General features: G+C 71.9%; 50 protein-coding genes and 1 pseudogene (1 of these 51 only partly in view). 16 read left to right on the top strand and 35 right to left on the bottom strand.

The genetic code is table 11. The features are described from left to right. Positions 1-37: 37 nt before the first annotated feature. Positions 38-427: an MmcQ/YjbR family DNA-binding protein gene (locus tag OUQ99_RS17920; protein WP_267944912.1), complete on the top strand. Its 390-nt coding sequence runs from the start codon at positions 38-40 to the stop codon at positions 425-427. A 69-nt stretch (positions 428-496) separates the two neighbouring features. On the opposite strand, the gene OUQ99_RS17915 is transcribed toward OUQ99_RS17920, so the two are convergent. Further along, entirely contained in the window at positions 497-1105 is a 609-nt protein-coding gene (locus OUQ99_RS17915) for a TetR/AcrR family transcriptional regulator (RefSeq protein ID WP_267944911.1), read from the bottom strand. Between the two features lie 94 nt (positions 1106-1199). Here OUQ99_RS17915 and OUQ99_RS17910 point away from each other — a divergent pair, with 94 nt between their 5' ends. Beyond that, on the top strand, positions 1200-2243 hold the full coding sequence (locus OUQ99_RS17910; RefSeq protein WP_267944910.1) for an NAD(P)-dependent alcohol dehydrogenase: 1044 nt from the start codon (positions 1200-1202) through the stop codon (positions 2241-2243). Between the two features lie 345 nt (positions 2244-2588). Here OUQ99_RS17910 and OUQ99_RS17900 read toward each other — a convergent pair whose 3' ends face one another. From OUQ99_RS17900 to OUQ99_RS17875, 6 genes are all read right to left on the bottom strand, one after another. Then, positions 2589-3794 carry a WD40 repeat domain-containing serine/threonine protein kinase gene (locus OUQ99_RS17900; RefSeq protein WP_267944909.1) on the bottom strand — a complete coding sequence of 402 codons (1206 nt, stop codon included), beginning with the start codon at positions 3792-3794 and terminating at the stop codon, positions 2589-2591. 54 nt (positions 3795-3848) lie between these two features. Continuing rightward, on the bottom strand, positions 3849-4214 hold the full coding sequence (locus OUQ99_RS17895) for a CU044_2847 family protein (protein ID WP_267944908.1): 366 nt from the start codon (positions 4212-4214) through the stop codon (positions 3849-3851). Positions 4215-4263: 49 nt separating this feature from the next. Next, the gene (locus tag OUQ99_RS17890; protein ID WP_267944907.1) at positions 4264-4767 is read right to left on the bottom strand and encodes a hypothetical protein; all 504 of its coding nucleotides are present in this window, start codon (positions 4765-4767) and stop codon (positions 4264-4266) included. A gap of 55 nt (positions 4768-4822) precedes the next feature. Beyond that, on the bottom strand, positions 4823-5752 hold the full coding sequence (locus OUQ99_RS17885; protein ID WP_267944906.1) for a S1 family peptidase: 930 nt from the start codon (positions 5750-5752) through the stop codon (positions 4823-4825). Positions 5753-6361: 609 nt separating this feature from the next. Further along, the gene (locus tag OUQ99_RS17880) at positions 6362-7273 is read right to left on the bottom strand and encodes a MerR family transcriptional regulator (protein WP_267944905.1); all 912 of its coding nucleotides are present in this window, start codon (positions 7271-7273) and stop codon (positions 6362-6364) included. Between the two features lie 101 nt (positions 7274-7374). Continuing rightward, positions 7375-7815 (bottom strand): RidA family protein, encoded by a 441-nt coding sequence (locus OUQ99_RS17875; RefSeq protein ID WP_267944904.1) that lies wholly within the window; start codon positions 7813-7815, stop codon positions 7375-7377. A gap of 143 nt (positions 7816-7958) precedes the next feature. Between OUQ99_RS17875 and OUQ99_RS17870 the strand changes: the two genes are divergently transcribed. The 3 genes from OUQ99_RS17870 (at position 7959) to OUQ99_RS17860 (ending at position 12478) form a co-directional block, all read left to right on the top strand. Further along, positions 7959-8555, top strand: coding sequence for a TetR/AcrR family transcriptional regulator (locus OUQ99_RS17870; protein ID WP_267944903.1), 597 nt, complete (start codon positions 7959-7961; stop codon positions 8553-8555). Between the two features lie 690 nt (positions 8556-9245). Next, a complete protein-coding gene (locus tag OUQ99_RS17865) occupies positions 9246-9956 on the top strand; it encodes an ABC transporter ATP-binding protein (protein WP_267950415.1) in 711 nt (236 codons plus the stop codon). Next, entirely contained in the window at positions 9953-12478 is a 2526-nt protein-coding gene (locus OUQ99_RS17860) for an ABC transporter permease (protein WP_267944902.1), read from the top strand. The genes OUQ99_RS17865 and OUQ99_RS17860 overlap by 4 nt, the downstream gene beginning before the upstream one ends. Positions 12479-12682: 204 nt before the next feature. Here OUQ99_RS17860 and OUQ99_RS17855 read toward each other — a convergent pair whose 3' ends face one another. Next, on the bottom strand, positions 12683-13375 hold the full coding sequence (locus OUQ99_RS17855; RefSeq protein ID WP_267944901.1) for a TetR/AcrR family transcriptional regulator: 693 nt from the start codon (positions 13373-13375) through the stop codon (positions 12683-12685). An 81-nt stretch (positions 13376-13456) separates the two neighbouring features. On the opposite strand from OUQ99_RS17855, the gene OUQ99_RS17850 reads away from it, so the two are divergent. After that, on the top strand, positions 13457-14377 hold the full coding sequence (locus tag OUQ99_RS17850) for an alpha/beta fold hydrolase (RefSeq protein WP_267944900.1): 921 nt from the start codon (positions 13457-13459) through the stop codon (positions 14375-14377). A 153-nt stretch (positions 14378-14530) separates the two neighbouring features. On the opposite strand, the gene OUQ99_RS17845 is transcribed toward OUQ99_RS17850, so the two are convergent. Continuing rightward, positions 14531-15106: a snapalysin family zinc-dependent metalloprotease gene (locus tag OUQ99_RS17845; RefSeq protein ID WP_267944899.1), complete on the bottom strand. Its 576-nt coding sequence runs from the start codon at positions 15104-15106 to the stop codon at positions 14531-14533. A 424-nt stretch (positions 15107-15530) separates the two neighbouring features. On the opposite strand from OUQ99_RS17845, the gene OUQ99_RS17840 reads away from it, so the two are divergent. The 4 genes from OUQ99_RS17840 to OUQ99_RS17825 are packed head-to-tail and all read left to right on the top strand — an operon-like array spanning position 15531 to position 19280. Beyond that, positions 15531-16562 carry an ABC transporter substrate-binding protein gene (locus tag OUQ99_RS17840; protein ID WP_267944898.1) on the top strand — a complete coding sequence of 344 codons (1032 nt, stop codon included), beginning with the start codon at positions 15531-15533 and terminating at the stop codon, positions 16560-16562. Further along, positions 16562-17353, top strand: coding sequence for a class I SAM-dependent methyltransferase (locus OUQ99_RS17835; protein WP_267944897.1), 792 nt, complete (start codon positions 16562-16564; stop codon positions 17351-17353). Before OUQ99_RS17840 ends, OUQ99_RS17835 begins: the two co-directional genes overlap by 1 nt. Beyond that, entirely contained in the window at positions 17350-18498 is a 1149-nt protein-coding gene (locus OUQ99_RS17830) for a FecCD family ABC transporter permease (RefSeq protein WP_267944896.1), read from the top strand. Before OUQ99_RS17835 ends, OUQ99_RS17830 begins: the two co-directional genes overlap by 4 nt. Beyond that, positions 18495-19280, top strand: a complete 786-nt coding sequence (locus OUQ99_RS17825; RefSeq protein ID WP_267944895.1) for an ABC transporter ATP-binding protein — start codon at positions 18495-18497, stop codon at positions 19278-19280. Before OUQ99_RS17830 ends, OUQ99_RS17825 begins: the two co-directional genes overlap by 4 nt. Positions 19281-19619: 339 nt before the next feature. On the opposite strand, the gene OUQ99_RS17820 is transcribed toward OUQ99_RS17825, so the two are convergent. Both OUQ99_RS17820 and OUQ99_RS17815 read right to left on the bottom strand, forming a co-directional pair. Then, the gene (locus OUQ99_RS17820) at positions 19620-21164 is read right to left on the bottom strand and encodes a trypsin-like serine protease (RefSeq protein ID WP_267944894.1); all 1545 of its coding nucleotides are present in this window, start codon (positions 21162-21164) and stop codon (positions 19620-19622) included. 115 nt (positions 21165-21279) lie between these two features. Then, a complete protein-coding gene (locus tag OUQ99_RS17815; protein ID WP_267944893.1) occupies positions 21280-21885 on the bottom strand; it encodes a TetR/AcrR family transcriptional regulator in 606 nt (201 codons plus the stop codon). Between the two features lie 203 nt (positions 21886-22088). Here OUQ99_RS17815 and OUQ99_RS17810 point away from each other — a divergent pair, with 203 nt between their 5' ends. Continuing rightward, entirely contained in the window at positions 22089-23204 is a 1116-nt protein-coding gene (locus OUQ99_RS17810) for an FAD-dependent monooxygenase (RefSeq protein ID WP_267944892.1), read from the top strand. Between the two features lie 112 nt (positions 23205-23316). After that, complete coding sequence (locus OUQ99_RS17805) at positions 23317-24801, top strand: MFS transporter (protein WP_267944891.1); 1485 nt, start codon at positions 23317-23319, stop codon at positions 24799-24801. A 518-nt stretch (positions 24802-25319) separates the two neighbouring features. Here OUQ99_RS17805 and OUQ99_RS17800 read toward each other — a convergent pair. Then, the gene (locus OUQ99_RS17800) at positions 25320-25922 is read right to left on the bottom strand and encodes a TetR/AcrR family transcriptional regulator (protein ID WP_267944890.1); all 603 of its coding nucleotides are present in this window, start codon (positions 25920-25922) and stop codon (positions 25320-25322) included. Positions 25923-25994: 72 nt separating this feature from the next. Here OUQ99_RS17800 and OUQ99_RS17795 point away from each other — a divergent pair, with 72 nt between their 5' ends. Next, positions 25995-26771, top strand: a complete 777-nt coding sequence (locus tag OUQ99_RS17795; RefSeq protein WP_267944889.1) for an SDR family NAD(P)-dependent oxidoreductase — start codon at positions 25995-25997, stop codon at positions 26769-26771. Between the two features lie 178 nt (positions 26772-26949). Next, entirely contained in the window at positions 26950-27492 is a 543-nt protein-coding gene (locus tag OUQ99_RS17790) for a hypothetical protein (RefSeq protein WP_267944888.1), read from the top strand. Between the two features lie 264 nt (positions 27493-27756). Here OUQ99_RS17790 and OUQ99_RS17785 read toward each other — a convergent pair whose 3' ends face one another. From OUQ99_RS17785 to OUQ99_RS17715, 15 genes and pseudogenes are all read right to left on the bottom strand, one after another. Then, positions 27757-29988 carry a xanthine dehydrogenase family protein molybdopterin-binding subunit gene (locus tag OUQ99_RS17785; RefSeq protein WP_267944887.1) on the bottom strand — a complete coding sequence of 744 codons (2232 nt, stop codon included), beginning with the start codon at positions 29986-29988 and terminating at the stop codon, positions 27757-27759. After that, entirely contained in the window at positions 29985-30968 is a 984-nt protein-coding gene (locus OUQ99_RS17780; protein WP_267944886.1) for an FAD binding domain-containing protein, read from the bottom strand. The genes OUQ99_RS17785 and OUQ99_RS17780 overlap by 4 nt, the downstream gene beginning before the upstream one ends. Next, positions 30968-31390: a (2Fe-2S)-binding protein gene (locus OUQ99_RS17775; protein WP_378554867.1), complete on the bottom strand. Its 423-nt coding sequence runs from the start codon at positions 31388-31390 to the stop codon at positions 30968-30970. Before OUQ99_RS17775 ends, OUQ99_RS17780 begins: the two co-directional genes overlap by 1 nt. A 1006-nt stretch (positions 31391-32396) precedes the next feature. Beyond that, the gene (locus OUQ99_RS17770) at positions 32397-32906 is read right to left on the bottom strand and encodes a GNAT family N-acetyltransferase (RefSeq protein WP_267950414.1); all 510 of its coding nucleotides are present in this window, start codon (positions 32904-32906) and stop codon (positions 32397-32399) included. A gap of 222 nt (positions 32907-33128) precedes the next feature. After that, positions 33129-33653 (bottom strand): annotated as a pseudogene (locus OUQ99_RS17765) (SAM-dependent methyltransferase); the annotation flags it as partial. A gap of 41 nt (positions 33654-33694) precedes the next feature. After that, complete coding sequence (rsgA, locus tag OUQ99_RS17760; protein ID WP_267944884.1) at positions 33695-34789, bottom strand: ribosome small subunit-dependent GTPase A; 1095 nt, start codon at positions 34787-34789, stop codon at positions 33695-33697. Positions 34790-35716: 927 nt separating this feature from the next. Continuing rightward, positions 35717-36058, bottom strand: coding sequence for a hypothetical protein (locus OUQ99_RS17755; RefSeq protein ID WP_267944883.1), 342 nt, complete (start codon positions 36056-36058; stop codon positions 35717-35719). Between the two features lie 293 nt (positions 36059-36351). Continuing rightward, on the bottom strand, positions 36352-37146 hold the full coding sequence (locus OUQ99_RS17750; protein WP_267944882.1) for a nucleotidyltransferase domain-containing protein: 795 nt from the start codon (positions 37144-37146) through the stop codon (positions 36352-36354). Between the two features lie 131 nt (positions 37147-37277). After that, a complete protein-coding gene (locus OUQ99_RS17745) occupies positions 37278-37931 on the bottom strand; it encodes a hypothetical protein (protein ID WP_267944881.1) in 654 nt (217 codons plus the stop codon). 150 nt (positions 37932-38081) lie between these two features. Further along, complete coding sequence (locus tag OUQ99_RS17740) at positions 38082-39128, bottom strand: hypothetical protein (protein ID WP_267944880.1); 1047 nt, start codon at positions 39126-39128, stop codon at positions 38082-38084. A gap of 364 nt (positions 39129-39492) precedes the next feature. Next, positions 39493-40047, bottom strand: coding sequence for a hypothetical protein (locus OUQ99_RS17735; RefSeq protein ID WP_267944879.1), 555 nt, complete (start codon positions 40045-40047; stop codon positions 39493-39495). Between the two features lie 107 nt (positions 40048-40154). Further along, the gene (locus OUQ99_RS17730) at positions 40155-40850 is read right to left on the bottom strand and encodes an alpha/beta hydrolase (RefSeq protein WP_267944878.1); all 696 of its coding nucleotides are present in this window, start codon (positions 40848-40850) and stop codon (positions 40155-40157) included. 301 nt (positions 40851-41151) lie between these two features. Further along, on the bottom strand, positions 41152-41835 hold the full coding sequence (locus tag OUQ99_RS17725; RefSeq protein ID WP_267944877.1) for an NAD(P)H-binding protein: 684 nt from the start codon (positions 41833-41835) through the stop codon (positions 41152-41154). 360 nt (positions 41836-42195) lie between these two features. Beyond that, positions 42196-43281 (bottom strand): SDR family oxidoreductase, encoded by a 1086-nt coding sequence (locus tag OUQ99_RS17720; protein ID WP_267944876.1) that lies wholly within the window; start codon positions 43279-43281, stop codon positions 42196-42198. A 169-nt stretch (positions 43282-43450) separates the two neighbouring features. Then, on the bottom strand, positions 43451-44683 hold the full coding sequence (locus OUQ99_RS17715; protein ID WP_267944875.1) for an alkene reductase: 1233 nt from the start codon (positions 44681-44683) through the stop codon (positions 43451-43453). A gap of 217 nt (positions 44684-44900) precedes the next feature. On the opposite strand from OUQ99_RS17715, the gene OUQ99_RS17710 reads away from it, so the two are divergent. Continuing rightward, positions 44901-45287 carry a MerR family transcriptional regulator gene (locus OUQ99_RS17710; RefSeq protein ID WP_267944874.1) on the top strand — a complete coding sequence of 129 codons (387 nt, stop codon included), beginning with the start codon at positions 44901-44903 and terminating at the stop codon, positions 45285-45287. A gap of 271 nt (positions 45288-45558) precedes the next feature. Here OUQ99_RS17710 and OUQ99_RS17705 read toward each other — a convergent pair whose 3' ends face one another. The 6 genes from OUQ99_RS17705 to OUQ99_RS17680 form a co-directional block, all read right to left on the bottom strand. Beyond that, positions 45559-46305 (bottom strand): sulfite exporter TauE/SafE family protein, encoded by a 747-nt coding sequence (locus OUQ99_RS17705; RefSeq protein WP_267944873.1) that lies wholly within the window; start codon positions 46303-46305, stop codon positions 45559-45561. Next, a complete protein-coding gene (locus OUQ99_RS17700; RefSeq protein ID WP_267944872.1) occupies positions 46289-47203 on the bottom strand; it encodes a sulfotransferase family protein in 915 nt (304 codons plus the stop codon). Before OUQ99_RS17700 ends, OUQ99_RS17705 begins: the two co-directional genes overlap by 17 nt. Beyond that, positions 47200-48507, bottom strand: coding sequence for an aminotransferase class III-fold pyridoxal phosphate-dependent enzyme (locus OUQ99_RS17695; RefSeq protein WP_267944871.1), 1308 nt, complete (start codon positions 48505-48507; stop codon positions 47200-47202). The genes OUQ99_RS17700 and OUQ99_RS17695 overlap by 4 nt, the downstream gene beginning before the upstream one ends. Before the next feature lie 9 nt (positions 48508-48516). Continuing rightward, positions 48517-50013: a GMC oxidoreductase gene (locus tag OUQ99_RS17690; protein WP_267944870.1), complete on the bottom strand. Its 1497-nt coding sequence runs from the start codon at positions 50011-50013 to the stop codon at positions 48517-48519. Positions 50014-50925: 912 nt separating this feature from the next. Continuing rightward, positions 50926-52206 (bottom strand): S-methyl-5-thioribose kinase, encoded by a 1281-nt coding sequence (mtnK, locus tag OUQ99_RS17685; protein ID WP_267944869.1) that lies wholly within the window; start codon positions 52204-52206, stop codon positions 50926-50928. A gap of 39 nt (positions 52207-52245) precedes the next feature. Continuing rightward, a complete protein-coding gene (locus OUQ99_RS17680) occupies positions 52246-53853 on the bottom strand; it encodes a flavin monoamine oxidase family protein (protein WP_267944868.1) in 1608 nt (535 codons plus the stop codon). A gap of 137 nt (positions 53854-53990) precedes the next feature. Between OUQ99_RS17680 and OUQ99_RS17675 the strand changes: the two genes are divergently transcribed. Beyond that, positions 53991-54749: a hypothetical protein gene (locus OUQ99_RS17675; RefSeq protein ID WP_267944867.1), complete on the top strand. Its 759-nt coding sequence runs from the start codon at positions 53991-53993 to the stop codon at positions 54747-54749. Between the two features lie 164 nt (positions 54750-54913). On the opposite strand, the gene OUQ99_RS17670 is transcribed toward OUQ99_RS17675, so the two are convergent. Then, entirely contained in the window at positions 54914-55723 is an 810-nt protein-coding gene (locus OUQ99_RS17670; protein ID WP_267944866.1) for a hypothetical protein, read from the bottom strand. A gap of 237 nt (positions 55724-55960) precedes the next feature. Beyond that, on the bottom strand, positions 55961-56342 hold the 3' portion of the coding sequence (locus OUQ99_RS17665) for a DUF5956 family protein (protein WP_267944865.1). Its footprint extends 131 nt past the window's final position; only the last 382 of its 513 coding nucleotides appear in the window; its start codon lies off the right edge, out of view; the stop codon is at positions 55961-55963.

Below are 56342 nucleotides of genomic sequence, written 5' to 3'. Positions count from 1 at the left end.
CAGGGGCGCACTTTCGCCACAGACCTGAGGAGTGGCCATGTCCATCACCGGAGAGCAGCTCCAACAGACCGCGCGCAGCGCGGCCCGGGACCTGCCCGGGACCGACCAAGGGCGGCCCTTCGTCGACAAGCTGGACGTGTACAAGGTGGCGGGCAAGGTCTTCCTGATCGTCACCGACGACCCAGACGAGCGCATCGTCACCGTCAAGGTCGAGCCCGACCACGGCCGCTCCCTGCGGCGCCGGTACCCCTCGATCACCCCGGGCCGTTACCTCGACAAGAAGCATTGGCCCTCCGTGGGCGCCGGCGAAGAGATCACCGAGCACATGATCCGGGACCTCGTGGACCACTCCTACGAGCTCGTCCTGGACTCCGTGCCCCGGGCCCGCCGCCCCCGAGCGGGCGGGGAGGGCCGCAGGAAGGGGTGAGGCGACCGCGTAGGCGCACCGCGCCGACCCTGCGGGGGTACGGGGCCGCCGCACGGGCGCACCCGCGGCTCAGGGCGCGGCGGAGGCTGCCGGTTCCGGGGCGACGGCGCGGCGGACGCAGTCCCGCAACAGGTCGCGCCGCTGTGCGTGCACCCCCTGGGGCTCCGTCGCGGTGGCGGCGTAGACGTTGCTCACCGGCGACCAGGCCATGGACATGGCGATGACCAGGGCCATCACGTCGAAGGGGTCGCCCTGCCTGATGCGCCCGGCGGCCTGGGCCTCGGCGATGGCGCCGAGCTTGTGGTCGTCGTAGCGCTCGTGCTCCGCGACGAGGTGCCCGGTCGGGCGCCGTTCCAGCCGGGCCCAGGTGGCGAGGCGGATGAGGTCGGGACGGGCCAGGTACTCGTCGTAGAGGCGCACGGCCCAGTCGGCCAGGTCCCCGGCGTCGATGGGGGCGACATCGATGATGCGCTCCAGCGAGGCGAAGAAGATCGCGTCGAAGAGCTGTTCCTTGTTGCCGAAGTAGCCGTAGAGCTGGGCCTTGTTGGTCCGTGCGGCGGTGATGATCCGCTCGATGCGGGCTCCGGCGATGCCGTACCGGGCGAATTCCTGTGTGGCGGCGTCGACGATCCGCCGGTGCGTGGCGGCCCCGCGCGCGCTCGATGGCTGTTCGGGCATGGCCGCCACGTTAGCAGACAGACCAGTCTGTTTGCTTATCCGGCTCCGACGGCCTAGGTTCCAAATAGACCGAACAGTCTGTCTTTGGAGAGATATGCGCACCACCATCGGATGGCAGGCGGACCCCGCGACCCGCGCCCTGCGCCGCACCCACCTCCGGCGCCGGGACCTGCGTCCGGACGACGTCGCGGTGCGCGTGGACTACTGCGGCGTCTGTTTCAGCGACCTGCACGCCCTACGCGCCCACAAGAGCGACACGGACGGGGCCCTGGTGCCGGGGCACGAGTTCACGGGCACGGTGAGCGAGGTCGGCGGCGCGGTCACCGGCTTCGCCCCGGGCGACCCCGTGGCCGTCGGCAACATCGTCGACTCGTGCGGCACGTGCCCCATGTGCCAGGCCGGCCAGGAGAACTTCTGCCGCGGCTTCCCGACCCTGACCTACGGCGGAATCGACCGCCGTGACGGGGCGACCACCCTGGGCGGCTACTCCCGCGAATACGTGGTCCGCGACACGTTCGTCCACCACCTGCCCGCCGGCCTGGACGCGGCCGGAGCAGCCCCCCTGCTCTGCGCCGGCGTCACCGTCTGGGAACCCCTGCGGGCCCTCGGCGTGGGCCCCGGCAGCACGGTCGCCGTGGCCGGGCTGGGCGGTCTGGGACACCTCGCCGTCAAGCTGGCTGCCGCACTCGGCGCCACGACCACCGTCATCAGCCGCACACCGGGCAAGGCCGAGGAGGCGTACGGACTCGGCGCGGACGGATTCGTCGTCTCCACCGACGCCGCGCAGATGGAAGCCGTCCGGGACCGGTTCGACGTGGTCATCGACACCGTCTCCGCCCCCCACGACCTGACCCCCTACCTGCGCACCGTCGCCATGGACGGCACCCTCAGCCACCTCGGGCACCTCGGCCCGGTCACCGTGGAGACCACCGACCTGCTCATCGGCCGCAAGAGGCTCAGCTCCGCCGGCAGCGGCGGCCGACCCTCCACCGCCGACCTGCTGCGCTTCTGCGCAGAGCACGGCATCACCGCCGACATCGAACTGCTGCCGTCGTCGCAGGTGAACACGGCCTTGGAACGCCTGGAACGCAACGACGTCCGCTACCGCTTCGTGCTCGACATGTCCGACCTGGACTGAGCGGCGGCGCCGGCCACGTTGCACGGGGCTGCCTTGCGGGCGCTCGCGGCCGGCACCGATGTCGAGGAGATCTCGGTCGGGCTGGGGCACGCGACCATGCACTTCACCCAGGACACTTGCCAGAGCCTGTTTGCCGGACGTGGCCGAGGCCGCCGCACTGCTGAGCGGAACGCCAGTTCAGAGCGGTGGGCTGGTTCCGGTGCGGTGGCCGGTACCGGGGAGCACACCAGGAGCCGCCCTGCACCGACGACCTCAGGTCAGCGAAAGGGCTCGCACTTGCTGGTCTGAGGTTCCCTCATCCCCGAGGCTGCTCCACCATCGGATCAACGGCCCCCAGGTAAGGGATCAATCGAGCTCCCACAGCCGTACGGTGCCGTCGTAGCTGTTGCCTGTGGCGAGGGTGGTGCCGTCGTGGTTGAACGCCACCGAGGACACGCCGCCACCGTGTCCGGTGAGAGTGGCTTCGGGGTGCGAGCCCAAGCCCCGCCACAGCAGGACGGAAACGATCGCGAGAACACTCACCGCGCTGATGTAGTACGGCCACCTCCTTCGTCGCGGCGCCCGCCCGCCGGAGTCTGTCGTCGCAGGGGGGAAGGGCAGGGGAACCGCGGAACCCTCTGCGGCAGGGGTCGGTGCCTGGAACCTGGTGGGGTTCGGGTTGCCGGACACGGTCGTTTCGGCGAGGGGGTCTGTCTGGGGCGGAAGGGTCGCGTTCTCGGTTCTCTCACCGGGGTCCCGGGCCGGTGGGGACGGAGGAGGGCTGTCGGCCGGTGCGGTGCGGGCGGCGGGGGGCGGCCAGGAGCCGTGGAGGTCGCGGGTCTCGAAGCGGGCGAGGATCTGGTCGGGGACTGGACGTTGGACCGGATCGTGGTTCCAGCACTCGAGGACCAGCGCCCGCAGTTCCGGGTCGAACGTCCCCGGGTCGGGGGGAGGACTGATGACGCGGCGCAGGGTCTCGGCCATGGTGGCCCCGGCGAAGGGGTTGGTACCGGTGGCGGCGTAGACCAGCACGGTGCCCAGGGAGAAGATGTCGGATGAGGGACCCACGCGTGAGCCGTCGGTCTGCTCCGGTGACATGTAGGGAAGGGTGCCGAAGACCGCGCCCCGCGTGGTCATGCTGTCGGCGTCCAAGGGGCGGGCGATGCCGAAGTCGATGATGCGGGGGCCGTCCTCGGCCAGGATGATGTTGCCGGGTTTGAGGTCGCGGTGCACCAGGTCGCACCCGTGGATGGCCTTCAGTCCTTCGGCGAGGCCGGTGGCCAGCACCTGCAGCGCGGGCGTGGTGAGGGGGCCGTGGCCGCGGACGGCCTGCTGCAGGGTGGGGCCGGGGATGTGGGCGGTGGCGATCCAGGGCGCGTCGGCGTGAGGGTCGGCGTCCACGACCTGAGCGGTGTGGAATCCGCCGACCTTGCGCGCGGTCTCGGCCTCGCGGGCGAAGCGGGCGCGGAAGCCGGCCTCGGAGGCGAGTTCGGGGCGGATGACCTTGACGACCAGGCGGCGTCCGGAGGTGGTGCGGGCGCCGGGACCCCGCCGGTATCCGGCAAGGGGCACAGGACGGCCGGGCGTGCGGCGGACCTCCCGCACGCCCGGCCTGGTCCGAGCCCGTCAGGGGCCCGGGGCGCCGCCGTCGGAGGGGCCGGGGACGGGGTAGGTCAGGGTGACGGTCACCGAGGCCTCTGCCGAGCCGCTGAAAACGACCAGCGACCCCTCGGCGGCGATCGTCACTCCGAACTCCACCGACACCGACTCCGGGCGGGTGGCCTGCTGCGCGAGCTCCCACACCGTGCCGCTGAACTTGGCGGCTATGCCCCGCACCACGTCCTGGACGTGGTCGACGGCCTCCGCAGCCTTGTTCGCGACGGCCTCGGTGACGCCGGAGGTCATCGGCTCGGCCCCTGGCAGCTGCTGGACGGCGACGTACACGTCCACGCCGTCGATCGTGATCGGCACCAACTTCTTGGGAAGGGACACGCTCGCACCTTTCGGGGGCCGTAGGGCGCCGGTCCGCGCCCCGGGAACTTCAGAGGTGGTAGGCGCCCCGGATCATGTACGCGCCGTCCGACTGGCGGTAGTAGCCGGGGTCGGGAGGGGAACCGACCCAGTCCGGCAGGAGGCCGACCACGGCCCCCCGGACCGCCTTGCCGGCCTCGGTGTGCCGCAGCACGTAGCCGGCCCCGGAGGCGGCGAGCCCGCCGGGGGACCGGGCGAGGATCATCCTGCCGACGCTGACCGCGTCCCAGACGAAGTGGGCCGCCTCCTTCACGGCGGCGCGCTTCTCGTGCCAGTCCGGCGGGCCGGAGTGGTCGAGGGCGAAGAAGGCGCTGGACCCGCCCGTGTACCTGACGTGGAAGCCGAGGATCAGCCCGTTGTCGGGGAGGACGTAGGCGTCTCCGCGCGCGATGTAGAGCGTTCCCCGGCTGCCGTCCGGGTTCGTGTGCGCGAGTTCGAGGGCGGGGGTGTCGATGGAGGAGGCGAGGTGGAGCCAGGTCCGGTACCCGGAGGCCCGGGGACTCATGAGGATCAACGTCGTGCACCCTTCGTGCGACCGTGGAGACCGTGGACGAGCGACTGCCGGCGGTTCACGGGAACCAGTCGAGAAACGTGCTGACGGCCCTCTTCAGCACGCTTTCCGTCGCCCGGGAGGCCGCCTCGTCCGTGACGACGTCGGAGAGGACGGAAGTACCCGGCTCCTGGTCGGCGGCGGGGAGGTCCACGGCGGTGGAGGCGGTCGACTCGGGGGCGGCCTCGGAAGCCGTGGAACCGGAGGGGGCCGTCGCGTCTGTGCCGCCGCGCCGGTGGACGTACTCGGCCACCGTGTAGCCCGCTGCGGCGCCACCGGCCGCGGCTGTGGCGACCCCGAGCCATCGGCCCTTCCGCACGGGCACGTGCCCCTTGCACAGTTCGAGCAGGTCCTCGGTGCGGGACACCCACACGGTGTGCGTCATCCACGCGTCACCGGCATTGTGGCGGGACGAGACCACTCCGAGCACGCTGTCGTCGCCGCGGCGGAGGACGGGCGCCCCGCTCATGCCCGGCATGACGTCGGCGGACTGGATCCGGCCCAGGCGCAGGCCGTCGGTGCGGGCGACCTCTCCCTGCCACCGCCCCAGGGCCTGGACCGATCGCGGCTGGGGCGCCTGGGTCATGTCCTCGATCACGGCGTGGCCGACCAGGGTCACCTCCTCGCCCTGCTCCGCCGAGTCCGAGGCGCGCAGGAGGCGGGCGCTGTCGGGCAGGGCCGTGTCCGTCTTGAGCAGGGCCAGGTCGGCTCTGCGGTTCCTGGCCACCACCCACGCCCGGGTGGGTTTGAGGTCCGGGTCTCCGAGGCTGTCCACCGTGACCTCGGCGATCTCCGCAGACGTGTCCTCCAGGCCGAGCGCGGTCCGGACGACGTGCCAGGCGGTCACGAGGTAGCCGTCGGGGTCGATCTGGAAACAGGTTCCCTGGGGAGCGCCGTCGGAGGTGAGGATTCTTCCCATGTACCGCGGAACGTACGGGGATTCGACCACCCCGGTGTTCCTTTCACTCGAAACACAATTCTGGGAGGGCGGCGGGGAACGCGGGCGGGGCAGGGTGCCGGTTTCGCGTCGCGGGGGTGCGGGTCGGGCCGGGCCCGGCGGGAAAAACTGGTACACCGCCCATACCCTGGAGTTCTTGCACCCAAACGGGGGTGCGGGTGCAGGGATAAACGTGGAAATGCCTCCACGGATCGCCGAATTCGGTGGCGCGAGTGCGGTGGCGAACGCGGCCTTGAAGGGGTTTGCAGGATTTTCATGATTTCGCCGTGGGTGTCGGTAATTCATATCGTCGGATGATCTGTTGTCCACGCCCGGTCGGCGGGTGCGGGCCCGTGCGGGCACCCGTCGGGGGAGAGCCGTCGGACAGGGACCGGACGCACCCGTCCGACGACCGGTCGCCGCGGTGGCGCGCGGCGACCGGGCCGTCGCCCCGGCTTCCCTTCCACAGGAGGTCGACGCGGGCCCGGACCGCTTCGGCGGTCCGGCGCCCTGTGAGCCCTTCGACGAACTGCGAGACCGGTATCAGCGCCGATCGGACCGGAGGCCGGGTCGGCTCGCCCCCGGGTGCGCGGCCGCGCGCCGGGCGGCTCAGACCGTGTTCTAGGTGGCGGGCGAGTCTTGGACGGACAGTTCCAGGGCCAGTTCCATACAGCGCCATCGGGCCGGGGAGACGTCGTAGGGCATCTTGCCGACGGCTTCGACCGCGCTCATGGAGCCGGCCTCCCGCCTGCCGGAGCCGAGGCCGGCCCCGTCCTCGCCGCCATCGGCGGGAACGGGGTGCAACGTGTCCCAGGCGTCGAAGAGGGCATCGTCCTCTTTCTCCAGGCCGGTCTCCTCGATGACGGTATGCAGGGCGCTTTCGAAGGCGTGCCGTTCGGCGGCCACGTGAGCCACCCGCGGATCGTCCACGGCGACACTGTCGTCGAGTGCCTCCTCAACCTCATCGATGCGGTCGGACTCCTCCCGCAGAGCGGGATGCGTGGCCAGGGCGATGAAGCGGGTGGCCTGGACGGCCGCGCCGAGCGGGCCGAAGATCCGCTCGGTGACCAGCAGAGTGTCCAGGTCCGCCTGGCGCAGGGAGCCCTCGGGCAGGTTCTTGAGACGGTCGGTGACGAAGTCGGAGAGCAGGCCCATCCGGCTGCCTTCGGTGCGCATCCGCTGCACGGCGGCCCGTTGCCGCCGCAGTTCTGTCTCCTGCTCGGCGAGGGTCTCCTCCAACCGCTCCAGGATGCCCGGGATGCCGTCCCCGCTGCCGGCGCCGGCGGAAGCCGTGCCGGTGGTGAAGGCGTCACGGATGTCGTCCAGGGCGATCCCGGCGTCGGCCATCTTGCGAATCCACAGCAGGCGGATCATGTCCTCGTACCCGTAGCGGCGGCGGTCGTCGCTGCCCCGCTCGGGCTCGGGGAGCAGGCCGATCTCGTGGTAGTGACGGATCGCCCGTGGCGTGGTGCCGGCGAAGGCCGCCGCGTCACCGATCTTGACCTGGCGGGGCGGCACGAAGGACGAATGCATGGGCAGGGACCTTTCCTCGAGGGATCGGGACGTGGGTCCACCAGACCACATACCGCTACGGAAGGTGCAAACCCCTGCACACCGCCCGCGCCAATGTTCTGTCACGACCCCGGCGTTCGTGCGGTGCTCCGGTCCAGTGCGATGACCTCGACCTCGATCTGCCAGTCGGGCTGGGCCAGTGAGACGACCTCGACGAGGGTGTCGGCGGGGTAGGGCTCGGACAGGAACTCGCCGCGCAGCGTGATCACGTGCGGGAGGTTCGTCGCCATGTCCCGTACGAAGATGCCGACCTTGACCACGTCCGTGAAGGCCAGGCCGGCCGCCTCCAGCACCCGTCCGACGTTCCGGAACGCCTTCCGCCCCTGTTCCAGGAACCCGCCCTCGACGGTCGTCCCGTCCTCCTCGAAGCCCGCCTGTCCGGACACGTACACGAAGCCCCCGGCCCGGACGGCCTGTGATATCCGGTAGGGCGCGTACCAGTCCGGCGTGGTCGCGATCTTCTCGACGTGCCCCACGGTGGCCGCTCCCTCTTCGCTGGACATGCTTCTCCCCTGTCTCGGCGGTGCCCGGAACCGGGCTCGAACGATGGCGTTACGGAACGTTTCGTAACGCCATGGAAGCTAAGTCATCCAAGGCGACTTGTCAAAACGAAACGTAACGTCACGCGGGCGGTAGGATGTGGCCCATGACCTCTGCCCCGAACAGTGAACGGCGTAGCGAGCGCGCCCGCCGGGCGATCCTCGACGCGGCGTTCGACCTGGTGAGCCGCAAGGGCTTCGCGAAGGTGACCATCGAGGGCATCGCCGCCCAGGCCGGCGTGGGCAAGCCCACGATCTACCGCTGGTGGGGCTCCAAGGGCGCGGTGGTGCTGGAGGCGATGAACGAGGAGCTCGGCGACGACTTCGCCTTCCCCGACACCGGGGACATCGCCGCCGACCTCACGACCCAGATCACCGCGGTGAGCCGGCGGCTGGTCACCGGCAGGATCAGCGAGGCCTTCAAGGGCGTCATGGCCGAGGCGCAGAACGACGCCGCGCTGATGAAGGCGTTCCGCGAGACGATCCTCGAGCCCAGCATCGCGGAGTGCCGTGCCCGCCTGGATTCCGCCGTCGCCGCCGGGCAGCTCCGCTCCGACGTGCCCACCGACGTGATGGTCGACCTCTTCTACGCGCCGGTCCACTACCGGCACTTCCTGGGCTTCGGCGACGATGCGGTCAGGCGCAGCGCCGACCTCGTCCAGGACGTCCTGCTCGGCCTGCGGCCCCGGACGGACGCGGGGTGAACGGCCGGTACCCGGCCGCTGTGCGTCGGGGCGAAGTACTGCCGGGGGGCTGAAGCGGGTGCGCGCCGCCCGGGCCGTCCTGCCGGGCGCCGGGACGCTGTCGCCCCACCGCAGCCGCCTTCCTGCCCGGCGCCGCGCCGGAAGGCGTCCCGACCGCGGCGGAGCGCTTCCCCCATCGGGCCGTCCGTCCAGCCGGTCAACGCCCCCGCGCGATCCGTCTTCGTCTCCTCTCGCTTCCCAGGCCCCTTCGGGGGGATCTCGGGGAGGGTGAAACGAACCCCTGGGGGTTGTTCACGGTAGGCGGATCCGTCTCCTCACATGCTCGTGCGAAATTCGCATTCGGGGGAGGGGCGGCGACGCTGATGCCGATTCTCTCCGACGTCCCTCGCGCGGTCCCACGGCCACCGGGAGAGGGGGAATCGGACGAGCCCCCACCGGTGGGAAGAAAGGTCGCCACCGGTGGTCGAGGTTTCTCTACCCGACCACTCCCACCAGGGCCAGTGACGTTCGCGGCCCGCTTTGTTTGACTTTCCTCGAGTGGGCGACAGGGCGCACCCGGGTCCTGCGACCCGCGCAAGCGATCGGAACATCGGCATGGGCACAAATGGAGGGCGTCGATCCTCGAAAAAGGGGATCGGCGCCCACGACCGGCCATACGGAAAAGAAAAGGATGATCCGACGGTCCTGCGGATCACGGGACTGACCAAGACCTACTCCCGGGGCGTCGTTCCCGTCCATGCCCTGAGAGGGGTGGACGTCGTCTTCCCCCGAGGGGGGTTCACCGCGATCATGGGACCCTCCGGATCGGGGAAGAGCACCCTCCTGCACTGCGCGGCCGGACTGGAGCGCCCCGACGCCGGCGCGGTGCTGGTGGAGGGGCGGGACATCACGGGCCTCTCCGAGAAGGACCTGACACGGTTGCGCGCACGCGCGTTCGGCTTCGTGTTCCAGTCCTTCAACCTCCTCCCCGTGCTCGACGCGGAGGAGAACATCACCCTCGGGCAGCGCCTGGCCGGCCTGCCCCCGGACAAGGCCCGGCTGGCCGGACTCGTGGACTCGCTCGGCCTGGAGGGCCGCCTCCGTCACCGGCCCGCCGAACTGTCCGGAGGGCAGCAGCAGCGGGTCGCCGTGGCGCGGGCGCTGCTGCACCGGCCGAGCGTGCTCTTCGCGGACGAGCCCACCGGCAACCTCGACTCCCGCTCCGGCGGCCAGGTCCTGGAGGCTCTGCGGCGTGCGGTGACCGAGCACGGCCAGACCGTCGTCATGGTCACCCACGACCCGGTGGCCGCGGCGCGCGCCGACCGGGTGCTCTTCCTCCGCGACGGCGGCATCGAGGACGAACTGTCCGACCCCGCCCCGGACACCGTGCTGGAGCGGATCAGGCGCTTGGAGTCCGTGTGATCAGGCTCGTGCTGCGGGGCGTGGCCGACCGGGCGCGCCCACTCGTCCTGTCCGTCCTGACCGTGGCCCTGGGGGCGGGGCTGGCCGTGGCCGCCCTGTCCCTGCAGGGTTCGGCCGACCGGGTGGCCGCCGAGGGAGCGGGTGCTCCCTGGCGGCTCTCGGAGCCGCCGATCGTCGTGGTGGCCGCCCCGGAGGACGCGGGCCTCACCGCGACGCCCTCCGGGGAGCCCGCGCGACTGCCCCCCGCGACCGTGGAAGCGCTGGCGGGGGTCCCCGGGGTCGCGGAGACGGAGGTGGAGGCGCCCTTCCCCGCCTACGTGGTGACCGACGAGCGCACGCTGGGGGGCCAGACGCAGCGCTCCTGGGGGCACTCGTGGGCGCTCGCCGAGGCCGAGCCCCTCACGCTCGCCCTAGGGCTGCCGCCCGGGGCGCAGGGGGAGGTGGCGATCGACGCCGGGACCGCGGCCGACGCGGGTGTGGCCCCCGGTGACCGCACCCGGGTTCTCACCCCCGAGGGCACAGCCACCGTGCTCGTCACCGGGATCGTGGACCGCGACACGGCCGGCGGGCAGGACCGGGGCGTCTTCTTCACGCCGGGCGAGGCCGCCGCGCGGGGCGGGGACCCGGTCCTGGCAGCGGTGTGGCCCCGGGAGGGGACGGACCCCTCCCGGCTCGCCGAGGCGATTCGGGAGGAGGTCCCGCAGGTCAGGGTGTTGACCGGGGTCGAGCGGAGCGAGGCGCTCGCACCGGGCCGGACCGGCCGCGAGCTGGCCTCGGGCATGGGGAGGTTCCTGGGCACGGTGTCCGGACTCGTGCTGGCGGTGGCGGCCGTCATGGTCGCCGGCCTGCTCACCACGACGGTGCGCAACCGCGTCCGGGAATTCGCCCTGCTGCGCCTGGCCGGGGCCGGGCCCGGGCTCGTCCGGCGCCTGGTCCTCGGTGAGGCCCTGGTCCTGGGCGCCGTCGCCGCGGTGCTCTCGTGGGTGGCGGGTGCGCTTCTGGCGTTGCTCATGGCCCGGTTCTTCGAGGCCATGGGGGTGCTCCCGCCGGGGTTCGAGCCGGAGGTTGGGCTGCCCGCGCTCGCCGCCGGAACGGTTCTGGCACTGGCCGTGCCGCTGCTGGCCTCCTGGGCGCCCGCGCGTGCGGCGGGGCGGACGGCGCCGGTCGAGGCCATGCGCGCGGCCCAGGTCGCGTCCGCGCCCCTGGCACGGGTGCGGGTCGCTCTGGGCGGGGTGGTCCTGGGCGGGGCTGTGGCGCTGCTCGCCGTGGCATGGGCGGCGGCGGGGAGCCGGGGGGCGGTGGTGGCGGCGCTCGCCGCCTCGATGGTCCTCGTCCTGGCGGCGGCCCTGCTCGCCCCGGTCCTCGTCCGGGGCGTGCTGCGCCTGGCGGGTCCGCTGGCGTCGAGGGGATCGGTGCCCTTCCTGGTGCACAGGGAGGCGTACGCCGACACGCGCCGGGTGGCGGGTGTGATGACGCCGCTCATGGTGACCACCGCCGTCGCCTGCGTGCTGCTGTTCCAGGGGCCGACCACGAGCGAGGCACGCATGCACTCCTACGGGGAGCGCCTCGCCGCCGACCTGGTGGTGTCCGGCTCCGTGGGGGTCGGGCTTCCCGAGACCGCGGCGCAAACAGCCGCCGGGGTTCCCGGGGTGTCCGCCGCAGGAGGGTTCCGGCAGACGGTCACGGCCGGCACCGGCGCTTCCCTGACGACCTACCTCGTCGATCCCGGGACCGTGGCGGACCTCTACCGGATCGACGCGGAACAGGGTGCGTGGGAGGCGTTCGACGCCGGCGGGGTCGCTCTCGACGCCGGGACGGCGGGGCAGGAGGGCTGGCGGGTGGGCGACACCGTCACACTCTCCGGGCCCGACGGGCAGCCGATCCTGGCCCGGGTGGCGGTTCTCTACGAGGCGGGGCTCGACTTCCCCGAGGTCCTGCTCCCCCGGCAGGTGCTCGCCCCCCGGATGCTGGACGCGATGGAGAGCGCCGTCTACGTCACGCTGGACCCCGGGGCCGACCCCGCCGCGGTCGCGCGCCGGCTGGAGGGGGCGATCGACGCCGGGCCCGGAATCCTGGTCACCGACCGGCCCGGCCACCTGGCCGACGTGGCGGCCCAGGGGGAGGGCGACGACTGGATCACCTACCTGATGGTGGCCGTGGTGGCGGGCTTCGCCGGGATCGGCGCGGTCAACACACTCGTCGTCTCCGTGGCGGCGAGGGCGGGGAACTTCTCCCTGCTGCGCCTGGTGGGGGCCTCCAGAGGACAGGTAGCGGGCATGGTCGCCGCCGAGGCGCTGGCGGTGTCGTCGGCGGCGGTGGCCCTGGGGACCGCGGCCGCGCTGGCCGGGCTCGCAGCCTCCGGGTACGCCTTCACCGGTGACACGGTGGTCCTGTCCGTCGCCCCGGGCCGGTACGCCCTCCTCGCCTCGGCGGTCCTGGCGCTGGGCCTGTCGGCGAACCTGGCGCCGGTCGCCGCGGCCCTGCGTGCCCGGCCCCTGCACGTGGTGTCCGCCACCGGATGAGGTACCACCGCCCGGACGCGGCGACCGGGCCGGTCGGGCGCTCCCGGCCGACCCGGCGGGGGCGGGTACGCGCGGGGAGCTCCCGCGCTCCTCCGAGGGCTGCCGCGACCTGTCGGGGACACGTCGGCCGTCCACGGCCGTTGAGCCGCGGAAGGGGCGCGGGCGCCGGTGCGGCCGGGACCGCCCCGGGCGCCCGCGGGCGGTTCAGGGGTTGTCGACGAGCCCGGTGAGCACCCGGCGCACCACCCGCTCGAACAGGGTGTGCGTGTCCTGGGGCGCTTCGGCGCCGGGACCGTCCGCCAGCGCGGCCAGCAGGAGCGGATGCCGTTCCGCGGTCGCCGCGGAGGCCAGGTGGGAGGCGTGCGCCCGTCGGGGGTCGGCGGGCGCGTTCCGGCGCTGGAGCTCGGTGCGGGCGAACAGGGTCACCAGCCCGTTCAGCACCCCGACGGTCTCCAGCCGGGCGGGGGAGGACAGCGGCGCCGGAGCCAGTGCGCGCAGTGCGTACTCCAGGTAGTCCATGCCCCGGGGGCCCAGGGCGGGTTCCGCGGGCAGGTCGAGCAGCCACGGGTGGCGCAGGTGGACCTGCTTGGCGCGGCCGGCGAGGGCGGCCAGGTCCTCGACCGGGTCCCCGCTCAACGGGACGCCGAGGTCGATCTCCGCGGCGGCGGCGTCCGCCATGAGGTCGAGGAGGTCGGCCCGGGTGGACATGTAGCGGTACAGCGAGGCCGGTCCCGTGCCGAGCTGTCCGGCCACCTGGCGCATGGACACCGCCGCGAGGCCGCCCCCGTCCGCCAGCCCGATCGCGGCGGCGGTGATCTGTGCCCGGCTGCGCTCCGGCGCGGGACCGCGTGCACCCCGTTCGGGGCGGTTCCACACGGTCGTCGGTTCCTCGGTCATCGGTCCCCGTTCCACTCCTGTTGCGACGCCCCCTATCCTAATACTGAGAACATTGATCGCAGTATTGTGAGGAGTGGGAGCATGGACCGACGACCGTGGACACCGACCCGGTGGGCACGCAACGGCGACGTCCGACTGGCCTGCGACACGTGGGCCGGCGCGGACGGGGGCGAGCCGCTCCTGCTCGTCATGGGCATGGGCGTCAGCCGGCGGTGGTGGCCGGACGGCCTGTGCCGGATCCTGGCCGAGCACGGCTTCTCGGTCGCCCGCTACGACCACCGCGACGCCGGCGAGTCGACGCACCTGCCGCCGGCGAGGACCCGCCTGCCCGCCACCGCCCTGCTGGGCAGACGCGGCGAGGCCTACACGGCCGAGGACATGGCCGACGACGCCGTCGCCGTGCTCGACGAGCTCGGCTGGGAGGCGGCCCACCTGCTCGGCGTGTCCCTCGGCGGCGCCGTGGCGCAACGCGTCGCGATCCGCCACCCGGGCCGTGTCCGCACCCTGACCTCGATGTCGGCGGTCCCCGCGGACGCGGCGGGGCTGGGCGTCCTGCGCTACATCCGCGTCCCCGCCGTCGCCAGGCTCAGCCGGATGCACTATCCCGACACCGAGGAGGGCACCGTCCGGGCCGGCCTGGCCATCGCCCGGTTCTGCGCCTCACCCGCCCGGCCCTTCGACGAGCGGGAGGAGCGGGCGAAGGCCGAACGCCTCGCCGACTCCGGCACCCGCGACACCCGGGCGCAGAGCCGTCAGATCGGAGCCCAGTGGCACGGCCCGGCGATCAGCACGATCACGGCCCCCACACTGGTGCTGCACGGCCGGGACGACCCCCTGATCCGGCCGAACGCCGCCGCCGCGATCGCCTCCCGCGTCCCCGGCGCGCGCCTGGTCGCCCTGCCGGGCGTCGGCCACGACATCCCCGCACCGGTGTGGCGCACCGTCGCCGCCGAGGTGCGCGCACTCGCCGACGGCTCACCGGATCGGCCGCACCGGGGCTGATCACATCGCGGTCCCGGCCCGGAACGGGGGAGTGGAGGCCGTGGGACCGGAGCGTCGGCGACCGGTCTCACGCGGAAGCGGTGACGCCTCCGGCGCCGACCCCTGGTGAGGGTCGGTGCCGGAGGCCGGTGACCGCCGATCCGGTGTGCCCGGTCAGAAGCGGTCGACCAGGAGCCGCCCGTCGGCGGCGCGCTGGCCCGCCAGGCCGCCGCCGTAGTTGGCCTCGACCCGCGCGCGCTCGGAGGCGTTGGGGGCGCGGACGGTGCAGTTCACCCCGCCGGTGGAGCCCGACATCAGCGAGGAGCACGGGCCGGGCTTGACGTCGGGCAGGCCCAGGCTGTGGCCGAGCTCGTGCGCGGCGATGCGCACCGCGTCGTAGCCCTGGGCGGTGCCCTGGCGGCCCATCCAGACGGTGACCTGCCCGCCCGGGCGCACCGGGCCCAGGTGGGCGCGGGGCCAGCCGTCGTCGGCGATGATGCGGATCTCGGCCCGCCGCCCGGCGGGGGCCGGCTCCAGGCGGACGTTGTTGACGCTGGAGTTCCACACGCCCACGGCCGAGGCGACGGCGGAGGCGTACTCCGCGGACTGGCTCGCGTCGTAGTACAGGGTGGTCTGGCGCAGGGGCTGGACCTGGTCCGCGGGTTCCGCGGAGGCCGGTACGGCGCCCACCAGCGTCAGCGCCAGGGCGCTCAGCGCGATGAGGAGGGGTGTGAGGATGCGTCTCAGCATGGGGGTCTCCCTGGGGTGAGGGTGCTGATCTCTCTGGTGACCCGGTGAGGTCGCCCTGATGCTATGTGTAGTGCCGTGTCGCCACAAGACGGGCAGAACGTCTGTTTGCGGCGCGGTGTACCGGCGGCGAGGGCCGGGGAGGGAGAGCCGGTTCCGCCCCGGCGGGCGGCTTCGCGGGGCGGGGCCCTGCCCGGGCGGAGCCGGGGTCGCGTCGACCACGGCCCGACCCCCGGCCGGACCGGCGCCGAGAAGGTCGAACCGGCAGTGGCGGGGGAACGCGTCGTCGCCCCCTCGGGAAGTCCTGACGACGGCGCGGCACCGTCGCGGGACACGGGCGGAGGGTCCGAAGGCGGTCCGCGGGCGCCTCCTCGGTCGTCACGCAGTGGAGTACAGGCTGGTGGCAGAGGCACTGTAACCTACGGTCATGAAATTGAAAATCATTATCAGAACCGTAGGAGTCGCATCGACTCTCGCCCTGGCCGGCTGCGCGACGGCGGCCGTCCCCGAAACCGACTCCACGGCGGCAGCGGGCGGGGGAGCGACCCCCTACCCCCTCAGCGTCGAGAACTGCGACACCGAGGTGACCGTCGAGCAGGCTCCCGAGCGCGCGGTCTCGCTGAACCAGTCGGCCACCGAGATCATGATCCGGCTCGGCCTCGCCGATCGCATGGCAGGCACCTCGTACGAGACCGACCCCGTCCCGAGCGACATCGCCGACGCCTACGAGGGCATCCCCCTGCTCACGGACGGCCTGCTCAAGCACGAGACCCTGCTGGAGGCGCAGCCCGACTTCGTCTACTCGTCGTTCGCCTCGTTCCTCACCGCAGAGAACGCCGGTGAGCGCGCCGAACTCCACGAACTCGGCGTCCCGACCTACCTCAGCGAGTTCGACTGCACCTACCACGAGGCCGTCGAGGGCGGCGCGACCTTCGAGATGCTGTTCGACGAGATCGAGACCATTGCCGAGGTCTTCGACGTGCCCGACGCCGGCGAAGAGCTCGTCGCCGAGCAGCAGGCCGTGGTCGACGAGGGACTCGAGATCGCCGAACAGATCGAGGGCACGCCGAGCCTGGTCTGGTTCTACTCGACCGCGTCGTCCTCTTCCACCCCCTCGGTCGCGGGGCCCGGCGGGCTCCCGCAGACCGTGACCGAGATGCTCGGCGCCGAGAACGCCTTCAGCGACGCCTCGACCAAATGGCCGGAGGTCAGCTGGGACGAGGTCGCCGCGCGCAACCCCGACGTGCTCGTGCTCGCCGACCTGAGCCGCGGATACCCCGGCGACACGGCCGAGGAGAAGATCGAGTTCCTCAAGAACGACCCGCTGACCTCGACCATGGACGCCGTCGTCAACGACCGCTTCATCGTCGTGCCCGGACAGCACATGGACCCGTCGGTCCACAGCGTGCAGGCCGTCCCGACCGTCGCGCAGGGCCTCATCGACATGGAGATCGAGTAATGACGAACACGAACGCCCTCGACCGGCTCATCCGCGCCTGGGACGACCAGCAGGCGGCGTACATCACCCACCGCGAGCAGAGGTTCGAGATCATGCTCGACGTCATCACGCGGATGTGCGCCTCCTCGGACGAGTTCGAGACCGACGGAACCGGCATGACCGTCCTCGATCTGGCGTGCGGCCCCGGCAGTCTCTCGCAGCGCGTCCTCGACCGGTTCCCGGGCGCCCGGGTGATCGGAGTCGACTACGACCCGGTGCTGCTCGCGATCGCGGGCTCCTGGCTCGGCCGACGCCACGGTTCACGCTTCACGCCCCTCGACGTCGATCTGGCAGCGCCCGGCTGGAGGGCTCAGCTCCCCGACGGGCCCGTGCACGTCGCCGTCTCGTCGACCGCGCTCCACTGGCTGGAGCCGGCGCAGCTCGTCGCCGTCTACGACGCCCTGGGGACCCTGCTCCCCGCCGACGGCGTCTTCATGAACGCCGACCACCTGCGCTACGACCCGCGCTCGCAGCCCTTCCTCACCGAGGCGGCGGCCGCCGACGACGAACGCACCCAGCACGACGCGCACGCGCAGGGCGTGCAGACCTGGGACGAGTGGTGGGCGGACGCCGTCGCGGACGACGCGTTCGGACAGCACCACGCCGAGCGCGAGCGCCGCTTCGCCGACCGCCCGCCCACACCGCACGCGCCGCTCGAGCTGCACCTGCAAGCGCTCGGCACCGCCGGCTTCGCCGAAACCGGTGTCATCTGGCGGTACTACGACGATGTCGTGGTGTTCGCGCGAAGATGACGAAACTCACCGATCCCTCACAGACCGGCTCGCGCGACACGGGCGCGCTTCCCGGAGCCGATCCCCTGGCGGCGCGAGCGACGGCAGGCGATGCCGTGGTCTCCCCGACACGTGCACCGGGCAGGCTGCGCTCGTCCCTCATCGTCGGCGCCTTCATCGTCGCGTTGTGCGCGTCGATCATCGTCGCGACCTTCGTCGGCACGGCGGACATCGGGGCGCTCGACGTGCTCGGGATCATCCTGCGCAACATCGGGCTGGGCGCCCTCGCCCCCGTTGCGCCGGCGCCGCCGCTCATCGACGCCCTCGTCTGGGAGTCGCGTCTGCCACGTGTGCTCCTCGCCGCCGTGGTCGGGCTCGGACTCTCGGTCTCGGGCGCGGTGCTGCAGTCGGTCACCCGCAACCCGCTCGCCGAACCGTACTTGCTCGGGGTCTCCTCCGGGGCGTCCACCGGGGCGGTCTCGGTCATGATCCTCGGGCTCGGCTCGGGCGCGGTGACCCTCTCGACGGGCGCTTTCGCCGGCGCGCTGGTCGCCTTCGCGATCGTGCTGTTCCTCATCGGGGGCGGACGCGTCTCGAACCCCGCCCGCGTGGTGCTCACCGGTGTGCTCGTGTCGCAGTTCTTCTCGGCGATCACCTCGCTCGTGCTGATGCTCGACGGCGACGCGGACGCCACCCGGGGCTTCACCTACTGGCTGCTCGGCTCACTCGGGGGTGCGCGCTGGGAGCCGCTGATCGTGGCGTCCGCCGTCATCGTGCTCGGAGCCGTCGGCTGCCTGTTCCTCGCGCCGGCCCTGGACGCGTTCACCTTCGGCTGGGACACCGCTTCCTCGCTCGGGATCAACGTGACCCTGGCACGGGTGGCGCTCATGGTCCTCACCGCGCTCATCACGGCGGCGGCCGTCGCGGCGTCCGGGGCGATCGGGTTCATCGGGCTGCTCGTGCCGCACATCGTGCGTCTGCTCGCCGGGCCCACGCATCGCCTACTGCTTCCCCTCTCGGGGCTCGGCGGAGCGATCTTCCTGGTGTGGGTCGACACCTTCGCCCGCTCGGCGTTCTCGCCGCACGACATCCCGGTGGGGGTGATCACGGCGCTGCTCGGTGCGCCGATGTTCGCGATCGTTCTGCGCAAGGCGGCTCGGCAATGACGGCACTGGCAGCGAACGACATCACGTGGTCGGTCGACAGGACACGCATCCTCGACGGGGTCTCGATCGAGGTGCGCTCGAACGAGGTGCTCGCCGTGCTCGGGCCCAACGGGGCCGGCAAGACCTCACTGCTGCGCATCCTGGCGGGGCTTCGGCGGCCGGATGCGGGGACGGTCCTCCTGGGCGGGGAACCGGTTCGCTCGTTGTCCCGGCGCGCGGTCGCCCGGCGGATGGCGATCGTCGAACAGTCGCCCGAGGTGCACACCGACATCACCGTCGACGAGGCCGTGGCGCTCGGCAGAACGCCGTACCGCAGCACCTTCGCCGGACTGGACGGCGAGGACCGTGCCGCGATCGAACACGCGCTCTCCCTCACCGGGATGCGCGCGTATCGATCCCGGTCGTGGCGGACGCTCTCCGGCGGTGAACAGCAGCGCGCCCAGCTCGCCCGCGCGCTCGCGCAGCAGCCGGAAGTGATCGTGTTGGACGAGCCCACCAACCACCTCGACGTCCGTTACCAGCTCGAAGTCCTCACCCTGCTCCGCTCGCTCGACATGACGGTGGTGACCGCCCTTCACGACCTCAACCTGGCCGCACGCTACTGCGACCGGGTCGCGGTCCTGCACGACGGTCGGGTCGCGGCGTCCGGGCCGCCCGCCGCTGTGCTGACGCCCGAGCTCATCCGCTCCGTCTATGCGGTCGAAGCCGTCGTCGACACCTCTCCACACACGGGTGCGCCGGTCGTGACCTACCTGGGGGCCGAGACCGGCATGCCCGCGTAGCCGGGTAGCGCCTGTTCGGGGCCGGGCTCCTGCCGAAAGACCACGGAGAGCCGTGGTCGGGGGCGTAGCGGTTCCCGGGGCTGCCCGGACCACGGCCGGGGGAGAGCCGGCGGCTGTCAGGGCTGTTGCCCGTGGCCGATCCGGCTCTCTCCCCATCTGCCACAAGCGCCCGGCCGAGCATGCCGATGGCTTTCGGGACGAGTTCCCGGGTGAGGACCGGGACCTTCGGGTACGCGGGAAGCACCGTCGGCGGACCCCGGCCGGAGGGAGGCTCCGGGGTCCGCCGACGGGTCCGCCGCGGAGGCGGACCGGCGGGTGCGCCCGACCCGGACGGGTCGCTCAGGGGCGCGAAGCCCCGGTGAGGGTGCAGTCCGGCTGCGCCAGGTCCAGCTCCGACCCGGTGGTCAGGCAGTCCGTGACCATGTGCACCTGCTGGCCGTAGGCGCGGCCCTGCCCGAAGGTGACGTTCCCGTCCCCGTCCACCTCACAGGGGTTGTCGTCGGTGCACTCCTCGCCGTCCCGGTTGTGGGTGTTGTGGACCCCCACCACCGTGGAGCCGTCGGGGGCCAGCAGCGCCGAACCGGACATGCCCGGAAAGACATCGCAGCCCCCGCCCGAGGCGTAGCGGATCGCGTCGTCCTGCTCGTAGCCGCCCTCGCGCAGGTGCGGGACCACGGCTTCGGCCGAGCACCCCAGACGGGTGTAGGGGACGAGCATGCTGAGCGGATCGCCCGAGCGCACGGGTTCGGAGGCCAGTTCGAGGACCTTGGCCCCCTCCGACTCCAGCTGCCCGTAGGTCGTGTCCAGGCGGTAGAGGGCGACGTCGGTGCCGGTCATCGTCGCGTACACCAGGCGCTCCAGCCGGGCGGTGGCCTGCGGGTAGCCCCGGGGGTCGCCGATGTGCACCTCGCCGTCGGCCGGGCGGTCGACCAGCGCGCTTCCCGGGGCGGGCCGCTCCTCCTGCACGCAGTGGCCGTTGGTCAGCATGAGCGCGGGGTCCTCCGGGAGCGAGGAGGCGGTGCGCACCACCGAGCCCGCGCAGCCGCCCAGGTACGCCGCCCCCTCCACGTCCGGGATCTCGTCGTCGGCGGGCACGTCGGTGCCGTCGACGATGCCGTCGATCCACGCGGTGTGCAGGGTGGCGTCGGTGAACCAGACCGGGGCGTCGTTCCCGCTCGGGCCGCTGACCACGCCGGCCACGGCCCACTCACCGTCCTCGCGGACCAGCGCGGGCCCGCCCGAGTCCATGTTGGCCGCGTTGACGCTGCCGTCGCGGCTGCCGATGCACAGTTCGTCGGTGCGGTCCGTGATCCCGCACGCCGAGGCCGGCTGGACCACGGTGTCGGCCTCGTGCAACCGGTTCGGGTAGCACGCCGGGTCGTCGCTGTCGTCGCAGGTCATGCCCCAGCCCAGGAGTCTGGCCGGTGAGCCCTCCGCCGGGGTGCTCCGGGCGATCCGCACGGGTTCGGCCTCGACCGGGGCCGCCAGGTGCATCAGCGCCAGGTCCCTGCCCCAGAAGCCGCCCTCGTCGTTGCTGGTCGCCAGCCGGTAGTAGTGGTCGACCTCGGCCACCTCGCCCCCGGAGGTGCTGTCCAGCGACCCGATCCGGACCTTCCAGCCCTGGGGGACGCCCACCTTCGCGTTGGTCGGGTTCTTGCCGGCGCAGTGGCTGGCGGTCAGCACCCACTGGGGGGCCAGGAGCAGGACGCCGCATCCGTGGCCGTCCTCGCGCGGGGGAGCGGGATACGAGGGTTGGAACGAGCCCATGAAGGAGTAGGCGCGGGTGGACTCGGTGCCGCCCACGATCGCCTGCGCCGGGACCGCGGTGAACAGGGGTACGGCGAGCGCGCACAGGGCGCCGAGCAGGAGGAGTTGTCTACGCATGCGCCGGACCGTACTCGGCCCCGTGTTGCGCAAATGTGTGGTGCCGCGCCGCAGCGGAGGCGTCCGCCGGAGGCGCTCCGGCCCCCGGCCCGAACCTCGCGGCCGGGGCGGCGGCTCAGGTGTGCGCAGCCGTGGCCCGGAGGCCGGCGAGCACCACGCCGACGATGCGCTCCGCGTCCGCGCGGGTGAACGTGCGCATGCCGCGGTTGACGATGAGGTGCACCGGGCCGGAGATCATCTCGCCGAGGAAGGAGCTCTCGACCGGGGGGAGCTCGCCCCGCTCCACGGCGGTGTCCACCCGCCGCTGCATGGCGGCCACGCGCTGGTCGAGGATCCTGGTCAGCGCCTGGACGGTGGGGCCCTGGCGGGCGGGTTGGACGGCCTGTTCGAGGGTCCGGCCGAACGGCGTCTCCAGACCGCCGGCGAGGGCCTCCAGGAAGTCCACCAGGTCCCGGTGGATGTCGCCGGTGTCGGCGACCGAGGCGAGGTCCTCGGCGTAGCGCAGCAGGGCTTCGACCACCAGCTCCTCGCGGTCGGGCCAGTTGCGGTAGACGCTGGTCTTGTGCACGCCGGCGAACTCGGCGACCTCCTCGTAGCGGAAGCCCGTGATGCCGTCGCGCGCCACGAGCTCGGCGGTCGCGGCGAGGATCTGCGCCCTCACCCGTGCGTTGCGGCCACCGGGGCGCCGTGCGGTCGGTCGGACGGTGTTTCCCTCGGCCATCGCCGCGCCCACCTCCTGGTCCTCTGCTCGGGTGCCGATTGTCGCCCGGCGCGGCGTTGCGGTGCAAGCCGGTCGTCGGTAAGCTCTCTAAAAGCAACTGATTGTTTCTTTAGTGTCGGCGGGCTGCCGTGGCAGCGGCCCGGACGACGACCGCCCTGCTCCGCGGTTCGCACACCCACCCCAGCGAAACCTGGAGCGCACACGTGAACATCCTCGTCTCCGGAGCCGGTGTCGCAGGGCTCGCCTGCGCCCTCGGACTCGGCGCCCGCGGCCACGACGTCACCCTCGTCGAGTACGCCCACCACCTCCGGCTCACAGGAACACCCGTCGACATCCGCGGTGACGCGATCGAGGCCGCGGAGAGGATGGGACTGCTCGCCACGATCCGGAAGCAGCGGATCCGGATGTCCGAGCTCGCCCAGTTCGTCGACAGCGCGGGCGAGCCGGTGGCCCCGCTCCCGCTGGCGCAGATCAACGACTCCGACGACGACATCGAACTCCTCCGCGAGGACCTCGTGCGCATCCTCGCCGACGCGCTCCCGGACACCGCGGCGATCCGCTTCGGCGACTCGATCCAGGCGCTGAACGACGACGGAAGCGGCGTCGACGTGCGTTTCGCCTCGGGCCGCACCGGCCGGTACGACCTGGTGCTCGGCGCCGACGGCCAGCACTCCGCCGTCCGCAGGCTCGTGTTCGGACCCGAGAAGGACCACCTGCGGCACCTCGGCGTCTACTTCGCCCTCGCCGACCTCCCCGCCGAGGCCCACACCGGGGGCATCAACCCGATCCACAACGTCCCCGGCCGGATGGCGGGCATCTTCCGGTACAAGGGCAGGGCCGTCGCGGTCTTCCAGTTCCGCTCGGACCCGATCGACCACGACCACCGCGACCCGGACGCCCAGAAGAAGATCCTCCTCGACGCCTTCGCCGGCCACCGGTCGTGGCGGATCCCGGAACTGCTCGACGCCGCCCGCGCCGACCCCGGTTTCTACCTCACCTCCGCGAGCCAGATCCACCTGCCCTCCTGGCACCGCGGCCGCGTCGCCCTCGTCGGGGACGCCGGGTACAGCCCCGCCTACCTGTCCGGCCGGGGCACCTCGCTCGCGCTCACCGGCGCCCGCTTCCTCGCCGAGGAACTCGAACGGAGCGGCGGCGACCACACCGCCGCGTTCGCCCGGTACGAGGCCCGGCAGCGCCCCTACGTCACCTTCGCCCAGGGCCGCGTCCACAGCGGCCGCGACCGCATGCTGCCCGCCACCTGGGAAGACATCGCAGCCCGCAACGAGGCGCTGCGCGCCTCCGGCGCCGGCGCCCCCTGAAACCGGCGCGGGACGACCGGCGCCCGGGGGCACCGCTCCCGGACCGGCCCCGCCGCCCGCGCCTCGTGCCCTCCGCCGGGCCCCCGCCCCCATGCACTGGAGAGAACCCACAGTGAAAGACACGCCGGCAACGCCCGCCCCGGGCGCCCAGGAGCACCGCTGGAGCAAGCGGCTCCTCCTCTGGGCGGCCGTCCTCACCCTCGCCAACGTCCTGGCAGACGTGGCCATCGGCTCGCCCATGATGGTCCTGCCCCAGCTGCTGGCCCACTTCGACACCGACCAGGCCGCATGGCTGAACGCGAGCGCGATGCTGGCCGGCGCCATCTGGTCGCCGCTGCTCGCGAAGAGCTCCGACATCTTCGGGCAGCGCCGGGTACTCGTCGCCACCCTGCTCCTGGCCTGCGCGGGAGCGCTGGTCTGCCTCGCCGCCCCCAACGTGTGGGTCTTCCTGGCGGGGCGCTTCCTCCAAGGCGCCGCCTTCGCAGCCGTCTTCATCACGGTGGCCCTCGTCCGCCAGATCTGCACCCCGGGTGTGGCGATGGCCGTGGTCGGGATCGTGACGTCCGGCTCCGCGGTCGTCGGCATCGCCGAGCCGTTCCTGATGCAGCCGGTCATCGAGGTGTTCGGCCACCGCAGCGTGTTCGTCGCGGCGGCGCTGCTCGCCGCGGCGGCCGCGCTCTGCGTGCGCTCCTTCATCCCGGAGTCGCCGATCCGCGGCACCGGCCGGATCGACGTGGGCGGGGCGCTCCTTCTCGGCGGCGGCCTCGGCGCGGTACTCGCCTACATCAGCCTCGGAAGTGACCTCGGATGGCTGTCCGGGGGCACGGTCGCGCTGCTGGCGGCCGGAACCGCCGCGCTGACCGGCTGGGCGTTCCTCGCACTGCGGGTCGAGGAGCCCGTCATCGACATCCGTGCCCTCAGCCGCCCGATCCTGCTCACGCTGCTGGCCCTGGTCCTGGCGGCGGGATCCTTCCGCAGCATGCTCCAGCTGACGGGGATCATCGCCCAGGTGCCCCCCGACCTGGGGCTCGGTTACGGGCTGGGCCACGGGGAGGCGGTCGCCGTGCTGCTCGCCGCGCCCAACCTCGGCATCGTCGTCGGCGGCACGTGCGCCGGATGGATCGCGGGGCGGTTCGGCCCCGCACTGCCCCTCCTCGGCGGCATCGCCGTCGGGGCGGTGGCGACCTTCGCGATGCTGGCGGGGGTGTCGGTGCTCCCGGTCGCGATCGCCTGCGGAGCCATGGTCGGCATGGCCGCCGGCGCGATCGGCGCCTCCGGCTACAACCTGGCGACCGGCATCGAGGCGCCCGAGCGGCAGGGCACGGTCGCCGGACTGGTGTCGGTCGTGCTCGCCCTCGGCTCGGTCGTCTTCAACTTCGCCGGGGGAGAGGTGCTCAAGGCGACCCAGATCGCCGGGACCTCGGCCGACGGCGCCCCGGTGAGCACGGCGGCCGGCGTGTACCTCTACGTCGCCGTGGCGGGGGTGCTCTTCGTCCTCGCCGCGGTGCCCGCGACCATGCTGGTACGCGACCGGACCGCAGCGCCGGCCGCGCCCGAGGGGGCGGAGGGTTCGGGTTCTCCCGCGGTCGGCCGGTAGCCCGGGGGCGGAGCGGCACGGCCCGTCGCCGCTGCTGGCAGAACCTTCGTGGCGGACGGCCGGGCCGTCCCGCGCTCCCCCGTCGACGCTCGGCCGACATCACGCATACAGGCCCATCAGCTCAGGAACGGGTTGGAAGACAATGGCGGGATTCGCCGAAAGGCTTCTTGGCATGGCCGGCATCGGTCCACCCTTCTCGTTCGACGAGGACGAGTGGGGTGCGGTCGAGCGCCATGTCGGATCCCCTCTGCCACAGGACTGCAAGATGATCTCGTCCGCACGTGAAAACCTCAGGACCGGCGCTGTCTCCCTCGTGCCGGGAACTTGAACGAACTCTGGCCTGAGCGCGGTCCCGTGTGGCGGGGAGGTATGCGTGAAGCGGTCACCACTACGCGAGAGAACTCCGCCCGTATTCGGTGACCTCGAATGCGAGAACCGTGAGCTACCCGGTCAGGGCCGACGAGATTCTCAGGACCGTGTCGGCCCTCCTCGCGTCAGTGCCACCTCCCACCAGCTCATCAGAGCCGTTCCGGAGCCGGGCCCGGCAACGGAGAAGCACCCTGGGGCCGCAGCCCGTCGAAGAGGATGGTGAGGTGACGCCGCCATGAATCTGGAGTTTGTTCCGTCCGGAGACCGACCGTGTGGACGAGAGCGCAGAGAATCAATAGGATATCGGACCCGGTGACGTCAGAACGGATTCCACCGGCTTCCTGGGCTCGGTCGACCAAAGCATTGGTTCTCGCATGCAGCTGATTCCGACACTCGGTCACTGTTGAATCTCCTTCGGTGACCGCCTGCAAGAACACAAGATCCTGGTGCTGCAACTGTTCTGCCGCCACAGTCAGGAACTCCAGCAACGCACCCGTGGGATCAGCGGATTCCAGCAGATTTCCCGCGACGGCGCTGAGCGAGACGAAATGACCGCCGACGACCACGGCGACCAGTTCCTCCTTCGTGGCGAAGTGTCGAAAGACGGTCCCCTTCGCCACGCCCGCACGGCGAGCGATATCCGCGATCGAGGCATCCATGCCCCGCTTGGCGAACTCCTCCTCTGCGGCAGCGAGGAGTAGTTCTCGGTTTCGCGCCGCGTCTGAGCGCAGTGAACGGGCAGACAGGGTCATGCACGCCATCCTAACAAGTTGACCAGGCGGTCATCTTGTGGTCCACTGTCGGCTTAAGATGACCGATCGGTCATGTTCTTCCTCGCCGGGCAGCCCCGCAAGCCCAGATCGGACAAGGACCCCATGCAGCTACAAGGATCCACAGCCCTCGTCACCGGCACCAACAGCGGGCTGGGTCGCCACTTCGCCATCGAGCTCCTGCGTCGCGGGGCGAAGGTCTATGCCACGGCCCGCCGCCCGGAGCTTGTCGATATCCCCGGTGCCGAGGTGCTCTATACCGACATCACCGACCAAACGTCCGTCGAAGCCGCCGCCGCGGTCGCCACCGACGTCGACCTGCTGATCAACAACGGTGCCTACACGGGGATCGGAAACCTTGTCAGCGGAGACCTCGATGTAGTCCGGCAGCTCATGGAATCGCACTACTTCGGCACACTTTCCATGATCCGAGCGTTCGCCCCCGTGCTGGCCGGCAATGGTGGCGGTGCCATCCTCAACGTCCTGTCAGCGGTGGCTTGGACCACCGTCGAGAGCAACACCGCCCTCGCCGCCGCCAAATCCGCGCAGTGGGGACTTACCAACGGTGTGCGGGTGGAGTTGGCGCCCCAAGGGACCCTGGTGGCCGCCTTCGTCCCCGGGCTCGTGGCCAGCGAAACCCTGAAAGAAGCCATGAAGGCTTCCGGGTTCGCTCTCCCCGAGGATCCGATGATCGAACCGGACTACCTCGTTCGACTGGCACTGGACGGAATCGAGGCAGGGGAGGTCGAGATCCTTGACCGCTTCGGAGCCGCAGCGAAGGCAACCCTCTCGGGCCCTCCGCGCACCTTCGACCTGACAGCGCTGGCATAGCTATGGCATAGGTATAACCCCCTGGGTGTCGCGACGGGAACACCGGAGTGCGAGGTCCTGCCCGCCCATTTTCGCGGACGGCCGCTGTTCGGTGAGGAACGGGGCCGGTGAGGTGTGGTCGGATGGACTGTGCCGGGTGCCCGGAGCGGGGTGTTCCGTGGTACGTCGAGGGGATTTCATGAACCATCTGCAGTGGATGAAGGACAGATTTCCCGGGGCCGAGTCAGGGGAAGGCCCTGCTGACTGGAACGCCTTGGAATCGGAATCCGGGATCTCCTTTCCCGAGGACTACAAGGCTCTGCACGATCATTTCGGACCCTTCGCCCTGGATGACGGCTTCGCTGTCCTGGGTCCTGCCGCCATCGCGCGGGTCCGTGCGGGGGACCGGGAGGATCTGGGGCGGGCGACCGGGGGGAAGGCCGGTTTCTTCAGCGGCAGCGGGGTCGGGTTCACCCGCCTGGAGATCGAGGGTGAGTTCATCTACTTCGACGACCTGCTGAGATTCGGAACGACCGACGTGGCCTACAGCCTGTATTGGCACACCTCCTCGGACGACCCTCGGAAGTGGGGGATCGTGGTGGGAGATGCAAGCCGGTGGTACGTGTTCGACACGGGGATCACCGAATTCCTCGTCTCCATGCTCTCGAGGAACCTGTCCTGTCCTCCGCTGGTCCAGGACGACTGGCCCGATGAGAACACGGAGCTCTCTCCTCTCCGGTGACGCGTGGACCCCGGGGGCTCGGCGGGCGGGTGGAGCCCGCGAACCGGGGAGCACCGGGACCGGGCGGTGCGGGGCGTCCGGCCGAGAGCGGCGAAGCCGGGCACGGGCGTCGCCGCCGGACGAACGGGCGCGACCACCCCCGAGAGGACGGCTGCGGGGGTGGTCGCGGGTCGGTGTGGGCACGTCCGCGTCGAACGGTCGTCGGGGGCGGGTCCGGTCTCCCAGGCTGTCGGCCGTCGTGCCGAACCCGTCGGGACGGCCTCGTCACACGCGATGGAGGGCGCTGGTCTCCCCTCGGCCGATCAGCTTGTCGAGGGTGATCGGCAGGTCGCGGACCCGGATGCCGGTGGCGTTGAAGACCGCGTTCCCGACCGCGGCGGCGCTGCCCACGGTGCCGAGCTCGCCGAGACCGCGAGCCCCTGTGGCACTGAAGGCGGTGTCGGAGTAGTCGAGCCACGTCACGTCGATCGGTGGGACGTCGGCGTTCACGGCCACCAGGTAGTCGCCCAGGTTCCCCGCGGCGAAGCGCCCGCTCTCCTCCACCGGGTTCGCCTCCAGCAGAGCGCCGCCGATGCCGAAGACGACGGCGCCGACGAACTGGCTGCGCGCCGTGCGGGCGCTGAGCACCCGCCCGACGTCGAAGGCGCTCGTGAACCGGCTGACCCGGGGCTCGCCGGTGAAGCGGTTGACCCGTACTTCGCAGAAGTGCGCGCCGAAGCCGTGCGCTGCGAGCTGCGCGGCGGAGGGCTCGGCCACCGGTGTCGTGGCCTCGACCGCGGGCAGCCGGGCCATCCCGAGCAGCTCGGCGAACGAGGCCGAGTCCGCGCCCGCCTCGACCCGCCCCTCCCGGTAGGTCAGGGCGGACGGGTCGAGCCCTCGGAAGGGCGACCCCTCCGTCCGGACGGCCAGGTCCAGCAGGGCGGCGATCAGTACCCGCGAGGTCGACTGGATCGCCGGGGCCAGGGCGCCGGCGGCGCGGGAACCGGCCGCGGGGGCGCTCGCGGGCAGGGCGGAGTCGCCCAGCTCGGCCGTCACCCGTTCGATCGGCACACCGAGCGCGTCGGAGGCGACGATCGAGGCCACCGTGTACGTTCCGGTCCCGATGTCGGGCGTCGAGGCCGACACCACGACGGTTCCGGAGTCGCGCAGCTGCATCCGCACCGGCCACGGTTCCGCGTGCGCGGGGTAGACCGCGCTCGCCATGCCGACGCCGATCAGCCAGTCGCCGTCGACGCGGGAGCCGGGGACCGGGTCCCGGTCCTCCCAGCCGAAGCGTTCCGCCCCGATGCGGTAGCACTCGTCGAGGCGCTTGCTCGTCCACGCCTGCCCGCTGCTGGGCACGGTCGTCGTGTAGTTGCGCAGCCTCAGCTCGAGCGGGTCCATGTCCAGGGCGACGGCGAGCTCGTCCATCGCGGTCTCGAGCGCGAACGCGCCCGGCGCCTCGTTCGGTGCCCGCATCGCCCACGTGGGCGGGGTGTCCATGGTGACCAGCCGCTGGTCGATCGCCAGGTTGCGGGTGCGGTAGAGGACGCCGGTCGTCTCCGTCGCGGGGATCTCGGGCCAGCCGCCGACAGCGGGCAACTCGGCGGCGCTCTCGTGGGACACCGCGTTGAGCGTGCCGTCCCGGTCGGCGCCGAGCCGGACCCGCTGGGTCATCATCGGCCGGTGCCCGGACAGCACGATGCTCTGCTCCCGGGTGAGGGCGAGCCGGACGGGGCGGGCGAGCTCCCGGGCCGCCACCGCGGCGAGCGCGGCCTCGCTCCAGACCGGCACCCGGCTCCCGAAGCCCCCGCCGACGAAGGGGCTGACCACCCGGACCCGGTCCGAGGGGATCCCGATGCGGGTCGCGAGCAGCATGGCGTACATCTGGGGTGCCTGAGAACCCGAGTAGACGGTGAGGTCGTCGCCCTGCCACACCGCCGTGATGCCGTGCGGTTCCATCGCGACATGGCTCTGCGCCTCCTGTTCCACGGTCGTCTCCACCACGACCGCGCTCGCCCGGAGCGCGTCGTCGATCGTGTCGACGCCCGGCGCGAGCAGGGTCGGGTCGGGCGACGGACCGTCCGGCGACATGCCGGGCGAGGGCAGGCCCGGAAGCCCTGCGGAGAGGGAGGTCCGGGCCGGCGCTTCCTCGTACTCGACGGTGACCTGTGCGGCCGCGTCCCGGGCCTGTTCCGCGGTCTCCGCCACCACCAGGCCGATGATCTGCCCGCGGAAGCGCACCTCCCGGTCCTGCAGCGGCGCGTAGTTCTCGCCGAAGCCGGGCACGGCGTGGATCGGCAGCGGAGCGAGCGGGGTGTAGACCGCGATCACGCCCGGTTGTCTCCGGGCCTCGTCGACGTGCATCGCCCGGACACGGCCGCGGGCGATCGCGCTCACCACGACGTGGGCGGCGGCGGCGCGGTCGACGGGGTGGTCGGCCGTGTAGCGCGCGGCGCCGGTCACCTTGAGCCGACCGTCGACGCGGGCGACGTCACTTCCGATCGGGGTGCTCACGACCGGCCTCCCAGGGCGACGAGGGCGCGCACGAGCGTGCGGCGGAGCAGGGCCGGCTTGAACATGTTGTGGGGGAGCGTGCGGGCGTCCTCGCCCGCCGGTGCGGCGGCCGCCTCGTACGTCGCGAGGGCGGCCGGCCTGCCGACGAGCGCCCGTTCCACCGCCTCCAGCCGCCAGGGGCGGGTGCCCACCCCGCCGGCGGCGACGCGTGCGTCGCGGATCGTGCCGCGGTCGAGGTCGAGGTCGAGCGCGACGGCGACGGACGCCAGGGCGAACTCGTACGACCGGCGGTCCCGGATCTTGAGGTAGGCCGACCTGGACGCCCACGGCAGCGGCGGCACGGTCAGCCCGGTGAGCAGCTCGCCGGCCCGCAGCTCGTTCTCGACCTGCGGGGTGTGGCCGGGCAGCCGGTAGAAGTCCGCCAGCGCGACGGTGCGCTTCTCCCGGAGGCTCTCCAGGTGCACCCGGGCGTCGAGGGCGACGAGTGCCACCGCGACGTCGCTCGGGTGCGTGGCGACGCACGCGTCGCTCGTGCCCAGCACCGCGTGCATCCGGCTGTGACCGGTCAGCGCGGCGCAGCCGCTGCCGGGCTCGCGCTTGTTACAGGCTGTCGTCAGGTCGCGGAAGTAGCCGCACCGCGTGCGCTGCAGCAGGTTGCCGCCCATGCTCGCCATGTTCCTGATCTGGGGTGAGGCGCTGAGCTCGAGTGCCTGGCTGATCATCGGGTACCGGGATCGGACGTCCTGGTGGTCCGCGACGTCGCTCATCCGTTCCAGCGCGCCCACGTGCAGACCGCCGCGATCGACGGTGATACCGCGCAGTGGCAGCCGGTTGATGTCCACCACGCGCGAAGGGGTCATCAGCTCGAGCTTCATCAGGTCCACCAGGGTGGTGCCGCCCGCGAGGAAGGCGCTGCCCTCGTGGGCGTCGCCCAGGGCCGCACCGACCGACCGGGGGCGGGTGAAGTCGTAGGGACGCATCAGCCCACCTTCCCGCGAACGGACCTGACGGCGTCCACGATGAACGGGTACGCGCTGCACCGGCAGATGTTGCCCGACATGTGCTCCCGGATCTCCTCGTCCGAGCCGGTCCGTCCCTCCTCGACCAGGGACACCGCCGACATGATCTGTCCGGGGGTGCAGAAACCGCACTGGAAGCCGTCGTGGTCGATGAAGGCCTGCTGCACGGGGTGCAGCTCGTCGCCGTCGGCCAGACCCTCGATCGACGTGACCCGGGCGCCGTCCAGGGCCGCCGCCAGCGTCAGGCACGACAGCACCCGCCTGCCGTCGACCTGGACGGTGCACGCACCGCACTGGCCGCGGTCGCAGCCCTTCTTGGTGCCGGTCAGCGCGAGCCGGTCGCGCAGGGTGTCGAGCAGGGTCGCCCGCGGGTCGGTCTCCATCCGGACCCGGCTGCCGTTCACCCGCAGGCTCACCTCGACCGGGTTCTCGCCGACGGATTCCACGGTCGCGGTCGGGGCGTTCTCGGCCACGGTCGGCACGGCGCCCGCCGCCGTGGCCGCACCGGCGCTACCGGGGGACTGCCGGCGGGACGTCCCTGGCCCAGGGCGCGGACGTTCTCGCGATGGATCGGTGGGAGGCATGGCGACTCCTGATGTGTGCGTCCTGACGTGCGGGCCTGTGCGAATACCGGAAAGGCGGGGCGGGGGAACCGCCGGCCGTGCGGGGAGGTGGCGATGGCGTCCATGCTGGCGGCTCGGGGAAACCTCAGCCAGGACTCACCGATCCCCCTTTCGGGGGAACCTTCGCGGGATCGGGCGTCCGACCGTGCGGCGGTACGGGCGATCGCCCCATCGCGGGTGGCCGCGTCCCTGCGAGCCCCCACCGTCATCCGCGTCGCCTCCCGCCTTCTCCATCGCGGAAGCCGCCATCACCTGCCGTGTCCTGTACACCAGCGTGGATGACCGCAGCGGACCGGGAGCAGGGTATTCGAGCGGCGGGCAAGTACATCAAGGGCGGCGCTTCGAATACATCAGGACCGACGCAGGAAACGACTGGCAGAGCTGGTTTTGCGGAAATCTGCCTGGAATTCGTTCCGGAGTCTATATTCGCCGGAATTTTTCAGGCTGCTGAAAACCCCAATCCTCGGGCGGCGGGATCGGAGCCATTGTCCATCTCTGACGGGGAGGAAGGCAGGGGCTGTCGAGCCTTGGCCGTCCTGATATGGGCCTGGTTCTCTCGAAGCTGCGGCGAGGGGCAACGAGGGAACCAGGTAAGCCCGAAAGGGGCTATGGGTGAACCGAGGCGGGCAGCCCGGTCGGCCTCGCGGTGGGTGTCGTACTTCTGGAAACGAGCATTTCCGGGCACGGGCTGCCGGGGTGGCTTCTGGAAACACGCATTGCAGGGGCCGCGCCCCCGGGGGGAGCCCCCCTGGGGGCGCGGGAGGGGTCAGACCCCGAACGCGGCGGGGTAGCCGATGGTGCCGGTCGGGACGGGGCGGGCACCGTCCAGGGCCATGGCCATCATGGCCTCGTCGGGAACCTCGAAGGGCGCCCGGATACCGAAGCGGGAGGCCGGGGTGAAGCCGAACCGCGGGTAGTAGTCGGCATGGCCCAGGACGAGGACGAGGTTCTCGCCCATGGCCCGGGCGGCGCCCAGGGCCGCGCGAATCGCGGCCGAACCGGCCCCGGTGCGCTGGGCGGAGGGCACCACCGCGCACGGGGCCAGGGCGAGGGCGGGCTCGCCGTCGACGTGGCAGCGGCTGAGCAGTGCGTACCCGACCGGAGTGCCCTCAGCGGTCGTGGTGACCATCGACAACCCCTCGATCCACGCCCGGGGGTCGGCGCGCAGGGCGTCGACGATGTCGGCCTCGGCGGCGGCGGGGAAGGCCGCCAGGAGGATGTCGCGGATGGCGGGGATGTCGTCGGTGGCCTCGGGGCGGGTGGTCCAGGTGGTCATGGTTCCGTTCTCGGTGTCGTCGTGGGGGCGGAGCAGGTAGGTGGCGTAGTCGTAGTCGCTGCCGTACCGGCGCCGCATGTCGATCTCTGCCCGGTGCGCGGCCAGTGCCTCCGGCATGCCGGGGTACTGCGGGTCCGCTCGGGTGATGCGCTGGGTGAGGGGCGTGTAGTACTCGTCCCACCAGTCGCTCTCGGGCAGCGGCCAGTGCGCGAGCACCTCATAGCCGGCCGCCCGCGCGGCGGCGGCGTTGGCGGAGTGGGTGCGCAGCGGGTAGGCCGCCGCCCAGTAGGCGCGCGCCGCAGCGGCTGGGTCGGGCCCGGTCCATTCGATCTCGGTGAGGGCCAGGACGCCGTCGGGAGCCAGCAGGCGTCGCCAGGAGCGCAGGGCACGGTCGAAGCCGATGGTGTACACCGACCCCTCGGCCCAGATCAGGTCGAAGCTGTGATCGGGGACGGGCAGCGTGTCCATCGAGCAGTTGAGGACCCTGACCTGCTCGCCCAGGCCCCGGCGGGCCGACTCGGCAGCGAGGCTGTCCAGGAACGGCTGGTGCAGGTCGACCGCGAGCACGCGGGCGCCGGCCTCTTCGGCGAGCAGCAGGGCGGCGCGGCCGGGGCCGCAGCCCGCGTCGAGCACCCGCGGGCGCTCGGGCAGAGGACCGGCCGCCTTGAGCAGGCGGCGCGTGGTGGCGTCCGACCCCGGGCCCTGCCGGGGCAGGTCGTGGTGCAGGGACAGGAGCGCCTGCGTCACCGGGTCGTCGCCGGCGCCCTGGTGGGTGTTGTCGGTGTCCTTCACTGCTGGCGCTCCCGGAACCGGTAGGTGGCACGCAGGTGCCGGGTGATGTCCTTCTTGTCGGCTTCGCGGCCGGCGCGCAACCGCGCGTCGGTGCGGGAGGCGGCGTAGGCGTTCTCCCGGAGCAGCCGGTGGTAGCTGTCCAGACGGCGGTGGGGGATCTCTCCCGCCTCGACGGCTGCCAGCACCGCGCAGCCCGGTTCACTCGTGTGGGAGCAGTCGGCGAACCGGCACTCCTGGGCGAGGTGTTCGATCTCGGCGAAGGTCTGTTCCAGGCCGCCCTGGGCGTCGTGCAGGCCGATCGCCCGCAGGCCGGGGGTGTCCAGCAGCACGCCCCCGCCGGGCAGCGGGAGCAGCTCCCGCCAGGACGTGGTGTGCCGTCCCTTGCCGTCCGCCTCGCGCACGGCGCCGGTGGCCAGCAGGTCCTGGCCCAGCAGCCGGTTGCCCAGGGTGGACTTGCCCGCCCCGGAGGGGCCGAGCAGCACGATGGTGCCGTCGAGGACGGCGGTCAGGACGTCCAGGCCCTGCCCGGTCCGGGCACTGGTGACCAGCACGTCCACACCGGCGGCCACCTGTGACACCTGTTCCTGCACCGAGGGCAGGTCCGCGCACGCGTCTGCCTTGGTCAGGACCACGACCGGTTGTGCGCCGCTTTCCCATGCCAGGGCGAGCATGCGTTCGGTGCGGCCGTGCTTGAGCGGTGCGGCCAGGGAGACCGTCACCACGACGGTGTCGACGTTGGCGGCCAGGAGCTGGCCGTGCGAGGTCCGTGAGGCCGAGGCGCGCACCAGGGTGGTGCGCCGCTCCAGGACCTCGTGCAGGACCGGTGCGGCGCCGGTGAGGGGACGCAGGGCCGCCCAGTCGCCGGTGCACGGTGCCGTCAGCGGATCGCTCTGGTCCGCGGCGCCGGGGAGGTCCGCGCGGACGGTTCCGGTGTCGGTGACGGCTTCGCACGAGCCGCGGTCGGCCCGGACGATGCGGGCCGGGATCAGCCCGTCGGCGCGACGGGGGGCGAAGGCGCGCTCGCACGCCTGGTCCCAGCCGTAGTCCGCCAGGGAGTACGGCTGAGCATGATGCGAAAGGGATGGAGACAACGTAGAGACCCTAGAAAAGGGGCCCCGATGAGCACGGAGTACCGCCTCCTGTGAGCCGTCAGGGCTCCGACAGGGGGATCAGCGTCAGGTCAGACCGGGGCCCGGGACGTGAGGATGGTCCAACGGGCGCTGCACAGGGCAGCAGCCTTCACCGCAGACATCAACTCACCTCCCATTTCTGGTCCCGCAGCCGACCGGGTTGTCTCTGCGCCGGTAATGGTAGCACGAAGGCGAGAAGCCCCGGCCTGTCGCGCGGGGACCTGCCTGACCGGGCCATCACACGGGGTCACCGCGAGGCGGAGTCGGTCGACCGAGGAGCTCGGCAGTCGTAGGCCAACCGGTCGCCCGGCCCCGGCCGCAGAACCGCGTAGCTCGTCGCGGGTTGTCTGCGGTCAATCCTGCGGTGCCGCCACAGCGAGGAGACCACGCCCCGCTGACCTGTGCGAAGAGCGCTTGGCGCACGATCCTGCTCTGCTGTTCCCCACGCCCCGACCCGTCCGGCCCCACACTCGAAGGCGTGTGGGGCCGGTGGCGTTCTGGACGTGTGTCCGAGGGGAGTCCGCAGGTCACACCTGTGACCCGCAGAGCGGTTCGGTGCAGCGCAGGGTACTGCGTCTGGGCGTCGAAGTCGGACCCGCTCATGAAGCTGGGCACCGACTCCCCCTGTCCCCACAGCATGTGCGGGCGATCCCGCTCGTCCAGGGCCAGGGCGGTCAGGGCCGGTTCCCCCTCCGCCAGCTCCAGCAGCGGGACCCTCGTTGCAGACCAGGTGGACCCCGGTCTGCCCTCCCGCGACTGCCGAGGGGGCTGGCAACACGGCCGGAAGCTGACCGGTACGGGGGTCACGGCCGGGAGGCCCCGGCCCGGCACGGCCGTGAGGGGAGCGCCTACGGGGCTGTGCCTGTGCCGCGGCCGGGGCGGGGCCGGTTACAGGGGTTCCAGGGCGGCGGAGGTCATCACCGCCGCGAACATGACGCACACCAGGGCCAGGAGCAGCGTGCCCACGATGCGGGTGCCGCGGCGCGTACGGCGCCCCTTCAATACCAGCATCATGTACAGGAACGACACCGGCAGGGCGGCGTGGAGCAGGTACAGGGCGATGGACAGCAGCGGCCCGTCCCAGGGGTGCGCGCCGTTGGCCGTGGCCATGTACGCACCCATGACGAGGACGAAGGCGCCGCCTCCCAGAACGAGGACCCCGAGGACCCAGAGGGGGAACGCGAGCCAGGGGTGACGGTCCAGGAAGGCGGCCGGTTCGGTGTATGCCATGCGCCCAGTCTGGCCAGGGGCGCGGCCACGCACATGAGTAGCCGTACCCGGGTGCCGCGGCCCTCTGCCTCTGCGGAGCCGGGCGTGCGGTCCGCGTGAGGCGACGCGTCTACGCGCCGGGCCCGCGCGGGCACGCAGGCGGTGGCAGAGGCGGCTGTCCCCTGCGGAGCGGCGGGCGTGGTGCCCCGCGTCCGGTCCACCGCGGGCTCAGGAGCAGTTCTCCTCGCACAGCCAGACCGGCTCACCGTCCACGTCGACGCATCCCCGTTCGGTGACCCGCCGGAGCACTTCGGTCAGGCCGGCCGGTCGATGACGTCGTGGAGGTAGCGGACGGCAAGCCGTTCGGCGGTGCGGCGGTGGTCGAGGGCGGCTCCGGTGTCGTCGCGCCAGCGTCGGTAGAGGTCGACCGTGGCGAGGATGGCCCGGCCGGCCTCGTGGGCGTCGTGACCGCAGAGTGTCGCCCGCAGCTCCCGGGCCTCGTCCGGTGCGACGGATTCGAGGTGGCGGACGCCGCGGGACGGCGCTCCCGCTCGCTGCGCGGCCAACGGGCCCAGCACGGCATCGCGCAGGTAGCCGAGAAAGCCGATGACCTCGAACAACTCTCCGCGGCCGAGCTTCGCGGCACCGTAGTGCACCCATATCCAGAACCGGTCCTCGATCCACTGGAGGTCGAGCGGATCGGTCGCGAGCGGGTGCGCCGCGAGGACGTCGGCCAGGTCGCCGTTCCGGTCCCACAGGATGGCGGGGTCCTCGACGCGCTCGGCGAAGTCGCGGACCCGCACGAACTTGAAGTCGACATGGAGAAGAGGCGGGCCGACCAGAGTGATGATCAGACGGGGTTCGCCGACGTGCTCCCCGGTGAATCCCGCCACGAGGTCGGTCCACGAGCCGATCAGAGCGAGGCGTTCGGCCATGACGGAATCGAACGCCTCGTCCTCGACGGCCACGACCAGATCGACGTCGGAGTAGATGTCGGACAGTCCTCCCGCGATCGACCCCGCGACGGCCACGCCGGCAATTCTCGGCTCCTGCCGCATCCCGGGAAGCACATCGTCGAGGAAGCGGCGGTGCGGGGAGGGCATGTCCATGGAGTTCCTTCCTGCGCGAACAAAGTTTTCGAACGTATCACACCGTTCGGCAGGGGTTTCGCAGGCGGTATCCGGTGAGCACCGCCGGGCCACGACGGCCGGCACCGTTGCGGCGCTTCAGGCGCCCGGCCTCACTTCGGGGCGGTTCTCGGCGAGCCCCCAGGCGTCCGCCAGTGTGCTCCGGATATGTTCTCCAGGCGGGACAGGGAAGCGAAGCCCGGCGCGGCCACGTGGACCTCCCACCCGGAGTCGGGATCGACCTCGACGATTTCCGCGAGCGCGCCGTCGCCCAGGAAGATCCTGCAGCCCGGCACCGGCCACTTCCAGGCGCCGAACGCGACTTCTTCCATGGGGGAGAGGATCTCCGGCAACGCTTCGTCGGGAACCGCGGGCGCCCACGTCCTGGCGGCGGCGGCGAAGGCGGCTTCTCTGACGGTGTTGTGGACGAGAAAGTCCGCGAGCCGTTCCGGGTTCCTCTCCACGGGGTCGTATTCCTCGGCATCGAAGACGCTGTCCGGCTCGTCCGGGTCGATGCACCAGCGCCAGTCGGCCGTCGAGTCCACCATGAAAACGGCCTTGCCGTCGGCGGTAAGAATTTTCTCGGGTGGAATCATCGACGTCGTGTGGGTGAGCCGGGTGTCCCACCGGCGGGCCAGAGTGTGCCAGTCCTTCAGCGGACCGGGGAGCCAGTCGCAGGAATCGGGAAGCGGTGCCGCGCGTCTGCTGGGCGCGCCGTACCAGGTGTGCAGGAACTCGGTCAGGTCGATGGTCCCGGGATCGATCACACGGTCATTCTCCTGTGGGAGTCGACGGTTCATGGCGTCGTGCCGAGAGCGCAGATCACGGGGTTGACCGTGGACATGGGGCGGATGCCCCCTCCCCGGGCGGGAGCGGGGCCGCAGACAGCGGTGCGCGGGCGGCCGCCGTCCGGGCGCTCACTGCATCAGCTCGGTGTGCGGGTGCTCCGGGTCCGCCGGGCAGATGTAGAGCTGCTGTCTGTAGCCGCTGGCGATCTGGACCGCGGTCGGCATCCTCGGGTCGGGGCAACCGGGGCGTTGGGACGACACAGCGGTCAGGTCCTCGTGCGGAACCCAGGTCTGGTCTCTGCTGTCCCATTCGAACGTGGCGACCGTCAGGAGCGGATCCATCCCGGTGCCGCAGGCGGGGCAGAACCGGGAAACGGGGTCCGTGGGGCCCCATGGCGCCCATCCGCCGACCTTCCAGCCGGGAGCCACGGACAACTCGTCCTGGTAGAACTCCTCCGGGGCGGGCGCGTAGGAGCTGTCCGGGGCGGCGCCGGCCGCCTCCCACGTGTTCCACCGTCCCAACAGCTCCTGCAGGTCCTTGCCCAACTCCAGGAGATGGGGGTACTCGGTGACCTGCTCCGGCTCGATCAGGCACGGCTCGGGCAGGTAGCCCGGGTACTGCACCGCCGCCGGTTCCGGGGGTGCGGTGCGGACGCCGGTGACCGCGGCCGAGGACCGCCAGACCAGCGCGGTCCTGGGCATGAACGTGTCCGGTGGGTGGTCGAAGGGGCACCACAGCACCTGGAGCAGGTCCGACCCCGCCGGGGCGGGCAGGTCGGGCACGTCGCGCGCGTACAGTTGCGCGAGCGGCAGCATCGCCACCGAACCGTGGTGCGGCGCGATCGGTGGGCTCGTGAGCGGATAGGCCCGGGACTCCAGCTGCCCGAGGGTCTTCTGCTCCTGCGGGGTCCTGTTCCTGCCGCGCACGGCGGCGCGTAGCCGTTCCAGCCTCAGGTCCACCAGGGACATGTCCACCGCGAAGCCTCGCTCGTGGGGGCCGTCGCAGTGCGGCCACGGCTCGGCGGTCGGCCACAGCAGCGGACCGCCGATCGAACTGTCGCGGACGGACGGTGATCCGGGGCGGGGGTGCAACCGGGTCGTGGTGCGCGCCAGCGGCGCCAGCCGGGGGACGACAGCGGTGATGTCGACCGGTCGCGGGGGTGTGGTGCGGGGCATGCCGGCTCTCTGTGGGACAGGTCGGTCCCGGAGGCCGGCCCACTGGCGGTTCCGGCGTTTCGGACGACGACTGCGCTGGACGGCGGTCGGGTTGTTCCGCCGGAGGGCCTGACAGTAGCGGCCACCGGTGACAAGGCCCGGGGCGGTGTCCTGCTGATCACGCGTTGCGTGCAGGCACACCCCGCTTCCGACCACCCTGACCGCGGAGCTGCTCATCCCTGCCCGCGCCCGGAGCCGGTCGAGAAGGAGGGCTCCTCCGCCGTTGCGGTGCGGTTCCCCGGAGTGCTTCCAGAAGCGCCGTTGGCCGTCTCTCGGCCTGGTCCGACCGGATGCCTGGCCCCGGGCCGTGACTTCGGGGGAGCGCTCAGGCAGGCGCGATCCGCATGATCGCGCTGTCACCGCTCACGTCCACCACCTCCAGGACGAGGTCGTTGAGGCCGACCTGCGCGCCGGGTCCGCCGGTCGCCTGTCCCGTGGCCGCGCCGCCGGGGCCGAACGTTCCTTGCAGACTGCTGTCGCAGGGCGCGGAGTCACTGTTCTGGCAGCCGAAGGACACCTCGCCCGCGGTGCTGGTCATCGTGAACGCCAACGACCCGTCCGTGATCGAGTCGATCGTGAGGGTGTCGATGGCGAACTCCGGGTCGAGGTCGACCTCTGCCGGTGCGGTCACCTCCACCTCGCAGTCGCCGTCGGAGCAGGCGGCCAGATCGGTGCCGTCGGACGGTGCGACCGGGGAGGGGGAAGCCGACGGGGAGGTGGAGGGGCTGGTCGGGGGCGTTGACGGGACGCCGGCCGACGGGACCTCTTCAGGGGGCTGAGCCGGCCCGCCGCAGCCCGCCAGGGTCAGTACGACCGCGGACGCACAGAGGGCGGATAAGGCGACCGAGCGGGACGGAACGGGTGCTTTCGGTGATGTCATGGAGCCATTGTTCCCGTGCACCCTGACCTCTGACAGGAGAATCGGTGAACCGGCAGGGGTGCGTTTGGTCGGGGCCGGAGGGTCCTGGCGTGTGTGTCGAAGGTGGATCACATCGTCGTGGCGAGTTTAACGAGGTGCCCGGCTGTGCCGGCGGGATCGACGAGCTGGTGGAGGTGCGCGCCGGGCAGGTGCGCCACGCGCCGGCCGCGTTCACGCGCCTTGGCGGCAAGGCCGTCGTAGGCAGGGCTGAACTGCAAGTAGGAACAGGGATGGTCGTCCCAGGACTCGGGAACCGGGATGTGCTGCTCGTAGTAGGACAGCGGCAGGGTGGGCTGCTCCTCGGTGACGGTCCGCCGCACCAGCGGATCGGGGAACATGGGTGCGATGTCCGCCTCGTCCCACCAGTCGGTCCAGCGTGGCAGCCTGCCGTTCGCAGCCATCGGGCGGAGGAACTCCAGCACCTCGGGCGGGGCGACGGGTATCGGCCCGATCCGTGCCGGCAGTGCGGCATCGACGAAGACCGAACTGGCCACCGGGTGGTCGAGGCTCGAGCGGATCACCGGGAGGAACAAGCCTGCGTTGCTGTGTGCCACCAGAGTGACGGGACTGCCGGCCGGGGCCTGCCGCAGGTCGTCGCGGACGGCCTCCGCGATCCGGGGCCAGAAGGGCGGAGCACCGGCGCCGATGTGCAGGAGGGACGGCACCCGCACCCGGTAGCCCGCCGCCGTCAGGCGTTCGGCCACAGGTTGCCAGGTGGAGGGACCCACGGACGGGCTGTGCACGAGAACGAAGAGCGGCTGCATGCGACGATCCTGTCGCCTGTGCCATGGGAACCGCGACCGTGTCGGCCGACAGCAGAACGCCTGGTTCCGGCCAAGCCCGTGTCCGGCCGTTCACAGCCATGCGTCGACGGCCGGGACAAGGACGGCCGCCTCGTATCGGACCGCGGCCCGTCGTAGAGCGTGGCAACCGCGCGGTGCCTCTCGAGGCGGTCGGTTCCGCGCTCGACCGCATGGCGCTCGCGGTGGTCGACCGGGTCGAGACGCGGCGGCCGGCCGCCGCGGGAGCCGAGTTTCCCGCGGTTGCGCGCCTGGCCGGCCTTGCTCAGGGGAGCGCCTCGGGGATCGGTGTCGGGCCGTCGTAGAAGTTCACGGTCTGCCGGATGCCGGCGTTCGCGGTGATGACGTGGGTGATCACTTCGGCGACGTTGTCCCGGGAGGTGCGGCCCTCGTCGCCCGGCTGCCGGCCGTCGATCGTGCCGTCGGCGTCCGCGAGCCGGATCTTCCCCGTCGCCGGTTCGAGGGTGAGGTTCCCGGGGCCGAGGATCGTGAAGTCCAGTTCGGTCCCCCTCAGGTGCGCGTCGGCGTCGTGCTTGGCCTTCGCGTAGGCGTAGAAGGGGTTGTCCGGGTCGATCCTGTCCACATCGACCCCGGCTCCCGCGTAGGACACGATGACGAAGCGCCTCACGCCCGCCTTCTCGGCGGCCCTCATCGCGCGGACGGCCGCCTCGTGGTCGACCCTGGCGGTGCGCGCGGGGTCGCCCCCACCCGCGCCGGCGGCGAACACCACGGCCCGCGCGCCGTCGAAGGCTTCCGTGAGCGCCTCGACGTCCGCCCGCTCGATGTCGAGCACGACGGGGTTGCCTCCCGCGGCTTCGACATCGCCGCTCTGGGCGGGGTCCCGGATGACCGAGTCGACGGAATAGCCCGCGCTCGTGAGCTTGGGTGCGGTGAGCAGGGCGACCTTGCCGTGGCCGCCGAGGACGACCACGCGCTCGGCATCCGACATGAGCGCCTCCTTGTGTACCGGTTGCGAGGCCGGACGGTCCCGACCGGCGGCTCCTGGTGCCACAAGGTATCTGCTCCCCGGTTCCCTCCCTCCGGACCATCCTGGAGCAGGGCGAAGTGATCCGTAAGTTTTACGGGCGGGCCGTCCGGTGACGCCGACGAGCGGGCGGGGAGCGGCCCGGTGCGCTCCCCGTACCCGCTCGTCCGCGTAGGCCATGGCCCCGGTGTCAGCCGTGCTGCGCGGGTTCCAGGAGGAGGACCGGGATCTGCCGGTCGGTCCGGGCCTGGTCCCCGCCGTAACCGGGGAACGCCTCGACGGCATGCTCCCACCACAGGGCCCCGCGTGTCGGGGCCGGTGGGGTCAGGCGGGGATCACCCGCTCCTCGCGCAAGGTGTCGAACAGGTCGGTGAAGCAGGTGAGGGTGTCGGCGTAGTCGGTGAACCCGGCGCTGCGGCTGCGGGTCATGTCGGTGAAGCACTCGAGGGGACGGTTGAGGTCGCTGTCGGTGTGCCACCAGGACGCCACCCGGGTCAGGTCGGCCTCCACCAGGCCCTCGCGTTCCGCCAACAGGCGCCATGCGTCGGCTTTCCCGGCCATCTGCTCCTCCAGCGGGCGCGGGCGGTCGGCGTAACCCCGGGGTTCGACGCCGAGCCGCTCCGCGATGCGGGGCCACATCCAGCGCCAGCGGAAGACGTCTCCGTTGGCGGTGTTGTAGGCCTGGCTGGGAAGGCCGTCGGCGGTGGCGGCCCAGAGCATCTGGCGGGCGAGGAGGCCGGCGTCCGTCATGTCCGTGACACCGTTCCACTGCACCTCGTTGCCGGGGAAGACGAAGGGCCGTCCTTCGGCGCGGCACAGGGCCGCCTGAGCGGCCAGCGTCTGTCCGATGTTCATGGCGTTGCCGAGTGCGTGGCCGATGACGGTGTGCGAGCGGTGGACGCTCCAGGAGAACCGGTGGCGCTCGGCGGCCTCCCACAGTTCGTCTTCCTGGGCGTAGTAGAAGTTCGGGGTGTCCAGGCGGGGTTCGTCCTCGTGGAAGGGGGTGTCCCGCGTCGCGCCGGTGCCGTAGGCCTCGAACGGGCCCAGGTAGTGCTTGAGGCCGGTGACCAGCGCCACGTGCCGCAGCTGCCCGGACGGGCCCACCGCGTTCATGACGTTGCGGACCATGGCGGAGTTGACGGTGATGTTCTGCGCCTCGGTCGTCTGGCGGCTCCACGCCGTGAAGAAGACGTGTGTGGGCTCCAGTCCGGCCAGGGCCGCCCGGACGGACCCGGGATCGGTCAGATCGGCGCGCAGGGCCTCGACCCCGTCGCGGGGCGCGGTGGTCCGGCGGGAGAGGCTGGCGGTGTGCCACCCCTGCGCGACCAGTTCCCGGCACAGGGCCCGGCCGGCGATCCCGGTGCCGCCCACGACCAGGGCGCGACGCTGAGAGTTGCTTGCTGTGTTCATGTGTCTCCTTGCTTTCTCCGGCACGGGCGGACGGTGTCGGGATGCCCGTGCGCGGCAGATCGTCGTGGCTTCCGCGGGCCCGGCGGCCCCGCCCGGCCGGGGCGGCCGACGAGTGCCGAGGGCCCGGTGCGGCTTCGCCGGCGTGCGCGGGCGGCGCTGTCGTCGCTGCTCAGGGCCGGGCCGGGGCGGACGCGTGCTGCTGGGCCCAGGCCTGGTGCCACTGCTCCGGCGGCGTCTCGGAGACGAGCTCCAGGCCGGGGACCGGTTGGGCGCGCCCCTCGCGCAGGTCGGCGAGGAGTCGCTCGGCCTCCAGGGAGGGGTAGTCGAGGTAGCCGTGGTCGTCGCCGCCGTAGAAGGTCGCCCGGTCGGCCTCGTTCAGCGCGGCGCCGCGCTCCAGGCGCTCGGGCAGGTCGGGGTTGGCGATGAAGGCCCGTCCGAAGGCCACGGCATCGGCGGTCCCCCCGCCCACGGCGGCAAGGGCCCGCTCCCGGTCGTAGCCACCGGTCGCGATCACGCGCCCCGGGTAGCGCTTGCGGACCCAGGCGCTGTCGATGCCGTCGGCCGGCCGCTGCGCGGAGTCGTCGCCGAAGACGCCCGGCTCGACCAGGTGCAGGTAGGCCGGGTCGCGCTCGGCGAGTGCCTCCAGGACGTAGGCGAACAGCGCGATCGGATCGGAGTCGGTCATGTCCTGGAAGGTGCTGCTCGGGGACAGGCGCACGCCTACCCGGTCCGCGCCGACCGCGTCGATCAGTGCGTCGAGGGCCTCCAGCAACAGCCGCGCACGGTTCTCGATGCTGCCGCCGTAGCGGTCCGTGCGGTGGTTGGAGCCGTCCTGGAGGAACTGGTCGATCAGGTAGCCGTTGGCGGCGTGCAGCTCCACGCCGTCGAACCCGGCCGCCCGAGCGTTGCGCGCCGCCTGCCCGTACCGGGCGGCGATCGCGGGGATCTCCTCGGTCTCCAGGGTGCGGGGCCTCACATGGGGGGTGCGGCCATCGCGGGCGAAGGTGAGGCCGGTGATCGCGAGGGGGGAGGGGCCGACGGGGTCCTTGCCGCCGGGCTGGAGGCTGGGGTGCGAGGCGCGCCCGGTGTGCCACAGCTGTGTGACGATGACCGCTCCGGCGTCGTGGACCGCCTCGGTGACCGGCTTCCACGCCTGGACCTGCTCGTCGTTCCAGAGGCCGGGGATGTCGGGGTTGCCGACGGCCTCGGGGGAGATGGCGGTGCCTTCGGAGACGATGAGCCCGGCCGAGGCCCGCTGGGCGTAGTAGAGCTTGGCGGAGGGGCCCGGACGGCCGTCCGGCAGGGCTCGGCTGCGGGTCAGCGGCGGCATGACGATGCGGTTGGACAGCGACAGCGCGCCGAGTCGGACGGGGTCGAACAGGGTGGTGCGGTCGTGCAGCATGGTCTTCTCTCCGGGGCAGGGGCGAACGGGCTGGTCAGGCGGGGTCGCCGCCAGATTCCCCGAAGATAAACCTTGACGTTGACGTGAATGTCAAGCAATGGGGGATGGGTACTCTCCTCGCATGAAGCATTGCATAGAGTAGTCAGAGTGCGGGGGGCGGTACACTCTGACGTGTACGTGAATGTCAACCTTCGGGCAGTGGACGGGGGACCGGCCGGTGAAGATCGGTGAGCTGGCGCGCCGCACCGGCGTGACCACCAGGACCCTGCGCTACTACGAGGAGCAGGGGCTGCTGCACCCGGAGCGGGAGAGCAACGGCTACCGCTCCTACCCCGAGTCCTCCGTGACACGGGTGGAGCAGGTGCGCGACCTTCTCGCCGCCGGCCTGTCCACCCGCGTCATCCGGGTCGTCGTCCCCTGCTTCGAAGGCTCCGGGTCCCAGCTCCGGCCGCAGGTGGACGGCGAACTGGCCGCCAACCTGGCCCGCGAGGTCGAGCAGATGGACGCCCGTATCGACGCCCTGACCCGCAACCGCGACGCCGTCCGCCGCTTCCTGCGCGGCGCCACCCCTCCGGGGCCCGACCGGCACTCCGCATCGGCATGAACCCTTCGCGTGCCCGCCGCCCCCGTGGGGGCGGCCGGACGCACGGTACGGGTCCGCTGTCAGGAGCAGGAGCGGACCGGGACGGCGCCGACGACGGCCCACGGCCCGGCAAGGGGGTTTCCCCTCGATGCCGTAGGGCGTCCCGGGGTTCATGACTGCGCCCTGACCGGTCGCAGGGCGTCGCACCGGTCGCAGTCGCAGTGGCAGTGGCAGTGGCAGTGGCGGGAGGGGCGGGGAGCGTACCGGCGCCCGCCGACAGCGGTCCTCGGCCTCACGTGAGACCGAGGGCGCCCAGGGACACGACGGCCGACGTGGTGAGCAGGCCGAGGACGATGTGCTCGTAGCGGGTGTGGCCGAAGCGGTGGAAGGCCCGGGTGCCCGCCGCCTGACCCAGGAGCGCGGCGCCTACGAGCGGCAGCCACAGGGGGTAGACCTCCCAGGCGCCCGTGAACAGGAGCGCCGCGACGCTGAGGGGCAGGCGCACCAGGGAGAGGGCGACGAGGGTGTCGCGCATGGTGTGCGGGGTCAGGCCCCGGTGGACGAGGTAGTAGACGCTGGGCGGTCCCCCGAGGGACGTCGAGGTGCTCAACGCCCCGGACAGGAGGCCCGCCGGGGCCGCCCAGACCGGGTTCAGGACGGCGCCGTCCTCGCGCGAGAGGACCCTCAGGACCACCGCCGCGATGACCACGCACGCGACGAACACCTGGAGCCCGAGCGCGGGCAGCGCCGTGAGCAGCCAGGCCCCGAGGAGCATCCCCGGGGCCGACCACAGCGCGAGGGCGCACGTCTCGCGCACCGCCGGCCGCGGCACGTCCCGTCGCATCGCCAGGATGGCGATGTCGCAGGCGGTACCGGTGATCATGATGGTCGAGACGGCCTGGGGGCCGCCCAGCGCCGCCGTGAGCAGCGGGGCGCTGAGCAGCGCGAAGCCGAACCCGGACAGGGACTGGACGGCGGCGCTGAACAGGATCAGCGCGAACAGCCCCGCGAACAGGGCGGCGTCATCGGGAGGGGGCACCTGTGCTCCGCTCGTATCCGCAGTCGGCCAGCAGGTCCCCCGCGACGCTCTCGTACTGTGCCGTCCTCGTGTGGCCGAGTTCGCGTCGGAAGCGGCCCACGGAGTTCTGTGTGAGCCGCGCCTTGGTCTTCTCGGCGGCGGGGTGGGACCACGGGTTCCGGTGGAGGGGGTGCTCCAGCTCGTGGTGGCGGACCATGCGCGCCGACCACGCGATGCCCAGGAAGTCGCACATCCGGCGGGTGACCGCCTCGGGGGAGGCGACGAGGTCCTCGTAGCGCACCTCGAGGTAGCGGCCGGACGGGGCCCGGTGGCGCGCGAAGGAGATGATCTCCACCCAGTCCCGGGCCGCGGTCTCGACGTCCTTGTGGCCCCAGTCGGGCACCGTGTGGAGGTGGGAGGTGATGACGTCCCTGCCGTCGCGGACGATGTGGATGAACCGCGCCCGCGGCCAGATCCTGGCGAACTCGTCCACGTCCCTGATCTTGCGCTGCAGCTTGATGCCCCACGTCCGCGCGCCCTGCGCGCGTGCGCGGGCCTCGCTGAGGACCCTGATCAGCTCGCACCGCTGCGGGAGCGTGACGAGGTTGCCCCCGTCCCTGTCGAGCCGGGCGCGGATCGCCCCGGCCAGCTCGGCGTAGCCGATGCCGAACCGTTCGCACTGCTTGACGAAATGGGCCGCGTCGTACCAGTACGGATCCCCGCTGGAGGTGCCGGGGCCGACCGCGCGCGGGTCGCGCGACCGGACCAGCTCGATCGCCTCCAGGACGTGCGTGCCGAGGTTGGGGGGCTCGACGAAGTCGAGTTCGGGACCCACGCACAGGTCGGGGTGGGAGTTGAGGACGATGCTGAGCAGCGTGGTGCCGGAGCGGTTCTCACCGCCGAGCAGGACGGGGTTCATCGGAGCGCTCCCTTCTCACGGGCGGGTTTCACCTGTGCGGCGACCTTGGCTGTCCACCACAGGTCCGCCACCGAGGGGGTGGCGCGGAAGGCGTCGGCGCAGAAGTCGGCGAACGGCTGCCAGAGTGCGTCGTCGGGGGTCTCGAAGGGGCTCGCGTGGCCGGTCGCGGCCGTCCCCTCCGCGAGCGTGCGGGCCGTGCGGACGGCGAGGGCCACATGGTCGTCGGTCACCCCGGCCCCGGGCAGGACCGTCCCTCCGCTCCCCAGGAAGAGTCCGGCGTCGAGCATCGTCCGGTAGAAGCCGCCGGCGAGGTCGCCGGTGGCGAAGACCAGGTGGAGGATCCCGTCGTCCCACGCCGCGCACGCCGGGTAGCCGGTGGCGGAGAACACCTCGTTGAGCCCGGCGCCCAGGGACGCGGTGGTCCGGTGCACCCGTGCCGTCTCCTCGGCCAGGAGGTCGATGCTCTCCAGCGCCACGACGAACGGCGTCGTCTCGCGCAGGTAGGTGTTCCCGAGGTCGGTGGCCTCGTGGGCGCCGGCGACCCGGGGGCCGAGCAGCACGGCCGAGAGGGCGGTGCCGTTCGCGAGCCCCTTGCTGAGCACGGTGATGTCGGGCCTGGGGTCCAGGCGCGCCGTCAGCCCGCCCGGGCCGACGCGGAACCCCGTCATCACCTCGTCCAGGACGGCGACGCCGCCGAACCCGTGCGTGATCGAGATGAGCTCCTCCAGGTGCCCCGTCGGCATGACGTCGTGCTCGGGGGAGACGACGACGGCCGCGAGGTCGTCGGCGTACTCGCGGCAGAGCGCGAGCAGCTGGTCGGCGTCGTAGCCGAAGTGGTGCACCCGGGGGTCGTACGCGTGCTGCCGGGCGTCGCCCTGGTACTGCAGCTGCCAGTCGTGCCATCCGTGGTACCCGCTGGTGAGGACGGTGTTCTTGCCGGTCGCCGCCCGTGCCAGGCGCACCGCTGCCGAGGTCGCGCAGGAGCCGGTCCGCATGAAGGCGACCCTCTCGCTGTGCGGGAACAGGTCCAGCAGCCGTAGCGCGAGGTCGACGCGGATCCTGCTCATGGTCCCGGGGAGGATGCCGCCGCCGTCGGCGAGGTGCCGGGTGACGGCATCCACGATCCTGGGGTGCCCCATGCCGAGGGGGGCGGCGCCGGTGCACGAGGTGAAGTCGACGTAGGACCTGCCCTCGGCGTCGGTGAACGTCGCGCCCCGGCCCCGTTCCAGCAGCAGCGGGTTCTTGCGGTCCATGTCCCGCGTCCGGGTGCAGGTGGTGTCGAGTGCTTGCTGTATTCCGTCCAAGGGGTCCTCCTAGGAGTGCTGTGCGAGCTGCCTGCTGATGCGCAGCGCGTTGGCGATCACTGTCATCGTCGGGTTGGCGGCGGCCGCGTACGGGAAGTAGGCGGAGTCGGCGACATAGACGTTGTCGCACTGGTGCAGCCGTCCCTCGGGGCCGACCACCGAGGTCCTGGGGTCCGTGCCCGCGCGGCAGCCGCCCGCCAGGTGCGCCATGCCCGTGGCGTTGAACTCCTCCTGGGCACGGACGCCGCGTCCGATGCGTGCGAGGGTGTCGACCGCGATCGAGCGGAGGGAGCGCAGCCGTCGCAGGTCGGACCGGTGGGTCCTGTGCCGGATCACGACGTTGGGCCCGTCGGCGGAGGAGGGGGCCGGCGCCACGGAGTTCTCGGCCATCGGCGTCTCCGACACGACGAAGTGCAGACGGATCGTGTCGGGCCGGTCGGAGGCCGACGCCTCGTAGAGGAAGCCGCCGCATCCGCCCCCGGGCAGCCGGTGGTAGAAGTCCGTGGTCGCGGTGGTGCTGAACAGGGTGGGGCTCTCCCGCAGCTGTGCCGAGGCAGGGGCCCGCACGTCGGCGTACCCGGTGAGCTTGAACTGGATGCCCCGTCCCACCTGGTCGTTCCCGTTGGCCAGTCCGTGCGGGTGGAGGCGGCTGGTGGAGCGCAGGAGCAGGGCGCAGCTGTTGAGCGCGCCGGCCGCGATGACGAAGTGCCGGGCCCTGATGGTCGCGTGCCGGCCCCTGACCGTGTCCAGGCACTCGACCGCGCTGACCCGGCCGCTCGGGTCGACCCGGAGGGCCTCGGCGGTGACCGCGTGGGCGAGGCGCAGCCGGTGCTCGGAGCCGGATCCCAGCACGAGCGGGAGCACCGAGGCCTTCGCGCCCGTCCGGCAGAGCGTCTCGTTGCAGGGACCGCACCGGGTGCAGGCGGGGCGTCGGGCGAAAGGACGGGAGTTGACCCCGAGCGGTGTGGGGAAGTGTCCGATCCCGAGTTCGTCGAACGCCTCGTTGATGAGCTCGGCCCGTGCGCTGGGCGGATGCGGTGGCAGGAGGGGCGCGCACGAGGGCGGCTCGGTGGGGTCGAGGCCGGTGGTGCGCGCGATCCCGAAGCGCCGCTCGACCTCGTCGTAGTACGGGCGCAGGTCCTCGTATCCGATGGGCCAGCGCGGGTCGGCCGAGGCGTGTGCGAACGCCGCGGACCTGTCGAAGTCCTGTGCGCGGTAGCGGACCAGGATCCCCGCGTACCGCTCCATGCCGCCGCCGGGACCGCGCAGGGTCCACGGGTTGGCCGGATGGACGCCGTGGTCGCTGACGAGCACGCTGTCGGTCGTCGCGGCGCGCAGTTCGCTGTAGGAGCTCTCGGGCGAGGCCGCTCCGGCTTCCAGGAGCAGCGTCTCCCCGCGCCTGGAGAGCTCGTGAGCGGCGATGAGGCCTGCAGGCCCTCCGCCGATGACGCAGTAGTCGTAGTCGGGGCTTCGTGGGATCTGACTGAGCTGGACGAAATGCTTCACTGGCTCGGTGTCCCGTGCTGGGGCGTGGTTGGCCGGAGGCCATGGTCGGGTGAGGGGCCTCGGATGACCGCGTGATTCCGACTGGTTCTCGTTCGACGTGAAAGGGAGTAGCGAATCTGGAGCGAATTCTTCCGGCTGGGGAACCGGGTTCCGGGGCGCTCGGTACGTTGGAGGGAATGGGGTCTGCCGGCACTCCAGGGCCGTTCGGTCTGTTCACTGCTCGTTCTCGGTCATCGGCGAGAAGCCCCCCGCGGAACATTAGTTCCCTCAATCGCCCCAGTCAATAGCAGTCCCTTATTCGTTGATTTACCCGAATTAGTGTTGGTGTGGGTCTTTATCGTTCCTTTGTGGGGGTGTTCCGGGCGAGGAGGTGGACAGATACTTCTGTCCTGCGGGTGATAGCGGTCCTCGACGCGGTCGTGCACACTCGTGGGAGTGTGCTGTGGTCCGTGGGATTCCCTGTGCGGCCGCGGGAACATATCCGCCCGCGGGAAAGGGGTGGTGTTTCCTTTCTGTTTCCACTCGCGACGAAGACCGGTGTGCTCCTTCGGTGGGAGTGGCGGCAGTGGTATCCGTCATTTTTCACGGAATCCCTTTCGTGCCGGTTCTGCGCGCGGTGGTTTCCGTCGGCCGGCGTGTGGCGGAACGGCGGATCGGTGCGCCGAACCGCTCTTCCGCCTTGCCGGCGAATGTTTCTCCGTGCGAGGACCCGTGTATCCGCGCACCGGGTTGTCTCGGGAGGGAGGGCCCCGCGCACATCGACCCTGTCCGCCGCGGCACGGCGCCCGGAGCCGTCGGTCCGACACCGCTTCCCCGGGAGGCACGGCGCCCGAGGGCACGCCGTGGGAGCCCGGCCGGGGGCCGGTGTGCGGCTCCGGACCCGCCCGGCCACGGCGTCGTGCCGTGCCTTCCTCACCCCGTGCGGGCGTGCCGGGCCGCGTCCGTGACGTCGCGCACGCTCCTGTGGCCGGAGGCGTCCACGAGCAGGCTCCGCGCCAGCCGCAGGGCCGCGCGTTCACAGGCCGCCCTCGCCCCGGGGTCGGTGATGCCGGTCAGGTCGGCGGGACGGGCGAAGCCGATCAGGCGCCTCATGAGCTCGGCTCCGCAGAAACCGACGGAGTCGCAGAGGACCCGGTCCAGATAGGCGCCGCGTTCGGCCTCCAGGGCGGCGGCCCCGCGGGCGTCGGCGAAGAGCGCGGCGGGGTAGGAGTCGCCGCGGCCCGACGAGCGCCACAGGGCGAGGAAGCGCTCGCGGAAGACGTCCCAGGTCTGCTCCACCTGGTCCAACAGCCAGGCCTGCTGTTCGTCCTCGGGGGGAGAGGGCGTTCCGCGGCGGCCGTCCGCGGCGAAGTAGGCGATGAGCAGGTGCGCCAGGAACCCGCCCACGTCGAAGCCCATGGGGCCGAAGCACGCGAACTCGTGGTCGAAGACCCGGCTCCCGGTCGCGCCCACCATGACCGAGCCGGTGTGCAGGTCACCGTGCAGCAGCGCCTGTCTGCTGGTGAGGTAGCGGTCCTTGAGGCGGGCGGCGGCGATCAGGACGCAGGTGTCGGCCCGGACGGCGGCCACCTCCGCGTCCAGTTCGGGAGAGGTCCAGCTGTTGCGGTGGAAGTCGCGGTAGATCTCCGTGAAGACCATGTCCTCCATGATTCGGCACATCTCGGTGTTGAGCTCGAACTCCGCGACCAGGGCGCGTTTGTCCGCGGCGGGCAGGGCCAGGTCCGAGGTGGCGAAGAGCGTGCGGGCCAGGTAGTCGCCGACCTGCTCGCCCAGCCCCGGGTGGAGGGCCCCTCGGCCCAGGCGGTGGCGCAGGACGGTGTGGTCCTCCACGTACTCCATGACGAGCAGGTGGCGGTCGCGGTCCAGGTGCAGGGGGGCGGGCAGCGCCCCGGGGGCCGCCCGCCCGTGCTCCTCCAGGGCGCGGTACTCGTGGACGACGCGTTCGGGGGTCAGCGGCCAGGACTCGCCCGCCACGCGCACGTAGGGCGGGGCCTGTTTGACGCACACCGAGCCGGAGGGGCCCAGGACCCGGTACACGAAGTTGACGTTGCCGTCGCCGACCTCCTCGACCCGCCAGTCGCCGGCCCCTCCGCCGAGCCTCGCCCGCGGCAGGGGGAGCGTCTCCAGGTACGCGGTCAGGGCACGGTCGGCGAACGCGGTGCGTCCGGGCGGGGCTGGATCGGTGTTCTCCACGGCGGCTCCTCCGGTCGTGTGCTTCCTGTCAGGGTGCGTTCAGCGGGCGCCCGAGTCGCGGTACCACTCCGGGAGGGGCAGGGCGAAGTGTTCGCGAAGAACGGCCTCCGCGCTGTCGAGGGTTCCCTCGACGGACCCCGGGTCATGGGTCCAGCAGTCGCCGACCACGTGCACGCGCTCGCGTGCGGCCGGCTGACCCATGCGCCGTGCCAGGGCGCGCGGGTCGTGACCGGGGCGCCTCGTGTGCCAGGCGCCGCTGCTCCAGTCCCGCCAGCAGGCTGCGAGGGGCGGTTCGAGGGAGGGCAGGCCGTGGACGTGTCGGAGCAGGGCGTGGGCGCGGGCGACCACGGCGGCGCCCGGCGCCGGAGCGTCGCCCGCGGAGGGGAAGGCGTGGTCCCCCGCCGGGCCCTCGCCGATCCTGCCGCTGAGCCACTGCCCCACCGAGGGGCCGCTGGGATAGGCGGCGAGCATCGGAGCGGGCGACGGGTGCGGATCGCCGCCGGGGGGTTGGCAGGTGCTTCCGTACCAGAGCTGGCGCAGGGGGGCGTCGGTGGTGCTCCTTCCCCGGCTCAGGCCCAGATCCCGCCACCACGGGCGCCGGTAGAGGTGGAAGAGCTTGAGGGCGGGGACGGCCTCGACCGCGGCCAGGTCGGCGGACAGGTGCGCGCCCACGGGCAGGCCGGTGAGGTCGAGAGCGCCCAGCGGCCCGGGAGGGAGGGCCAGTACGACGGCGTCGGCGCACACGCGGACGTGGCCGGGCAGGAGGCGCCCCCGCGTGTCCGACCGCCGGAAGAGGAGCCGGTGGCGTCGCCGCCCGGAGCCCTCGCCGGGAGCGCCCCCGCGCTCGACCCGCACCAGCCGGTGGCCGAGGCGGGTAACGCCGCCGGCCTGCGTGAAACGTTCGTGCAGGGCCCGCGGCAGGCTCTCCATGCCCCGCCGCAGACAGACGTACTCGGCGTCGGGCGGGGTCCGGTAGAGCAGGTCGAGCTGCGCGGTCGCGCCCTCGCCCCCTGCGGACACGTCGTAGCCGCCCGCGTCGTGCACGAAGGCCACGGCGTCGCCGCTCAGGACGGCCCGCAGGGCGTCGGACCAGGTCGCCTCCTCCAGGGGGCGGTTGTGCAGCCGCCCCGTACGGCACCGCGATCTGAAGTCCGCCAGCGCGCGGTCGGCGACCGACCGGTCCCCTCGCGCGCGTGCCTCGTGGTGGGTGCGGCGGCTCTCCGTGAACCCCGGCACCAGGGTCTGCGCCACCCTGTCGGCCAGGGCCCCCGGCGCCAGCCCGCGTTCGGCCGGGCGCAGCCGGTAGGGGAGGGCGGCACCGGCCAGGTCCCCCTGCCGCGTCCTGCTCCCCCTCAGGTGGAACAGGTTCTCCGGCCGTCCGAACTCGAACGGCACCAGGTCCGCGCCCAACCCCAGGTCCTCGACGAGCCCCAGGACCCGGCGCAGGCCCGTGTGCAGCCGCATGGCGCCCAGGTCGGCCCAGGCCCCGGACGGGCCGGGAAGCCGGACGGAGTGCATTCTTCCGCCGATCCTGTGGTCGTTCTCGAAAAGGCCGATTCTGCTCCCTCTCCTCGCCTCGGCCAACCTGTTCGCGACGTGGCATCCGGCGAGGCCGGCACCGACGACCGCTACATCCAGATATTCCACATCGGAATCCTCTTCCCCTGAAACCACAGAACCAACACCTGCACTTCCGCCCCACAGTACTCTTGCCAGCCGAAGACACCGCACGCATACTGAGGGAATAATATGCTGTTCATATTTTCTTGAGACCGGGGAGCTGCATGATCTTCCGTCCGCAGGTACTTCAGGAGACCTCGAACGCTTACGACCAGTTCTCCGAGTACTTCCGCGACATCAGATCATTCTTCGAGGTCCTCAGCGTCCGGTTCTCCCTCCCCGAATACGGGACCCGGCTCACCCCCGTGGCGGGAAAAGCGCTGTTCTCCAACGCCAACAGCTACCTCCTGTCGGACGACAGCGCCTACCCCTACTACCTGTGGCTTCCCAGCTGGCTGGGCCGTTTCTACATCGACGCCGAGCGCATCCCCGAGGGCAGGACCGCCGACGACTGCCGTATCGCCGACGCCGGCCTCGTCGCCTTCGTCTGGCCCTGGCTCGGCTTCGGCGACGCCTACGTACAGAACTCCCCGCACCCGGAATGCTGGTTCGGGGTGACCGACCCGCGTCCACAGAATCCTGATGAGCCGGTGCTCACCACCGCTCAGAACCTCTTCAACCACTTTCGCCTGGAAACCACGTTCGAGGCCGAGCGCGGGGGCTGGCTCACCGGTGGTTTCCATCCCGAACCGAGGATCGGCTGCAACCTGACCGGCACCTGGTACCTGCGCCGTGTCCCCCTGTCGGTTCTCACCGACTACTACCAGGTGGAGAAGAACGTGATACGGCCGCTGGGAGAGAAATTCACGGAGCTGTCCGAAGCCGGGCGGGAAAACACTGCTGCCTTCTCGGCCGGGAAAATGGAGGGGCCCTTCACCGGCAAAGGCGTGAACGGTAATTCGCCGAAATCGGAGATCCCCTGAGGGCGCAGCCCGAATGCCCCGTGAGGCAGCTCCGGGGCCGGTACGGTGTCGCAGGCGTGGCGCACGCTCCGCTGTGAACTCAGCCCGCTGCCGGGCCCGGGGCGGACGTGGCCCGTGGGCAGGGGCTGCTTTCGGTGGTCGGGCGCCCGGTCGGGCGGGAGGACTCAGTCGGGGGCGCGTGTTTCGTCGAGCCGTTCGACGTCGGCTCTGGGGTAGCGGTCGAGTCTGCCGGGGAGCAGGCCGTGGCGTTCGGCGGTGACCTCGAACCTGCCGACGGACCAGCCCAGCAGGTCGGCGGCCTCCTTGCCGGTCAGGCTCGCCTCGATCCAGGCCCGGCGTTGCTCGATGACGGGGGCCAGGCGTTCCTCGGTCAGGGCGTCCAGGTCCCGCAGGGAGTACAGGGCCGAGCCCATGTAGTCGCCGACCGGGGACAGCGTGCCCCGGGCGGCGAGTTCGGCGACGTCGTCCCTGGTGACGGTCAGGCCGGTGCGCGCGGCCACGCGGTCGGCGGCCTTCTGCGAGCCCAGGCCGGGGTGGTCGCCGATCTCGCGCGCGACGTCGGCGGCGATCTCGGGCAGGGCCTCGGCGACGTGCTGGGACCAGCGGCGCCCGTCGATGTCGGGAGGTGGGATGAGGCCGCGCTGCGCGGCCCTCTTGACCTGCCATTCCTTCAGGCCCATGAGCCGGGCGAGTTGGAGGGACCCGTAGCTGCCGCGTCGGCCGGGTGTCTTCTTCTTGGGAAGAGGGGTCGGTTCCGGTGCGGGGGAGCTCGCGGGTGTGGGGTCGGCGGCCAGGTCGGCGAGGATGGCCCCGGTGCGTTCGGGCAGGGTCTTGGCGAGGGCTTCGGACCACTTGCGGTCGTCGATGTCGGGGGGCGGTACGAGGCCGCGGTGCAGGGCGCGGCGGAGTTGGTCGTGGTCCAGTCCCAGCCAGCGGGCGAGTTGGACCGGTCCGAATTCCCTGGGGCGACTCATGTGGTGGGGGTGCTCCTCGTCTGCGGCAGGGGGGCAGAGCGGTTCGCCGTCCATGATGCCCGGGGGCGGTGACAGGGGACGAAGAGTACCCAGGAGTGCTGGTGGCCGAGGGCTCCCCTCGGCTGTGGAATGTCGGTCGGGCGGGGTGCCGCCGTGCGCGGAAGCTCCTCTTTCCTGCTCCTGGACATGCTTGGCGGCAACCGCGGACTGCCCGCGCCCGATGGGACTGTCATCGGTTCACCCCGACCCGTCTCCCACAGATTCTCTGCTGATCTCCTGGGGAACGGCTGTGTACAGGGTCTTTGCGACCGCGATCATGGCCTCACGCTCCCGCCGCGGACGGGGGCCGGGCGGCAGGTCCATCAGAGCGGGCCCGAAAAGGGCGAAGAACTGATCGGCGTCGTCGATGCCGTCCGGCAGTTCGATGAACCACCGGTAGCCGCAGGGCTGGGAGGGCACCCGCGCATCGGTGAGGTAGTCGTGGATGCCACCGTCCACGGCCGACCGGTCGCCTCGTGTCCGCTCCTCGACTCTGACAGTGCGCTCGCCTTTGCTCTCATAGACCACGTGCACGGGTTCGGGGGGACGCACGTCCAGGCATCGGACCATGTGCTCGGGG

The sequence above is a fragment of the Streptomonospora nanhaiensis genome (genome assembly GCF_026642255.1).
Lineage (GTDB): Bacteria > Actinomycetota > Actinomycetes > Streptosporangiales > Streptosporangiaceae > Nocardiopsis > Nocardiopsis tropica.
This window is presented reverse-complemented; position numbering and strand designations above follow the sequence as displayed.

Coding starts and splice junctions, on each gene's coding strand:
- OUQ99_RS17700 (WP_267944872.1), bottom strand. CDS start 47,203: ATGAACCCCGTCCTGCTCGGCGGTGAGAACCGCTCCGGCACCACGCTG.
- OUQ99_RS17870 (WP_267944903.1), top strand. CDS start 7,959: ATGACCTCTGCCCCGAACAGTGAACGGCGTAGCGAGCGCGCCCGCCGG.
- OUQ99_RS17800 (WP_267944890.1), bottom strand. CDS start 25,922: ATGACCCTGTCTGCCCGTTCACTGCGCTCAGACGCGGCGCGAAACCGA.
- OUQ99_RS17820 (WP_267944894.1), bottom strand. CDS start 21,164: ATGCGTAGACAACTCCTCCTGCTCGGCGCCCTGTGCGCGCTCGCCGTA.
- OUQ99_RS17770 (WP_267950414.1), bottom strand. CDS start 32,906: ATGACCACCTGGACCACCCGCCCCGAGGCCACCGACGACATCCCCGCC.
- OUQ99_RS17670 (WP_267944866.1), bottom strand. CDS start 55,723: ATGAGTCGCCCCAGGGAATTCGGACCGGTCCAACTCGCCCGCTGGCTG.
- OUQ99_RS17845 (WP_267944899.1), bottom strand. CDS start 15,106: ATGCTGAGACGCATCCTCACACCCCTCCTCATCGCGCTGAGCGCCCTG.
- OUQ99_RS17875 (WP_267944904.1), bottom strand. CDS start 7,815: ATGTCCAGCGAAGAGGGAGCGGCCACCGTGGGGCACGTCGAGAAGATC.
- OUQ99_RS17825 (WP_267944895.1), top strand. CDS start 18,495: ATGACGGCACTGGCAGCGAACGACATCACGTGGTCGGTCGACAGGACA.
- OUQ99_RS17725 (WP_267944877.1), bottom strand. CDS start 41,835: ATGTCGGATGCCGAGCGCGTGGTCGTCCTCGGCGGCCACGGCAAGGTC.
- OUQ99_RS17915 (WP_267944911.1), bottom strand. CDS start 1,105: ATGCCCGAACAGCCATCGAGCGCGCGCGGGGCCGCCACGCACCGGCGG.
- OUQ99_RS17815 (WP_267944893.1), bottom strand. CDS start 21,885: ATGGCCGAGGGAAACACCGTCCGACCGACCGCACGGCGCCCCGGTGGC.
- OUQ99_RS17740 (WP_267944880.1), bottom strand. CDS start 39,128: ATGCCCCGCACCACACCCCCGCGACCGGTCGACATCACCGCTGTCGTC.
- OUQ99_RS17830 (WP_267944896.1), top strand. CDS start 17,350: ATGACGAAACTCACCGATCCCTCACAGACCGGCTCGCGCGACACGGGC.
- OUQ99_RS17750 (WP_267944882.1), bottom strand. CDS start 37,146: ATGGACATGCCCTCCCCGCACCGCCGCTTCCTCGACGATGTGCTTCCC.
- OUQ99_RS17755 (WP_267944883.1), bottom strand. CDS start 36,058: ATGGCATACACCGAACCGGCCGCCTTCCTGGACCGTCACCCCTGGCTC.
- OUQ99_RS17835 (WP_267944897.1), top strand. CDS start 16,562: ATGACGAACACGAACGCCCTCGACCGGCTCATCCGCGCCTGGGACGAC.
- OUQ99_RS17840 (WP_267944898.1), top strand. CDS start 15,531: ATGAAATTGAAAATCATTATCAGAACCGTAGGAGTCGCATCGACTCTC.
- OUQ99_RS17795 (WP_267944889.1), top strand. CDS start 25,995: ATGTTCTTCCTCGCCGGGCAGCCCCGCAAGCCCAGATCGGACAAGGAC.
- OUQ99_RS17780 (WP_267944886.1), bottom strand. CDS start 30,968: ATGCGTCCCTACGACTTCACCCGCCCCCGGTCGGTCGGTGCGGCCCTG.
- OUQ99_RS17910 (WP_267944910.1), top strand. CDS start 1,200: ATGCGCACCACCATCGGATGGCAGGCGGACCCCGCGACCCGCGCCCTG.
- OUQ99_RS17775 (WP_378554867.1), bottom strand. CDS start 31,390: ATGGAGACCGACCCGCGGGCGACCCTGCTCGACACCCTGCGCGACCGG.
- OUQ99_RS17735 (WP_267944879.1), bottom strand. CDS start 40,047: ATGACATCACCGAAAGCACCCGTTCCGTCCCGCTCGGTCGCCTTATCC.
- OUQ99_RS17855 (WP_267944901.1), bottom strand. CDS start 13,375: ATGACCGAGGAACCGACGACCGTGTGGAACCGCCCCGAACGGGGTGCA.
- OUQ99_RS17730 (WP_267944878.1), bottom strand. CDS start 40,850: ATGCAGCCGCTCTTCGTTCTCGTGCACAGCCCGTCCGTGGGTCCCTCC.
- OUQ99_RS17790 (WP_267944888.1), top strand. CDS start 26,950: ATGAACCATCTGCAGTGGATGAAGGACAGATTTCCCGGGGCCGAGTCA.
- OUQ99_RS17720 (WP_267944876.1), bottom strand. CDS start 43,281: ATGAACACAGCAAGCAACTCTCAGCGTCGCGCCCTGGTCGTGGGCGGC.
- OUQ99_RS17850 (WP_267944900.1), top strand. CDS start 13,457: ATGGACCGACGACCGTGGACACCGACCCGGTGGGCACGCAACGGCGAC.
- OUQ99_RS17675 (WP_267944867.1), top strand. CDS start 53,991: ATGATCTTCCGTCCGCAGGTACTTCAGGAGACCTCGAACGCTTACGAC.
- OUQ99_RS17880 (WP_267944905.1), bottom strand. CDS start 7,273: ATGCATTCGTCCTTCGTGCCGCCCCGCCAGGTCAAGATCGGTGACGCG.
- OUQ99_RS17920 (WP_267944912.1), top strand. CDS start 38: ATGTCCATCACCGGAGAGCAGCTCCAACAGACCGCGCGCAGCGCGGCC.
- OUQ99_RS17715 (WP_267944875.1), bottom strand. CDS start 44,683: ATGCTGCACGACCGCACCACCCTGTTCGACCCCGTCCGACTCGGCGCG.